This is a genomic window from Metabacillus litoralis (assembly GCF_003667825.1).
Lineage (GTDB): Bacteria > Bacillota > Bacilli > Bacillales > Bacillaceae > Metabacillus > Metabacillus litoralis_B.
Genome location: NZ_CP033043.1, coordinates 4,099,730 through 4,157,400, shown reverse-complemented (window position 1 = coordinate 4,157,400; position 57,671 = coordinate 4,099,730). Strand labels below are relative to the sequence as shown.

At 35.9% G+C, this 57,671-nt stretch carries 52 protein-coding genes, 4 tRNA genes, 1 pseudogene and 1 riboswitch (2 of these 58 running past the window's edge); of the genes and pseudogenes, 43 read left to right on the top strand and 14 right to left on the bottom strand.

Features of this window, described 5'->3' with window-relative positions:
• The 6 genes from mnmG to D9842_RS20210 form a co-directional block, all read left to right on the top strand.
• A protein-coding gene (gene mnmG / locus D9842_RS20235; protein ID WP_121664088.1) for a tRNA uridine-5-carboxymethylaminomethyl(34) synthesis enzyme MnmG crosses the window boundary here: on the top strand, positions 1 to 65 show its 3' end. It extends 1,825 nt beyond the left edge of the window; 65 of the gene's 1,890 nt are visible here — the last part of the coding sequence; its start codon lies beyond the left edge, outside the window; the stop codon is at positions 63 to 65.
• 42 nt (positions 66 to 107) lie between these two features.
• The gene (gene rsmG, locus D9842_RS20230) at positions 108 to 824 is read left to right on the top strand and encodes a 16S rRNA (guanine(527)-N(7))-methyltransferase RsmG (RefSeq protein WP_121664087.1); all 717 of its coding nucleotides are present in this window, start codon (positions 108 to 110) and stop codon (positions 822 to 824) included.
• A gap of 105 nt (positions 825 to 929) precedes the next feature.
• A complete protein-coding gene (gene noc, locus D9842_RS20225) occupies positions 930 to 1,805 on the top strand; it encodes a nucleoid occlusion protein (RefSeq protein ID WP_121664086.1) in 876 nt (291 codons plus the stop codon).
• Between the two features lie 471 nt (positions 1,806 to 2,276).
• Positions 2,277 to 3,038, top strand: a complete 762-nt coding sequence (locus D9842_RS20220; RefSeq protein WP_098797616.1) for a ParA family protein — start codon at positions 2,277 to 2,279, stop codon at positions 3,036 to 3,038.
• Positions 3,031 to 3,882, top strand: coding sequence for a ParB/RepB/Spo0J family partition protein (locus tag D9842_RS20215; RefSeq protein ID WP_121664085.1), 852 nt, complete (start codon positions 3,031 to 3,033; stop codon positions 3,880 to 3,882). The genes D9842_RS20220 and D9842_RS20215 overlap by 8 nt, the downstream gene beginning before the upstream one ends.
• A 121-nt stretch (positions 3,883 to 4,003) precedes the next feature.
• Positions 4,004 to 4,705: a DUF554 domain-containing protein gene (locus D9842_RS20210; protein ID WP_098797614.1), complete on the top strand. Its 702-nt coding sequence runs from the start codon at positions 4,004 to 4,006 to the stop codon at positions 4,703 to 4,705.
• Between the two features lie 63 nt (positions 4,706 to 4,768).
• Here the strand turns inward: D9842_RS20210 and yyaC are convergent, their stop codons facing one another.
• On the bottom strand, positions 4,769 to 5,392 hold the full coding sequence (gene yyaC / locus D9842_RS20205) for a spore protease YyaC (protein WP_121664084.1): 624 nt from the start codon (positions 5,390 to 5,392) through the stop codon (positions 4,769 to 4,771).
• Positions 5,393 to 5,490: 98 nt separating this feature from the next.
• On the opposite strand from yyaC, the gene D9842_RS20200 reads away from it, so the two are divergent.
• The 27 genes from D9842_RS20200 to rlmH all read left to right on the top strand — a co-directional run bounded on the left by D9842_RS20200 (position 5,491) and on the right by rlmH (position 31,965).
• Positions 5,491 to 6,507: a YkvI family membrane protein gene (locus tag D9842_RS20200; RefSeq protein ID WP_121664083.1), complete on the top strand. Its 1,017-nt coding sequence runs from the start codon at positions 5,491 to 5,493 to the stop codon at positions 6,505 to 6,507.
• Positions 6,508 to 6,728: 221 nt separating this feature from the next.
• Positions 6,729 to 7,598, top strand: coding sequence for a mechanosensitive ion channel family protein (locus tag D9842_RS20195; RefSeq protein WP_121664082.1), 870 nt, complete (start codon positions 6,729 to 6,731; stop codon positions 7,596 to 7,598).
• A 19-nt stretch (positions 7,599 to 7,617) separates the two neighbouring features.
• Positions 7,618 to 7,821 (top strand): DUF951 domain-containing protein, encoded by a 204-nt coding sequence (locus tag D9842_RS20190; protein WP_121664081.1) that lies wholly within the window; start codon positions 7,618 to 7,620, stop codon positions 7,819 to 7,821.
• 16 nt (positions 7,822 to 7,837) lie between these two features.
• The gene (locus D9842_RS20185) at positions 7,838 to 9,844 is read left to right on the top strand and encodes a molybdopterin-dependent oxidoreductase (protein WP_121664080.1); all 2,007 of its coding nucleotides are present in this window, start codon (positions 7,838 to 7,840) and stop codon (positions 9,842 to 9,844) included.
• Positions 9,845 to 10,004: 160 nt separating this feature from the next.
• On the top strand, positions 10,005 to 11,105 hold the full coding sequence (ychF, locus tag D9842_RS20180; protein WP_121664079.1) for a redox-regulated ATPase YchF: 1,101 nt from the start codon (positions 10,005 to 10,007) through the stop codon (positions 11,103 to 11,105).
• A 1,294-nt stretch (positions 11,106 to 12,399) separates the two neighbouring features.
• The gene (gene rpsF, locus D9842_RS20165) at positions 12,400 to 12,687 is read left to right on the top strand and encodes a 30S ribosomal protein S6 (protein ID WP_098799528.1); all 288 of its coding nucleotides are present in this window, start codon (positions 12,400 to 12,402) and stop codon (positions 12,685 to 12,687) included.
• A gap of 35 nt (positions 12,688 to 12,722) precedes the next feature.
• On the top strand, positions 12,723 to 13,241 hold the full coding sequence (gene ssb / locus D9842_RS20160) for a single-stranded DNA-binding protein (protein ID WP_121664076.1): 519 nt from the start codon (positions 12,723 to 12,725) through the stop codon (positions 13,239 to 13,241).
• Between the two features lie 34 nt (positions 13,242 to 13,275).
• Positions 13,276 to 13,515 carry a 30S ribosomal protein S18 gene (gene rpsR / locus D9842_RS20155; RefSeq protein WP_026561616.1) on the top strand — a complete coding sequence of 80 codons (240 nt, stop codon included), beginning with the start codon at positions 13,276 to 13,278 and terminating at the stop codon, positions 13,513 to 13,515.
• 312 nt (positions 13,516 to 13,827) lie between these two features.
• Positions 13,828 to 14,763, top strand: coding sequence for a YybS family protein (locus tag D9842_RS20150; protein WP_162987520.1), 936 nt, complete (start codon positions 13,828 to 13,830; stop codon positions 14,761 to 14,763).
• Between the two features lie 40 nt (positions 14,764 to 14,803).
• Positions 14,804 to 16,777, top strand: a complete 1,974-nt coding sequence (locus tag D9842_RS20145) for a DHH family phosphoesterase (RefSeq protein ID WP_121664074.1) — start codon at positions 14,804 to 14,806, stop codon at positions 16,775 to 16,777.
• Positions 16,774 to 17,220: a 50S ribosomal protein L9 gene (rplI, locus tag D9842_RS20140; protein WP_121664073.1), complete on the top strand. Its 447-nt coding sequence runs from the start codon at positions 16,774 to 16,776 to the stop codon at positions 17,218 to 17,220. The genes D9842_RS20145 and rplI overlap by 4 nt, the downstream gene beginning before the upstream one ends.
• A 219-nt stretch (positions 17,221 to 17,439) precedes the next feature.
• Positions 17,440 to 18,789, top strand: a complete 1,350-nt coding sequence (gene dnaB, locus D9842_RS20135; RefSeq protein WP_121665150.1) for a replicative DNA helicase — start codon at positions 17,440 to 17,442, stop codon at positions 18,787 to 18,789.
• A 276-nt stretch (positions 18,790 to 19,065) separates the two neighbouring features.
• Positions 19,066 to 20,352: an adenylosuccinate synthase gene (locus tag D9842_RS20130; RefSeq protein WP_121664072.1), complete on the top strand. Its 1,287-nt coding sequence runs from the start codon at positions 19,066 to 19,068 to the stop codon at positions 20,350 to 20,352.
• A gap of 338 nt (positions 20,353 to 20,690) precedes the next feature.
• Positions 20,691 to 20,766: transfer RNA gene (locus D9842_RS20125), tRNA-Lys, on the top strand.
• Between the two features lie 16 nt (positions 20,767 to 20,782).
• A tRNA-Glu gene (locus D9842_RS20120) sits at positions 20,783 to 20,854 on the top strand.
• Positions 20,855 to 20,885: 31 nt separating this feature from the next.
• Positions 20,886 to 20,962, top strand: a tRNA-Asp gene (locus D9842_RS20115).
• A 90-nt stretch (positions 20,963 to 21,052) separates the two neighbouring features.
• Positions 21,053 to 21,125, top strand: a tRNA-Phe gene (locus D9842_RS20110).
• Between the two features lie 176 nt (positions 21,126 to 21,301).
• The gene (tnpA, locus tag D9842_RS20105) at positions 21,302 to 21,784 is read left to right on the top strand and encodes an IS200/IS605 family transposase (RefSeq protein WP_121664071.1); all 483 of its coding nucleotides are present in this window, start codon (positions 21,302 to 21,304) and stop codon (positions 21,782 to 21,784) included.
• Between the two features lie 643 nt (positions 21,785 to 22,427).
• Positions 22,428 to 23,882, top strand: coding sequence for a M23 family metallopeptidase (locus tag D9842_RS20100; protein WP_257535930.1), 1,455 nt, complete (start codon positions 22,428 to 22,430; stop codon positions 23,880 to 23,882).
• A 385-nt stretch (positions 23,883 to 24,267) separates the two neighbouring features.
• Complete coding sequence (gene yycF, locus D9842_RS20095; RefSeq protein ID WP_098799519.1) at positions 24,268 to 24,975, top strand: response regulator YycF; 708 nt, start codon at positions 24,268 to 24,270, stop codon at positions 24,973 to 24,975.
• Between the two features lie 4 nt (positions 24,976 to 24,979).
• On the top strand, positions 24,980 to 26,797 hold the full coding sequence (gene walK / locus D9842_RS20090) for a cell wall metabolism sensor histidine kinase WalK (protein ID WP_121664070.1): 1,818 nt from the start codon (positions 24,980 to 24,982) through the stop codon (positions 26,795 to 26,797).
• Positions 26,794 to 28,137, top strand: coding sequence for a YycH family regulatory protein (locus tag D9842_RS20085; protein ID WP_121664069.1), 1,344 nt, complete (start codon positions 26,794 to 26,796; stop codon positions 28,135 to 28,137). Before walK ends, D9842_RS20085 begins: the two co-directional genes overlap by 4 nt.
• On the top strand, positions 28,124 to 28,945 hold the full coding sequence (locus D9842_RS20080) for a two-component system regulatory protein YycI (protein ID WP_121664068.1): 822 nt from the start codon (positions 28,124 to 28,126) through the stop codon (positions 28,943 to 28,945). The genes D9842_RS20085 and D9842_RS20080 overlap by 14 nt, the downstream gene beginning before the upstream one ends.
• Positions 28,946 to 28,966: 21 nt before the next feature.
• On the top strand, positions 28,967 to 29,761 hold the full coding sequence (locus D9842_RS20075) for an MBL fold metallo-hydrolase (RefSeq protein ID WP_121664067.1): 795 nt from the start codon (positions 28,967 to 28,969) through the stop codon (positions 29,759 to 29,761).
• 163 nt (positions 29,762 to 29,924) lie between these two features.
• On the top strand, positions 29,925 to 31,145 hold the full coding sequence (locus D9842_RS20070) for a S1C family serine protease (protein ID WP_121665148.1): 1,221 nt from the start codon (positions 29,925 to 29,927) through the stop codon (positions 31,143 to 31,145).
• Positions 31,146 to 31,248: 103 nt separating this feature from the next.
• Entirely contained in the window at positions 31,249 to 31,404 is a 156-nt protein-coding gene (locus D9842_RS20065; protein WP_121664066.1) for a CxxH/CxxC protein, read from the top strand.
• Between the two features lie 81 nt (positions 31,405 to 31,485).
• On the top strand, positions 31,486 to 31,965 hold the full coding sequence (gene rlmH, locus D9842_RS20060; RefSeq protein WP_121664065.1) for a 23S rRNA (pseudouridine(1915)-N(3))-methyltransferase RlmH: 480 nt from the start codon (positions 31,486 to 31,488) through the stop codon (positions 31,963 to 31,965).
• Between the two features lie 775 nt (positions 31,966 to 32,740).
• Here rlmH and D9842_RS20055 read toward each other — a convergent pair.
• Positions 32,741 to 34,636: a sensor domain-containing diguanylate cyclase gene (locus tag D9842_RS20055; RefSeq protein ID WP_121664064.1), complete on the bottom strand. Its 1,896-nt coding sequence runs from the start codon at positions 34,634 to 34,636 to the stop codon at positions 32,741 to 32,743.
• Positions 34,637 to 34,955: 319 nt separating this feature from the next.
• Entirely contained in the window at positions 34,956 to 36,095 is a 1,140-nt protein-coding gene (locus tag D9842_RS20050) for a LuxR C-terminal-related transcriptional regulator (protein ID WP_121664063.1), read from the bottom strand.
• A gap of 217 nt (positions 36,096 to 36,312) precedes the next feature.
• On the opposite strand from D9842_RS20050, the pseudogene D9842_RS20045 reads away from it, so the two are divergent.
• Positions 36,313 to 37,057 (top strand): annotated as a pseudogene (locus D9842_RS20045) (SDR family NAD(P)-dependent oxidoreductase).
• A gap of 295 nt (positions 37,058 to 37,352) precedes the next feature.
• Here the strand turns inward: D9842_RS20045 and D9842_RS20040 are convergent.
• The 3 genes from D9842_RS20040 to D9842_RS20030 form a co-directional block, all read right to left on the bottom strand.
• On the bottom strand, positions 37,353 to 37,625 hold the full coding sequence (locus D9842_RS20040) for a hypothetical protein (protein WP_121664062.1): 273 nt from the start codon (positions 37,623 to 37,625) through the stop codon (positions 37,353 to 37,355).
• A complete protein-coding gene (locus tag D9842_RS20035; protein ID WP_121664061.1) occupies positions 37,594 to 38,049 on the bottom strand; it encodes a MerR family transcriptional regulator in 456 nt (151 codons plus the stop codon). Before D9842_RS20035 ends, D9842_RS20040 begins: the two co-directional genes overlap by 32 nt.
• A gap of 392 nt (positions 38,050 to 38,441) precedes the next feature.
• Positions 38,442 to 39,077: a DUF4386 domain-containing protein gene (locus tag D9842_RS20030; RefSeq protein WP_121664060.1), complete on the bottom strand. Its 636-nt coding sequence runs from the start codon at positions 39,075 to 39,077 to the stop codon at positions 38,442 to 38,444.
• Between the two features lie 78 nt (positions 39,078 to 39,155).
• Between D9842_RS20030 and D9842_RS20025 the strand changes: the two genes are divergently transcribed.
• Positions 39,156 to 39,746 (top strand): Crp/Fnr family transcriptional regulator, encoded by a 591-nt coding sequence (locus D9842_RS20025; RefSeq protein WP_121664059.1) that lies wholly within the window; start codon positions 39,156 to 39,158, stop codon positions 39,744 to 39,746.
• Between the two features lie 649 nt (positions 39,747 to 40,395).
• Here the strand turns inward: D9842_RS20025 and D9842_RS20020 are convergent.
• Complete coding sequence (locus tag D9842_RS20020; protein WP_121664058.1) at positions 40,396 to 41,841, bottom strand: DEAD/DEAH box helicase; 1,446 nt, start codon at positions 41,839 to 41,841, stop codon at positions 40,396 to 40,398.
• A gap of 221 nt (positions 41,842 to 42,062) precedes the next feature.
• Between D9842_RS20020 and D9842_RS26070 the strand changes: the two genes are divergently transcribed.
• Both D9842_RS26070 and D9842_RS20015 read left to right on the top strand, forming a co-directional pair.
• Positions 42,063 to 42,215, top strand: a complete 153-nt coding sequence (locus D9842_RS26070; RefSeq protein WP_162987519.1) for a hypothetical protein — start codon at positions 42,063 to 42,065, stop codon at positions 42,213 to 42,215.
• A gap of 529 nt (positions 42,216 to 42,744) precedes the next feature.
• Entirely contained in the window at positions 42,745 to 43,407 is a 663-nt protein-coding gene (locus D9842_RS20015) for a DNA-binding response regulator (protein WP_121664057.1), read from the top strand.
• A gap of 278 nt (positions 43,408 to 43,685) precedes the next feature.
• Here the strand turns inward: D9842_RS20015 and D9842_RS20010 are convergent, their stop codons facing one another.
• From D9842_RS20010 to solA, 6 genes are all read right to left on the bottom strand, one after another.
• Entirely contained in the window at positions 43,686 to 44,516 is an 831-nt protein-coding gene (locus tag D9842_RS20010) for an ABC transporter ATP-binding protein (protein ID WP_121664056.1), read from the bottom strand.
• Positions 44,516 to 45,547, bottom strand: coding sequence for a FecCD family ABC transporter permease (locus D9842_RS20005; RefSeq protein ID WP_121664055.1), 1,032 nt, complete (start codon positions 45,545 to 45,547; stop codon positions 44,516 to 44,518). The genes D9842_RS20010 and D9842_RS20005 overlap by 1 nt, the downstream gene beginning before the upstream one ends.
• A complete protein-coding gene (locus tag D9842_RS20000) occupies positions 45,544 to 46,578 on the bottom strand; it encodes a FecCD family ABC transporter permease (protein ID WP_121664054.1) in 1,035 nt (344 codons plus the stop codon). The genes D9842_RS20005 and D9842_RS20000 overlap by 4 nt, the downstream gene beginning before the upstream one ends.
• A 1-nt stretch (position 46,579) precedes the next feature.
• A complete protein-coding gene (locus D9842_RS19995; RefSeq protein WP_121664053.1) occupies positions 46,580 to 47,653 on the bottom strand; it encodes an iron-siderophore ABC transporter substrate-binding protein in 1,074 nt (357 codons plus the stop codon).
• A gap of 188 nt (positions 47,654 to 47,841) precedes the next feature.
• Complete coding sequence (locus D9842_RS19990; RefSeq protein ID WP_121664052.1) at positions 47,842 to 48,639, bottom strand: LysM peptidoglycan-binding domain-containing protein; 798 nt, start codon at positions 48,637 to 48,639, stop codon at positions 47,842 to 47,844.
• 138 nt (positions 48,640 to 48,777) lie between these two features.
• Positions 48,778 to 49,920 carry an N-methyl-L-tryptophan oxidase gene (solA, locus tag D9842_RS19985; RefSeq protein ID WP_121664051.1) on the bottom strand — a complete coding sequence of 381 codons (1,143 nt, stop codon included), beginning with the start codon at positions 49,918 to 49,920 and terminating at the stop codon, positions 48,778 to 48,780.
• A gap of 187 nt (positions 49,921 to 50,107) precedes the next feature.
• Positions 50,108 to 50,210, top strand: a riboswitch (SAM riboswitch).
• 215 nt (positions 50,211 to 50,425) lie between these two features.
• Here solA and D9842_RS19980 point away from each other — a divergent pair.
• Genes D9842_RS19980 through mmuM form a run of 4 tightly spaced genes read left to right on the top strand, consistent with a single transcriptional unit; the run spans position 50,426 to position 53,706 of the window.
• Positions 50,426 to 51,244, top strand: a complete 819-nt coding sequence (locus D9842_RS19980; RefSeq protein WP_121664050.1) for a transporter substrate-binding domain-containing protein — start codon at positions 50,426 to 50,428, stop codon at positions 51,242 to 51,244.
• Between the two features lie 21 nt (positions 51,245 to 51,265).
• Entirely contained in the window at positions 51,266 to 51,988 is a 723-nt protein-coding gene (locus tag D9842_RS19975; protein WP_121664049.1) for an amino acid ABC transporter permease, read from the top strand.
• Positions 51,985 to 52,722, top strand: a complete 738-nt coding sequence (locus tag D9842_RS19970; RefSeq protein WP_121664048.1) for an amino acid ABC transporter ATP-binding protein — start codon at positions 51,985 to 51,987, stop codon at positions 52,720 to 52,722. Before D9842_RS19975 ends, D9842_RS19970 begins: the two co-directional genes overlap by 4 nt.
• A 48-nt stretch (positions 52,723 to 52,770) precedes the next feature.
• On the top strand, positions 52,771 to 53,706 hold the full coding sequence (mmuM, locus tag D9842_RS19965) for a homocysteine S-methyltransferase (RefSeq protein ID WP_121664047.1): 936 nt from the start codon (positions 52,771 to 52,773) through the stop codon (positions 53,704 to 53,706).
• Between the two features lie 117 nt (positions 53,707 to 53,823).
• Here the strand turns inward: mmuM and D9842_RS19960 are convergent, their stop codons facing one another.
• Positions 53,824 to 55,515 carry an ATP-binding protein gene (locus D9842_RS19960; RefSeq protein WP_121664046.1) on the bottom strand — a complete coding sequence of 564 codons (1,692 nt, stop codon included), beginning with the start codon at positions 55,513 to 55,515 and terminating at the stop codon, positions 53,824 to 53,826.
• Between the two features lie 234 nt (positions 55,516 to 55,749).
• Between D9842_RS19960 and D9842_RS19955 the strand changes: the two genes are divergently transcribed.
• Complete coding sequence (locus tag D9842_RS19955) at positions 55,750 to 56,529, top strand: MerR family transcriptional regulator (RefSeq protein ID WP_121664045.1); 780 nt, start codon at positions 55,750 to 55,752, stop codon at positions 56,527 to 56,529.
• Positions 56,501 to 57,671: the 5' portion of an ABC transporter ATP-binding protein gene (locus D9842_RS19950; protein WP_121664044.1), read on the top strand. It continues 620 nt past the right edge of the window; 1,171 of the gene's 1,791 nt are visible here — the first part of the coding sequence; it begins with the start codon at positions 56,501 to 56,503; its stop codon lies off the right edge, out of view. The genes D9842_RS19955 and D9842_RS19950 overlap by 29 nt, the downstream gene beginning before the upstream one ends.

Sequence of the window (57,671 nt, the reverse complement as noted above, 5' to 3'; positions counted from 1 at the left end):
CTGATATTTCAATATTATTGGTATACCTAGAACAAGGTAGAATTGCCAGAGTTTCAAATCAATAATTACTGTTAATAAAACCAATCTTTAACAGAAAGGTTATGAATATGGATACAGCATTATTTCAATCAAGCTTAGCTGAGAAGGGGATTTCTCTTTCTCAGCAGCAGATGGACCAATTTGAGTTATATTTTAAGCTCTTAGTAGAGTGGAATGAAAAAATGAATTTAACGTCAATTACAGACAAAAACGACGTGTATTTAAAACATTTTTATGATTCTATTTCTGCAGCATTTTATTTTGATTTCTCTAAGCCACTAAGTATATGTGATGTAGGTGCAGGAGCTGGATTTCCGAGTATTCCTTTAAACATTTGTTTTCCGCATTTAAAGGTATCAATCGTTGACTCTTTACAAAAAAGAATTACTTTTTTATCGCATTTATCAAAAGAATTAGGGTTAAATTCAGTGCAGTTATTTCATGATCGAGCTGAAACGTTTGGTCAAAATAAACAGGTTCGGGAAACATATGACGTTGTCACAGCCAGAGCTGTTGCGAGGCTATCTGTTCTAAGTGAATTATGTATTCCTTTAGCAAAAAAGGATGGATACTTCATTGCCATGAAAGGGGCAGCAGCACAGGAAGAGCTTGAGGCTGGTAAAAAGGCCGTTACTGTATTAGGTGGTAATGTGCAAGAAATTCACTCATTTGAACTACCTTTAGAGGAAAGTGAGAGAACAATCTTAATAATTGAAAAAGAAAAAAGCACTCCTAAAAAATATCCTCGAAAGCCTGGAACGCCAAATAAACTTCCAATCGAGTAGATGTTTCATGTGAAACATTTACTCGAACTTTCGAGTATTTTGCAGGAAATAATGTAAGAGAAATAGAATATTTAAATTGGTAGTTTTAAAAGGTGGTGTAGGCTCATGAAGCATCCATTTTCTCGCTTTTTCGGTTTGGGAGAAAAAGAACAAGCACAAGCTAATCAAATCGTAGTAGAGGAAGTTGAACAAGAAGATACAGCAGAAGAAATAAGGGAAGAGGTTAAAAAGATTCCAATTAAGGATATTACTCCTAACCGCTTCCAGCCACGTACCGTTTTTTCAAATGAAAAGATTGAAGAGTTAGCCTTAACAATTCGTACTCATGGAATTATTCAGCCTATTGTTGTCCGAGAAATAGGTGGTAAATTTGAGTTGATTGCAGGTGAAAGACGCTGGCGTGCTGTACAGACTTTAGGTTGGGAAGAGATACCTGCAATTGTAAAGGATTTCAACGATACGGAAACAGCTAGTGTTGCTTTAATAGAAAACCTTCAAAGGGAAGAGTTATCTTCAATAGAGGAAGCAGTTGCTTATGCTAAGTTACTAGAATTACATGACTTAACTCAAGAAGCATTGGCCCAAAGACTTGGTAAAGGTCAATCAACTATAGCAAATAAGCTGCGCTTGTTAAAGCTTCCTGAAGAAGTCCAGGAGGCATTACTTCAAAAAGCAATCACTGAACGTCATGCACGTGCACTAATTCCATTAAAAGATCCACAGCTACAAATTACACTGTTAGAGGAAATTGTTGAAAAACAATTGAATGTTAAGCAAACAGAGGATAGGGTAGTCAAGCTACTTGAAAAAAATAATGTAAAACCAAAACCAAAGCGTAAAGCATTTAGTAGAGATACAAGAATTGCTATGAATACAATTCGTCAATCCCTAACAATGGTAGCTGACAGTGGCGTAAAATTAAATACGGAAGAAGAAGAATTTGATGAATACATCCAATTCACAATTAAAATTCCTAAATAATATTGAATAATAACTATTTTTATAAACTATTTATCTATTCCACATATGGCTGTTAGGTACTGGCTTTTTGTCAGGCCTTTTTTCTTTGTACTAGATTCAATAAAAGAAACATAGACCATTGTGGAATGATTATTTAGAGAAGAACACAAAATTATGATGGTCACATCCTCACCCGAACCAATTCCACCTAGAAAAATATCTCTTCAGAATGATAAAAATGAATTTTAATTAGTAGAAATTACTATTTTGCATAAATACAAAAAAATTCAAACTCTTCATCCATTTTTCATGATAAAATAAAAAAATGATTTAAAGTAGCAATTTGTAGAATGTTGTAAAATAAAAGAAGGAAATCTATTCATCTAGTAGCTAATGCTAATCTTCAGGAAAAGCTAGATGGGTTCACTTTTATGCTTTTTTCTTTACTGTAAAATTTTAACAATAGATTAGAAGATGAAAGTAGGTGACATCGTGGGGAAAATTATTGCGATTGCAAACCAAAAAGGTGGTGTTGGAAAAACAACCACATCCGTAAATTTAGGAGCTTGCTTAGCATACATTGGGAAACGAGTTCTTCTCGTCGATGTTGACCCACAAGGTAATGCAACGAGCGGGATTGGCATTGAAAAGGCTGATGTTGCTCATTGTATTTATGATATTTTAGTAGATGATGTAGATGCAAAGGACGTTATAAAATCTACAGCTGTAGAAAATCTTGATATTATTCCAGCCACGATACAGTTAGCTGGGGCTGAAATAGAACTTGTACCAACAATCTCTAGAGAGGTTAGACTCAAAAGGGCACTTGAAGCTGTAAAGGATCAGTATGATTATATGGTGATTGACTGTCCACCATCATTAGGATTGCTCACCATTAATGCCTTAACAGCATCAGATGCAGTTTTAATACCGGTACAATGTGAATATTACGCCCTTGAGGGATTGAGCCAATTATTAAATACTGTCAGACTTGTTCAAAAGCATTTAAACACTGATCTTACAATAGAAGGTGTTTTATTAACAATGCTAGATGCAAGAACAAATCTAGGTATTCAAGTAATTGATGAAGTGAAAAAATATTTTCAGGATAAGGTTTATAAAACAATCATTCCAAGAAATATTCGCTTAAGTGAGGCACCAAGTCACGGACAACCAATTATCATTTATGATCCAAGATCTAGAGGAGCAGAGGTTTATTTAGATTTGGCAAAGGAAGTGGTTGTAAATGGCTAGAGGTTTAGGAAAAGGTATTAATGCTCTCTTCACTAACATGGAAGTAGAAAAGGAAGAATCTATTCAAGAAATCAACATAAATGAGATTCGCCCAAATCCATATCAACCACGTAAAGTATTTGAAGAAGATGCGATAAATGAATTAAAAGAATCCATTTTACAGCATGGTGTCCTGCAACCAATTATTGTTAGGAAAAGTATTAAAGGGTTTGAAATTGTTGTAGGGGAAAGAAGATTTCGTGCAGCAAAAGCGGCAGAGCTAACAGTTATTCCTGCTGTTGTAAGAGAGTTAACAGAGCAACAAATGATGGAGCTCGCACTTTTAGAAAATTTACAACGTGAAGATTTAAGTCCAATTGAAGAAGCCCAAGCATATCAAAAGCTAATGGAGCATTTAGGCCTAACTCAAGAAGCATTAGCAAAAAGGTTGGGAAAAAGCAGACCACATATTGCTAACCATGTTAGACTTCTAACATTGCCAGAGCAAATTCAGCAATTAATAGCTGAAGGTAAGCTATCTATGGGACATGGACGAACTTTACTTGGATTAAAAAATAAAGAAAAATTAAATGCACTAGTTGAAAAAATTATCCGAGAACATTTAAATGTTCGTCAACTAGAGCAACTTATCCAACAGTTAAATAGTAATGTTTCACGTGAAACGAAAAAGAAAAAGCCTGAAAAAGATGTGTTTATAAAAGAAAGAGAATCATTTTTACAGGAATATTTCGGAACGTCCGTTACGATTAAAAAGCAGAAGAAAAAAGGAAAGATTGAAATAGAATTCTTTTCTCAAGATGATTTAGATCGTATTTTAGAGTTGCTAGAACAACAGCAACAATAAACAGATTTCCTTTAGAGCTGGCTTAGTAGTCAGTCTTTTTCTTTGCACTTTTTTCTTTGGTAACAAATGATACATTATGGAATTGATTCATCTATGTTTAAAAAGAGGGGATTTAGCAGGTATGGTTTTATTTGGAAGTATTGTAAATGCACTAGCTATAATTGTAGGAACCCTTATTGGTCTTTTATTAAGAAGAATTCCTGAACAAATGAAAGAAACAGTGATGATGGCCATTGGTCTTTCTGTAGTTGTCCTGGGGATTAGTATGGCCTTAAAAAGTGAGGATTTCTTCATTGTTATTGTTAGCCTTGTGCTTGGAACTGTTATAGGAGAATGGTTAAGGATTGAAAATCATCTCCAGTCAGTAGGAAATATGTTGGAAAGAAAGTTAGGTAAATCAGAAACAGGTAATATTGCACAAGGTTTTGTTACTGCTACCTTAATCTTTCTTGTAGGTGCAATGGCAATCATTGGTGCATTAGACAGCGGTTTACGACAAGACCATGCTGTTTTATTAACAAAGTCAATGATCGATGGATTCACAAGTATGATTCTTGCCAGTACTCTTGGAATAGGAGTATTGTTTTCCTCTATACCAGTATTTCTATATCAAGGGGGAATTGCTCTTTTTGCGAATGTCATTCATCAATTTTTATCAGATGAGTTATTAGAAAGATTAATAGCTGAACTGACTTCTATAGGTGGGGTTATGATCATAGCTATAGGAATTAATATTCTAGGCTTAAAACAAATAAGAGTAGCAAACCTACTACCAGGTATTTTAGTTATTACTGCTATTGTTCTAGTCCAGCATCATTTTTAAAAGGAAATACTTAATACACTGCATGAGATATGCAGTGTATTTCTGTATGTAAGAAGAAAAATTTTAATTAATTGCAGAATCCTCACTTGCCAACCATTTTCTTCTAACAGAAATTCTCTTTTCTAGATAAATCTTTTCTGCTTCAATGATTCCATTAGAAATAATGTCTGCCATACTCATAACTAAGTGAAGGCGTGTATTTTGTAACACGAGGAACTCCATATATCCACTTATGTTAACAATACCGGTGATATGCATATCACCTACTGCTGGTAATTCTTTGTTTACACCTGCTCCAGGTTTTATCGAACCTTTTGCAATTTCCATGAATCCAACACTTTTCATTCTTCCTAAACAAGCATCAATCGCAATAATAAATGGATTTCGATGTTTTTCATTGATTGTTTCAAGCGTTTCCTTTAGATTTACAGCGTGTACTGGATCTTTAAGAGTTCCATAGACATGGAAATGGGACAACTCTTTATTTAAGGACGTACCAATTAGTGGACCTAAGCTATCACCCGTTGATCGGTCTGTTCCAATACAAACAAAAACAATTGGCTTGAAATAAAGTTTTGGCAAATGATCTAAAAGGGTGGTTGAAACTAGCTGCGTAGCGTCCTGATCCTCATAATGAATACGTTCTTGATTTTTATCTGAATGAAAAAGACCTGATTTAAGATTCATAGAATTCACTCCCACGTCATAGTAGTAACAGTATACGGAGAAATGTTCAATTCTATACATGCTCGTTGTAAATAGGACAGCCTTAAGAGGTGAGAAAAATGAATTCAGGTTTTAAATGGATGTTTTTGATTTTAGGAACAATTATTGGAGCAGGATATGCATCAGGAAGAGAACTCTGGCAGTTTTTCGGCTTTGAGAGCGGACTAGCTATCGTAATCTTTACGGTTATCTTTATCATAGCTGTCTATGTGATTATGAAAATAAGTTACGAAGTACAGTCTGATCACTTTTTCCCAATCTTAGAAAGATTAGTTGGTAAAAAACTCTCCTATGTGTATGATTTTTTAATTGTGTTGTATTTATTTACAACAACAATCGTTATGATTGCCGGAGGAGGAGCAACGCTTGAAGCCTTTTCCATTCCATACTGGGCAGGTATTACGCTTTTTGCAGTATTACTAGTATTGTTGTTTGTAGGCAGTTCTAATGGAATCATTAAACTGAACTCAATCATCATTCCCATGCTTGTCTTTGGACTGTTCTATGCATTATTATCATTTAATATTTCCCATCATCATTCATGGGTATTAGATTTAAATGAACAGTATAATTGGCCAGCAGCATTTACATTTACAGCTTTAAATATTTTGCCATTGATTGCGGTTTTATCCGCAATAGGAAAAGAAATTAAAAGTCTTAAGGAAGCGAAAGTAGCCAGTATTGGAAGTGGAGTTATATTAGGAACAATCTCATTTGTTTATAATGAAACACTCATCCAAATGGCTGATTATTTAACAGAATACGAAATTCCACTCTTTGCTGTATTAAAAGGTTCACCATTTGGATTTTTCCTTTTTATGTCTGTGATGTTATGGCTGGCAATTTATACAACAGCTGTATCGGGAATTTTTGGACTTGCCTCGCGATTTAAGCAACTATTAAAGGTTCCATTTTGGCTAATAGCATTAATTCTCGTTTTAGCCATGCTGCCTTTCACACGTTTTGGCTTTGCAAATCTAGTGGGCATCCTATATCCTTTATATGGATTAATTAATCTTTATCTACTCGTTACTATTTTGCTTTATCCAATCTTAAATCGCTATAGAACAAAATGATGCTACGGCTGACTCCTTAAAGATAAAAATTTGAGTAGAGTCAGCCTTTCGTATGTGTTGGAGAGGTATAAGATTCGAGATATATCCCTAATTTCAAAAGTATAAACGTACGATATAATGAAGTTTTCCAAAAGATATTTCTTTTGGAATAGAGTATAATGGCTATGAAAATAGTAGTTGCTCTTTTATAATAAATTTTTACTTAGTAAAGGGTGATCTGATTGAAAATTTTACAAGAAATGTGGAACGATGCAGTAGATTATTTAACGAATGCTGATTTATGGATTACAATTGGAAAAGGATTTTTACAAATTTTATTAATCTTGATTGTCTCAACCATCTTTATACGAATTGGAAAGTTAGCCATTACAAAGGTGTTTTTATTCCGTGGGAAATCACCAATTAGAATTTCTGAGAGAAGAGAAAATACTCTTTCAAAGTTACTTGAAAATATCCTCACTTACGTTATTTACTTTATTGCGATCATTATGGTGCTTGAAACATTTGGTCTTAATGTAGGTGCGTTGCTTGCTGGAGCCGGCATTGTTGGATTGGCAGTGGGGTTTGGTGCTCAAAGCTTAGTAAAAGATATTATTACAGGCTTTTTTATTATTTTTGAAGACCAATTCTCTGTTGGCGATTTTATCCGAGTTTCAACTTTTGAAGGAACAGTTGAAGAAATTGGACTTCGTACAACAAAAATTAAGAGCTGGACCGGCGAAATTCATATATTACCAAATGGGAGCATTATAGAGGTAACAAACTTCTCTATAAATAATAGTATTGCCGTTGTAGATATTAGTATTGCTTATGAAAGTGATATTCCAGAAGCGGAGCGAGTCATTCAAGAGCTCTTATTAGAGGTTCCTGATAAATATGAAGATATTGTAGCTCCACCTGAATTATTAGGTGTTCAAATGCTTGGAGCTTCAGAGGTTGTTCTTCGTGTAACATGTGAAGTTGAACCAATGCGTCACTTCCATATTGGAAGAATGTTAAGAAAAGACATTAAAATGAGGTTAGATGAAAAAGGTATCGAAATTCCTTATCCACGTGTCGTGATGTATAACAGAAAAGATGAAGTGAGTTAAGAAATGGAGGTAGAACCTTATGGAAAAGGATTTTGCATTGAATGATGTTGTTGAAATGAAAAAACAGCACCCTTGTGGTACAAATGAGTGGAAAATCATTAGAATGGGAATGGACATTAGAATTAAATGCCTAGGTTGTGACCATAGTGTTATGATCCCACGTCGAGAGTTTTCAAGAAAACTAAAGAAAATTCTTGTAAAACATGAGGAGTCTGCTGAGTAGATCGAGGGGAATGAATATGAAACAAGTATTTAAGTCATCTTGTCCTTTGAACTGCTGGGATAGCTGCGGGTTTGAGGTTACAGTGGAGGATGGCAAGGTCACCAAGGTTGAAGGAGATAAAGACCATCCAATTACCAAAGGCAAGATATGTGGAAGAGGAAGAATGCTTGAGACGAAAACCAATTCTAAAGAACGCTTAACAGTTCCTCTAAAAAAAGTGAACGGTGTATTTCAAGAGATTTCATGGAAACAAGCACTTGATGAAATTGCTGAAAAGATGAAGGAACTAAAACAAAATTTTGGTCCTGCTTCTGTTTTACACAGCCATGATTATGCGAATAATGGATTGTTAAAAAATCTTGATAAACGCTTTTTTAACAGTTTTGGAGGAGCGACTTCTTTAGTAGGAAGTATTTGCTGGGGATCTGGTATTGAAGCACAAATTTGGGATTTTGGAAGTTCCGACAGCCATGCACCAGATGATATTTTCCACAGTAAACATATCGTTATTTGGGGAAGAAATGTTGCTAGAACAAATATGCATTTATTTCAACAGTTACAAGATGCGAAAAAGCGTGGCAGTTCAATTACGGTAATTGACCCAATTTATAACGCAACAGCAAAAATTTCTGATCACTATATTTCTATTAAGCCGGGAATGGATGGGTTAGTTGCGGTTGGAGTTATGAAATATTTAATTAGTGAAAATAAACAAGATACTGAGTTTATTAAAAACTATACAGTTGGTTATGAAGATCTAATTTCGCTCTTAAATCACTTTACTTTAGAGGAAATTTTAGAACAAGCTGAAATCTCCTTTGAAGATATAAAATTTATTGCTGAATTATATGTGAATGGACCTACTACAACCTATTTAGGTTTAGGAATGCAAAGGTATTCTAATGGTGGAAATACAATTCGGTTAATTGATGCACTAGTTGCAATCAGTGGGAATGTTGGTATTCCAGGTGGTGGAGCCAATTTTGGAAATATCCAGGTTGGTAAAAACTTTAATATGCAGGCTTTAACATTACCTGAAAAGGCTACATCAAGTAGAACATTTTCAATGATGAAACAGGCAGATGGTGTACTAGAAGCAATGGATCCTGAGATAAAAATGATTATAGTAACCTGCGGGAATCCGTTAGTACAAGTTCCTGACTCAAACAAAATAATAAGAGCTTTTCAATCAGTTGATACAGTTGTTGTCATTGATCATTTTTTAACAGATACAGCTGAGTTAGCGGACTATGTGTTACCAACAACAACAGTCTTTGAGGAAGAGGATATTTATTATGCATCCATGTATCACCACTATGTGAACTATGGAGAAAAGCTAGTTGAACCTCCAGGTGAAGCAAAGTCAGATTTATGGATATGGACAGAATTAGCGGAAAGACTTGGATTTGGAGAAGAATTTTCTTATACACGAGATCAATATTTAGAAATGGCAACAGCCCATTTACATGAAAAAGGTATAACGCTTGATCGATTAAAAAAAGAAAAACGAACTCCACTGCCTGTGAGCCATGTTCCTTGGGAAACAAAGGAGTTTTCAACTCCAAGTGGTAAATTTGAATTTACATCTGAGCTTGGATTTAACAAAGGATTAGAAGGAAAACCACAATATATTTATCCAAAAGAATCAACAATTTCAAACCCTAGATTAGCTGAAAAATATCCGTATCAGCTTTTATCGATTCATCCATTACGATCCAATCATTCTCAGCACTATCTCCTTATAGAAGGAATGCAAACTGTTAAAATTGAAGTTTCAGAGGATATCGCAAAAGAAAAACAACTAGTAGATGGAGATAAAGTAACCATCTTTAATGATCGTGGAAAGCTGACTGGTGATGTAAAAATACTGAAGAAAGCACATGCCAAAACAATTAATGTTGATGAAGGTCAGTGGCATAAATTCGGCGGTTCAGTTAATCTTCTAACACCAGATGATGTTTCAGATAATGGGCAGGGAAGTACTTTATATGATTGCTTAGTAAATATAAAAAAGGCAGACTAAATTTAAAGAGCTGAGATGAGCTCTTTTTTTCTTTAATTATTCTGGAATGTGTTAACAATATTACTAGACTTGCTTGTATTTTATGTAGTTACTAACTATAATTGTTGAAGATTGAATGAAAACGGACAATCTTTTGTTTATAAATAGAGGAGTGGGAAAAATGGCATTAACTGCTGGAATTGTAGGCCTTCCTAACGTAGGGAAATCTACTTTATTTAACGCAATTACACAAGCTGGTGCTGAATCAGCAAACTATCCATTCTGTACAATAGATCCTAACGTGGGAATTGTAGAAGTACCGGATGAGCGTTTACAAAAGCTAACAGAATTAGTTAACCCAAAGAAAACTATTCCAACAGCATTCGAATTCACTGATATCGCAGGAATTGTAAAAGGTGCTAGTAAGGGTGAAGGTTTAGGAAATAAGTTCCTTTCACATATTCGCCAAGTAGATGCAATTTGTCATGTTGTACGTTGCTTCGCTGACGAAAACATTACACACGTATCAGGAAAAGTGGATCCTATTTCAGATATTGAAACAATCAACCTTGAATTGATTTTGGCAGACTTAGAGACAGTTGATAAACGTATCGACCGTGTAGCAAAGCTTGCTAAACAAAAAGAAAAAACAGCTGTTTTTGAACATGAAATTTTATCGATGTTAAAAGAAGCTTTTGAAAGCGAAAAGCCTGCTCGTGCAGTAGAATTTAATGAAGAGCAGCTTAAATATGCAAAACAACTACATTTGTTAACAATCAAACCAATTTTATATGTTGCTAATGTTAGTGAAGAGGAAGTTGCTGATCCTTCTAACAACCCTTATGTTCAACAAGTTCGTGAATTTGCAGCAGGCGAAAATGCTGAAGTTATCGTAGTTTGTGCAAAAATCGAATCAGAAATTGCTGAGCTTGAAGGGGAAGAAAAAGAAATGTTCCTAGAAGAGCTAGGCATTGAAGAATCAGGGCTTGATCAATTAATCAAAGCTTCATACAATCTTCTTGGACTTGCTACTTACTTCACTGCTGGTGAACAAGAAGTTCGCGCATGGACATTTAAAAAAGGCATGAAAGCTCCTCAATGTGCTGGAATCATCCACACAGACTTCGAACGAGGCTTCATCCGTGCTGAAACCGTTTCTTATGCTGACTTATTATCTGCAAAAACAATGGGTGCTGCACGTGAAGCAGGAAAAGTTCGCTTAGAAGGAAAAGACTATATTGTAAAAGACGGAGACGTTATTCACTTCCGTTTTAATGTGTAATGCTAATTAGATAATTTCTATAAAGCTCACTATAGATGGGTAAGGTTGAGAAGACTTTACTTTCTGTAGTGGGCTTTTTTGTATGTGGGGTGACTTGTCTTGAAAGCGGGAAAGGATGAGGCTCTGGAGAGTGAAATTCTGTCTGGAAACAGGGGGAATCGGGACAGAACTAGCCCTAAAGAGGAAGAATGTGTCTCGAAACAGGGAGAATTGGGACAGAAAGAGCTCCAAAGAGAGGGAATGTGTCTCGAAACAGAGAGAATCGGGACAGAACCAGTCCCAAAGAGTTGAAATGTGTCCCGAAACAGAGGGAATCGGGACAGAACCAGCCCCAAAGAGTTGAAATGTGTCTGGAAACAGGAGGAATCGGGACAGAAAGAGCTCCAAAGAGTTGAAATGTGTCTCGAAACAGAGAGAATCGGGACAGAAAGAGCTCCAAAGAGTTGAAATGTGTCTGGAAACAAAGAGAATTGGGACAGAACCATCCCCGAAGAGGAGAAATGTGTCCCGAAACAGAGGGAATCGGGACAGAACCAGTTCCAAAGAGTTGAAATGTGTCTCGAAACAGAGGGAATCGGGACAGAACCAGCCCCAAAGAGTTGAAATGTGTCTGGAAACAAAGAGAATTGGGACAGAACCATCCCCGAAGAGTTGAAATGTGTCTCGAAACAGTAGGAATCGGGACAGAACCAGCCCCAAAGAGTCAAAATGTGTCTCGAAACAAAGAGAATTGGGACAGAACCAGCTCCAAAGAGTCAAAATGTGTCTCGAAACAGTAGGAATCGGGACAGAATCAGCTCCAAAGAGTCAAAATGTGTCTCGAAACAGTAGGAATCGGGACAGAACCAGCTCCAAAGAGTCAAAATGTGTCTCGAAACAGTAGGAATCGAGACAGAACCAGTTCCAAAGAGGAAAAATGTGTCTTGAAACAGGTAGAATCGGGACAGAACCAACCCCGAAGAGTCAAAATGTGTCTCGAAACAAAGAGAATTGGGACAGAACCAACCCAAAGAGGCAATATGTGTCTCGAAACAGAGAGAATCAAGACCAAACCTATCCCGAAGAGCATAATCCTTTCCCAACCCCCATCCATCCCCAAAATCCTTAAAACATATAATCATCCTATAAAATGCTTGTAAACCAGCAAAACAAATCTTCTATATTCAGTAGAAATAAACATCGCACTTGCGCTTTCACTAATTATTCGTTATAATACCTAATTGTGAGTAATTTATTTATTTAATTGCTCCTTGCCCATTTATGGGCCGTTTAGACCAAAAGGAGGTGTAAGATGATGAGAAAGTACGAAGTTATGTACATCATCCGCCCAAACATTGAAGATGAAGCTAAGAAAGCTTTAGTTGAGCGTTTCAACAACGTTTTATCTGAGAATGGTGCGGAAGTAACAGAAGCGAAAGAGTGGGGCAAACGTCGCCTAGCATACGAAATCAATGATTTCCGTGATGGCTACTACATGCTTCTTCAAGTTAACTCTGCAGCTGAAGCTGTTCAAGAATTCGATCGTTTAGCGAAAATCAGCGAAGATATCATTCGCCACATCGTTATTAAAAAAGAAGACTAATTAATAGATAAGATAGTCAAAAAAGGATGGTTCTGATGTTGAATCGAGTTGTATTAGTTGGAAGACTAACAAAAGATCCAGATTTGCGATACACACCAAGTGGAGTAGCTGTTGCTACCTTTACTCTTGCAGTGAACCGTACGTTTACAAACCAACAGGGTGAAAGAGAAGCTGATTTTCTTAACTGTGTGATTTGGCGTAAACAAGCTGAAAATGTTGCGAACTTCCTTAAAAAAGGTAGTCTTGCAGGAGTTGACGGTCGTTTACAGTCAAGAAGCTATGAAGATCAAAGTGGAAAACGAGTTTATGTAACAGAAGTTGTTGCAGAAAGTGTCCAATTCCTTGAGCCAAGAGGAGCAAGCGGCGGTGGCGGTAACAATAACTACAACAACAACAATAACAACTTTGGTGGGTACCAAGAGAACTCTGGTAATCAAAATCCATTCGGTTCAGATCAAAATCAACGTAATCAAGGTCGTACAAGCTTTGATGACGATCCATTTGCAAATGATGGAAAACCTATTGATATATCTGACGATGATTTACCGTTTTAATAGATAATTATAAATAGAAGGGAGGAAATTGATCATGGCAGGCGGACGTAAAGGTGGACGTGCAAAACGTCGTAAGGTGTGTTTCTTCACATCAAATGGTATCACTCACATCGATTATAAAGATGTTGATTTACTAAAAAAATTCGTATCTGAGCGTGGTAAAATTTTACCTCGTCGTGTAACAGGTACAAGCGCTAAATACCAACGTAAATTGACTGTAGCTATCAAAAGAGCTCGTCAAATGGCTTTATTACCATATGTTGCTGGTGAATAATAAAAGAAAAGCACAGAGATGGATTGTTTAATCCTTTCTGTGCTTTTTTCGTCATATTTACTTTTAAAAAGAACTTGTGGATACACCGCTATCAAGACTAAAATTTAGGTTAGAGCTGTATGTACACGTTTTCTATACATAACGTACTGTAACATGTTTTAAAACAAACCGAATAGGTTTGTCACTCCCTTATAATAAATTAGGAAAAGTGTAAGTTTGTGAAAAGAGCAATAAATTAACAAACGATATGAAATACTAAACAGAGCTAAATTCCTAGCTTTAAGGATGGTTGTTCTTAAAAGAGGTGAAGTTGTGAGGAAAACAAATGCTATAACAGAAGGGGCTGTTTTATTAGCACTTTTCATCGTGCTCATGCTTGTAGCAAAATATGCACCGATTATTGGGATACTTGCCCTTTTTGTTCTACCTCTGCCGTTTATTATTTTTACAATAAGGCATAGTCTATCCACTGCGCTTATGCTTGTAGTGGCAGGAAGTATCCTATCGGTTTTATTCGGATCTATTACTAATATTTTATTAGCTCTTATGTTTGGCTTGAGCGGTATGGTGATGGGGTATTTCTATAAAAAGAAACTAACAATGGGTGTATTGGTCGGAGGGAGCTTAGCTTATACTTTTAGCATTATTGTTTCTTATATTGGTTCAATTGTTTTTCTAAATATAGACTTTATTCAAGACTCTATTGAACTGTTTAAAGACTCAATTAAGCAATCAAAAGCAATTTTGCAATCATTTGATGCAAGTGGACAAGTGAATCAGCAGTTTGAGCAGCTTGAAGAAGGGATGGGCTATATTACGACATTAATACCTACTTTATTTGTTACAACAGGTATGGTTTTTGCTGTTATCACTCATCTCATTTCTGTCCCGATTTTAAAAAGACTTCGATTTGAGTTAGCACCTTTAAAGCCCTTCCGTGAGTGGAGATTACCAACAAGTATTATTTGGTACTATTTAATTAGCTCCATATTATTAATGGTAAAACTCGATCAAGACAGTTTTCTTTTTATGGCTGTGTTAAATCTATATTTTATTTTACAATTTTTCGTGCTGATGCAAGGATATTCCTTTGTTTTTTTCTATTCATATGTCAAGGGCTGGGCAAAAGCAATTCCTATCGTTATTTTAATTGCTTCGTTAATCATCCCAATATTTCTTTATCTTATTAGAATCTTAGGTATAATTGATTTAGGCTTTCCTCTCCGTAGGAAAATACTGAAAAAGTAAGATTTTGTAATCACTGTTGCGAGGAGTTGATGAGAACAAAATGCCAAGCTTTTATGAAAAACCATTCATCCGTTATCCCATTTATGCATTAATTGGCGTAACAGTGATAGCCGTACTTCTTCTATTTTTCTATAATTGGTTGATAGGAACCATCCTTCTTGCTTGTCTTGCAATTGCTTTTTATTTTATTAATAAAGCAATAAAAGACTTTAGAACAGAAATGAAAGAATATATTACAACTCTTTCATACCGATTGAAAAAAGTCGGTGAAGAGGCTTTGATGGAAATGCCAATTGGGATTTTGCTTTTCAATGATCAATATCAAATTGAGTGGACAAATCCTTTTATGACCTCCTGCTTTGATGAGGACACTCTTGTTGGCAGATCTTTATTTGATGTAGCTGATTCATTAGTTCCATTAATAAAACAGGAAGTAGAATCAGAGACGATTACATTACATGATCGAGAATTTAAGGTCATTATTAAACGTGATGAACGGCTATTGTATTTCTTTGATGTAACTGAGCAAATTGAAATTGAAAAGCAATATGAAGATGAACGTACAGTTTTAGCATTTATTTTCCTAGATAATTATGATGAAGTTACCCAAGCGATGGATGACCAATCAAGAAGTGCGATTAATAGTGAGGTAACATCTCTCTTAAATAAATGGGCAAAGGATTATGGTGTTTTTCTTAAAAGAACTTCATCTGAAAGATTTATTGGAGTATTGAGTGAAGACATTTTAACCAAACTTGAAAAAACTAAGTTTTCTATTCTGGATGAAGTTCGTGAAAAAACAGCTATTCAAAATGTATCATTAACTTTAAGTATTGGAATAGGATCAGGTGTTTCTTCGCTTCAGGAACTTGGCGATCTGGCGCAATCGAGCTTAGACTTAGCATTAGGACGTGGTGGAGATCAAGTGGCCATTAAACAACCTAGTGGAAAGGTAAAGTTCTTCGGAGGGAAAACAAATCCGATGGAAAAACGGACTAGAGTTCGTGCCCGTGTCATATCCCATGCATTGAAAGAAATTGTGTCTGAAAGCGATAAGGTAATGATTATGGGACATAAGTATCCGGATATGGATGCAATTGGCTCAGCAATCGGGATCCTTAAAGTTTGTCAGGTTAACGGAAAAGAAGGCTTTATTGTTTTAGATCCAGAAGCAACTGATTCTGGGGTTGAACAGCTTTTAGCAGAGCTTAAATTACACCCTGAACTGTGGTCAAGATTTATCTCACCAGAACAAGCACTCGAAATGATGACAGACGAAACACTGCTTATTGTTGTTGATACACATAAGCCATCATTAGTCATTGATGACCGATTGCTCATGAGAAGTGAGCATGTAATCGTTATTGATCATCATCGACGTGGGGAAGAATTTATTAAAGATCCCATTCTTGTTTATATGGAGCCCTATGCTTCGTCTACGGCAGAATTGGTGACCGAATTACTTGAATACCAGCCAAAGCATTTAAAAATGAATATAATTGAGGCTACCGCACTTTTAGCAGGAATTATTGTTGATACAAAGAGTTTTACACTTCGAACAGGATCACGTACATTTGATGCAGCTTCTTATTTACGAGCAAAAGGAGCAGACACAGTTTTAGTACAAAAGTTTCTAAAAGAAGATATCAATAGCTATGTAAAGCGGGCTCAACTTATCCAGCATGCATTAATATTTAAAGATGGCATTGCTATTACTGTTGCAGATGAACAGGAATTTTATGAGCAAGTGACAATTGCACAAGCAGCAGACACATTATTAACAATGAATGGAATTGAGGCATCGTTTGTTATTGCGAAACGAAACCCTGAGTTTATAAGCATAAGTGCCCGGTCACTTGGCGACATTAATGTTCAGATTATTATGGAAGCACTAGGTGGCGGTGGCCATTTAACAAATGCAGCAACACAGTTGGAGCATACAACATTACAAGAAGTCGAAAAACAGTTAAAATTAGCATTAGAAGATTATTTAGAGGGAGGAACCAAATCATGAAAGTAATCTTTTTAAAAGACGTTAAAGGTAAAGGGAAAAAAGGGGAAGTTAAGAATGTAGCAGACGGATATGCTCACAATTTCCTTATCAAACAAGGATTAGCTGTTGAAGCAACAAATTCAAGTATTAGCTCATTAAATGCTCAAAAGAAAAAACAGGAGCAAGAAGCTGTGGAAGAACTAGAACAAATGAAGCAGCTAAAAGATGTTCTTGAAAAATTAACGGTTGAAATTTCAGCAAAATCTGGTGAAGGCGGTCGTTTATTTGGTTCAGTAACAAGCAAGCAAATTGCAGATGAACTGAAAAAGTCACACAATATTAAAATAGATAAACGTAAGCTGGATTTACCAGATGGCATTCGCTCTTTAGGATTTACAAATGTACCTGCAAAGCTCCATCCAGAAGTAAATGCAACGATTAAAGTACATGTTAAAGAACAATAAGTAAATGTTGGGAAATGATGTGGTTTTGTGGAAAGAGAGAAATTTATCTTGAAGCGGAGCCACTTTTTTTTTACACTTAATAAAGTGTGAAATAGGTTTTATTAGAAAAAGCACTAGCAAAGTGAATTAAAATTTCCCAATACTTAAGCATGCTGCTTAGGTGTATAATAATTAATAGATTTATATTTTCATAATAAATGTAGAAGGACGGTGATCATCATTAACGAGGTACTTGGTGATCGTATACCACCACAAAATATAGAAGCAGAACAAGCTGTATTAGGAGCTATATTTCTCCAACCATCATCTATTACTTTAACATCAGAATTATTAATCCCAGAAGATTTCTATCGAGCTTCACACCAAAAAATTTACAACGCTATGTTAGACCTTTCTGATAAGGGAGAGCCGGTTGACCTTGTAACAATCACTGCAGCGCTAGCAGATGTGAATTTACTAGAAGAAGTAGGAGGAGTTTCTTATCTTAGTGATTTAGCAAACTCAGTTCCAACCGCTGCAAACATTGAATATTACGCTAAAATCGTAGAAGAAAAATCAATCCTTAGAAGATTAATTCGTACAGCTACAACCATCGCACAAGATGGATATAGTAGAGAAGATGAGGTTGAGGTTCTCCTAGGTGAGGCGGAGAAAACAATTATGGAAGTTGCACAGCGAAAAAATGCTGGTGCCTTCCAAAATATTAAAGATGTTCTTGTACAAACATATGATAATATCGAAACCTTACACGATCGTAAAGGTGATGTAACAGGAATTCCAACTGGATTTATTGAGTTAGATAAAATGACAGCTGGGTTTCAACGAAACGATTTAATTATCGTTGCGGCCCGTCCATCTGTAGGTAAAACAGCATTTGCCTTAAACATTGCACAAAACGTTGCAACCAAAACAGAAGAAAATGTTGCGATTTTTAGTCTTGAGATGGGTGCGGATCAGCTGGTCATGAGGATGCTCTGTGCTGAGGGAAACATTGATGCACAAAGGCTAAGAACTGGTTCTTTAACACCAGAAGACTGGGGTAAGCTAACTATGGCAATGGGTAGCTTGTCAGACTCCGGAATCTATATTGATGACACTCCTGGTATTCGTGTCGGTGACATCCGCGCTAAGTGCCGTCGCCTAAAGCAAGAAAGTGGGCTAGGCATGGTTCTTATTGACTATCTTCAATTAATTCAAGGTAATGGTCGAACAGATAACCGTCAACAAGAGGTATCTGAAATCTCTCGTACACTTAAGGAACTAGCTCGTGAATTGAAGGTTCCTGTTATTGCACTTTCTCAGCTATCTCGTGGTGTTGAGCAAAGACAAGATAAACGACCTATGATGTCTGATATTCGTGAATCAGGAAGTATCGAGCAGGATGCCGATATCGTTGCCTTTTTATATCGTGACGATTATTATGATAAGGAATCCGAAAACAAAAACATCATTGAAATTATTATTGCAAAGCAACGTAACGGTCCGGTTGGGACAGTTTCATTAGCTTTCGTAAAAGAATATAATAAGTTCGTCAATCTTGAGCGGCGTTTTGATGACGGTGCAGCATAGTGAAGAAGATCGTAGAAAATACGGTCTTCTTTTTTTATGTAAGAAAAAATGATGGCCAGCAAAGTTTTTCTAGTAACATTATTCCTATTTAATTGGAAACACTAAAAATAAAACGATGACTAAACGAAATCTAGCTCTTCTTTTTATAAAATGTGATTAAATTACGAACGAATATTACAAATGTTTTATAAATGTTCGTATTTACATTGACTTTGTAAAATTCGACTGTTAAAATAAACATGTTTGAATAGTGCGAAATTAGTGGAGGTGCACGGAATGTCTTCAGTAGTAGTTGTTGGAACTCAATGGGGAGATGAAGGGAAAGGTAAGATTACAGATTTCCTTTCTGAAAATGCAGAGGTGATCGCTCGTTATCAAGGTGGTAATAATGCTGGTCACACAATTAAATTTGGTGGAGAAACGTATAAGCTACACCTAATTCCATCGGGGATTTTTTATAAAGATAAAATTTGTGTAATTGGAAACGGAATGGTTGTCGATCCAAAAGCACTTGTACAAGAACTTGCTTACTTACATGAGCGTGGAATTACAACAGATAACTTACGTATTAGCAACCGTGCACATGTAATTCTTCCATATCACTTGAAACTAGATGAGGTAGAGGAAGAGCGTAAAGGTGCTAATAAAATTGGTACAACGAAAAAAGGTATCGGACCTGCTTACATGGATAAAGCTGCACGTGTAGGAATTCGTATATCTGATCTACTTGAGCGTGATACGTTCGAAGAAAAATTATCTCGTGCGTTACAAGAAAAAAATCGTCTATTAGAAAAATTCTATGAAGTAGAAGGCTTCACAGTAGAAGAAATTCTTGATGAGTACTATGAGTACGGACAACAAATTAAACAATATGTTGTTGATACTTCTGTTGTTTTAAATGATGCTCTAGATGAAGGACGCCGTGTACTATTCGAAGGTGCACAAGGTGTTATGCTTGATATTGACCAAGGTACATACCCATTCGTAACATCTTCTAACCCAGTAGCGGGTGGTGTTACAATTGGTTCTGGTGTAGGTCCAACAAAAATTAACCATGTTGTTGGTGTATCAAAAGCATATACAACTCGTGTAGGCGATGGCCCGTTTCCAACGGAATTACATGACGAAATTGGTAACCAAATTCGTGAGGTTGGTCGTGAATATGGAACAACAACTGGACGTCCACGTCGTGTAGGTTGGTTTGATAGTGTTGTTGTTCGTCATGCAAGAAGAGTAAGTGGATTAACAGATCTTTCTTTAAACTCAATTGACGTATTAACAGGCATCGAAACATTAAAAATCTGTGTTGCTTATAAGTACAAAGGGGAAACGATTAATGAATACCCAGCAAGCTTAAAAGTACTTGCAGAGTGTGAGCCAGTTTATGAAGAACTACCAGGTTGGACGGAAGATATCACTGGTGTACGTAATCTAAGTGAACTGCCAGCAAATGCAAGACACTACATTGAGCGCATTTCACAGTTAACAGGTATTCCATTATCCATTTTCTCAGTAGGACCAGATCGTTCACAAACAAACGTTATCCGTAGCGTATATAGCTAATGACTAAGGGAAAGAGGAGGAATTCACAGCAGTTCCTTCTCTTTTTTTATCGTCTATTTTTGAGCTGTAAAAAATAAAAATATTTTTTTATAAAATATATTGCTATATTATAAAAATATGTGTTAAGATAGATCCTGTCCTGTTAGAACAAATTGTTTTTTAGAGAGATAACTTCTCATCATTATAAGATGAGCCATTAGCTCAGTTGGTAGAGCACGACCGAATAAGCTGCGCAGCGAAACATCAGCGCACAAATCGAGCTGCTCCTTGATTATCCTTACTGAGATTTGGGTGTCTGTTACAAGAGGTAAACATATTTATACTCATCACTATAAGATGAGCCATTAGCTCAGTTGGTAGAGCATCTGACTTTTAATCAGAGGGTCGAAGGTTCGAGTCCTTCATGGCTCACCATTGTTATTATGACAATGGCCCATTGGTCAAGCGGTTAAGACACCGCCCTTTCACGGCGGTAACACGGGTTCGAATCCCGTATGGGTCACTTTATCTTTTAATCTATTATATACTTGTATGGTCCGGTAGTTCAGTTGGTTAGAATGCCTGCCTGTCACGCAGGAGGTCGCGGGTTCGAGTCCCGTCCGGACCGCCATACATATACAATAATGAAAGTAGAAATACTTTCTTTTTATATATACATATTAAAAGTGTACGGCTCGGTAGCAATGCATCAAAATTATAGGGCTCGGTAGCTCAGTTGGTAGAGCAATGGACTGAAAATCCATGTGTCGGCGGTTCGATTCCGTCCCGAGCCACTTAAAAAAGCATGAATCATATTTGATTCATGCTTTTTATTTATTTATATAAAAGAAAACCCTAGGCTAGGCCTAGGGTTCTAAAAAGCTTCTAGCGTGGTATTAAAAAAACTCCCCCGAGGTGCTAAAATATTTTTGGTTCGCCAACCAAAATATCAGCATACGGAGGAGTTTAAATGTCAAAAGACACTAATAGTTTAGCACATACAACCTGGAATTGTAAGTATCACATCGTGTTTGCACCTAAGTATAGAAGACAAGTAATTTATGGGAAAATCAAAAAGGACATTGGAGAAATACTACGTACTCTATGCGAGAGAAAAGGTGTTGAAATTATTGAAGCAACAGCCTGTAAAGATCACGTACATATGTTAGTGAGTATTCCACCCAAAATAAGTGTATCCCAGTTTGTAGGATATTTAAAAGGAAAAAGCAGCTTAATGATATTTGATAGGCATGCAAACTTAAAATATAGATACGGGAATCGGAAATTTTGGTGTACAGGATATTATGTGGATACAGTTGGAAGAAATAAGAAAGTAATAGAAGAATATATACGTAATCAAATACAAGATGATATAGTCGCAGAGCAATTAAGTATGATGGAATACATTGATCCGTTTACAGGTGAAGAGGTAAAGAAAAAGAAAAGGAAATAGGTAGGGGGCCTTTGAGGTCTGGCCAGTAAAAGTAGTACAACTGGCGAACCATTCAGTAGCCCTTTAGGGTTTGGTCAGTAACAAAGGCTTTCAGCCGCAGAGCAAACCACCCGTTCTCACGGGTGGTTTTGACTTTTTTCTAAGAAAGTTAGACAGTTACTAATCTGAAAATATGTTGAATGCAAGAATAATTGATGAAGTTATAAAATAACATCTATAGTTGTTTGATAAATTGAATAAGCTGCAAAAATAATAAATAACTTACAAATAAACTTAAAGTAGTTGCAAAAATCCTTTATTCTTGAGAGTTATTTAATGCCGTGATCCCGACTACGTGAACTCATCAAGCTTAAATGGACCCAGGCTTTGTAAAACACCCCTAATTAACGCCAAAAAACCTATGTATAAAACGTATATTATAAGGTGACGAGCATTCTATAGTAAATTTTACTCTATATTACGACTATATAACTAAATGATACAGTAGTATTACAATTTCATGACTGAATCAAAAGTCATATTTTTTTGTGTTAGAGTAATAGAGTGTATTATTACGTGAAATTTGCCGACATGTTTTTGTCTGCCAGTTTCATTTGTAAGAGGCTTCCTGAGTTTCTTAGAAAAGATTTAGGAGGAAATTCCATTGTTTAAGCGCTTTAATAGTTTAGGAGAAAAACATTTACATAACCATGTTTCTTTTAGCAAGAAGATGACAATGGGAATTGCATTAGCTGCAACAATTACTTTTGGAACGCATAGTGTAAGTGCACAAGCTGAAAACTCATTATCTACCGTATATCATGTTTACCTTGATGGTCAGTATATGGGGACAGTAGATAACCAAAATGTAATTGAACAAGTTGCTACAATAAAAATCAGTAATGTAAAAGAAATATATAAAGATCTTAATTTAACAATTGAAGAATTAGAGATTATACCAGAAAAAATGTTCAGACCGGTTTATGATAACAATGAAACAGTTCGTTCTTTAGAAAAAGACCTAGATGTTGTAGTGGAATCTACTGCACTAAAGGTGAATGAAAAAGAAGTTGCTTACTTTAAAAGTAAAGCAGAGGCTGAGGCAGTTCTAAAGCGATATAAGCTTCAATATGTTTCTGAAGATGTATTAAAGGAAATAGAGAAGAGAATTGCTACTAATCAAGTACCAGCTACTCTTAGAGAGGGACAATCTAGAATAGTGGATGTAACCTTCTCAGAAGATGTTTTGCTGGAAACGAAAAAAGTATCTCCAGATAAAATCATTAGCTCTGAGCAAGGGTTAAACCTATTAGAAAAGGGATCTCCTGAAGATAAACAGTATGTGGTACAGGAAAATGATGTACTTGGAAATATTGCGGAGGCTCATGACTTAACTCTTGATGAATTATTAAGTTTAAACCCCGATCTTAAGGAAGACTCTGTTATTCAATCTGGTGATTTGCTTAACGTAACCGTATTAAAGCCATATGTTACAGTAAATATAAAAGAAGAATCATTTATAAAAGAGACTATTGTATTTGAAACTGAAATAAGTGAAGATGCAAATTTACCTAAAGGGGAAGAGGAAGTATCTCAAAAGGGTCAGAATGGTGAAAAATTAGTAAACTATGTAACTTATAAAGAAAATGGCACCGAAGTAAAACGTGAAACGGTAAAGGAAGAAGTAGTAAAGGCACCTGTTAAAGAGATTATTATCAAAGGTACGAAGGTAATTCCATCAAGAGGTACTGGTGATCTGGCTTGGCCGGCAGTTGGAGGTTATATCTCTAGTGGTCTAGGACAGCGCTGGGGTAAACTACATAAAGGAATTGATATAGCAAGACCTAGTGATCGTACAATAAAGGCTGCAGATAATGGTAAAGTCATTTCTGCTGGATCTGATGGTGGGTATGGAAATAAGGTTGTTATTGACCATAACAACGGTATAACAACACTTTATGCTCATTTAGATTCAATTTCTGTCTCAGTTGGTCAGGTTGTCTCTCAGGGTCAAAAAATCGGTGTAATGGGGACAACAGGGAATTCTACAGGAGTTCATCTGCATTTTGAAGTGTATGAAAATGGAAGCTTGAAAAATCCTGTTGATTATTTAAAATAATGAAAGAAGGGTCTGACACATTTTAGGGAGTCAGTCCTTTTTTTCGTTCTACTACTCTTTACCACTAGAAGTGATGATCTAAACACTTTTATGTATACTATCAGAAAGTATAAAATTTTAAGGATGATAGTATAAGAAAGCTAAGGCTTTCGCCATTAGAGCTTGGTGGTAAGCCAAGTTTTTCCAATGAAAATGTTCATGAAGACCCTGAAAAAGATGAATCTCTTCTTTGAAAGTGGTACATTAAACATAAGCATGAACTTGTCATACTAGAACGACGCTAAAGTTTTTTTGATGTGATGATAGTGTAGTTTGGAAAGAAAGAAAACACGAAAATGACTTCACAAAAACAAGTTAGCAGAGCCAAAATTAAAGGGGCGAGAATATGGAAAAAAAGATATTAGTTGTTGATGATGAAAAACCAATTGCAGATATATTACAGTTTAATTTGAAAAAAGAAGGATACACGGTCTACTGTGCCTATGATGGTAACCAGGCCTTAGAAATGGTAGAGGAAATTAATCCGGACCTTCTTTTGCTAGATATTATGCTTCCTAACAAAGATGGAATGGAAGTGTGCCGAGAAGTTAGAAAGAAATATGAAATGCCGATTATTATGTTAACAGCAAAGGACTCAGAAATAGATAAAGTACTTGGGCTTGAATTGGGTGCTGATGACTACGTAACAAAGCCATTTAGTACAAGAGAATTACTAGCACGTGTAAAAGCTAACCTTCGACGACAACAGGCGAATGATACAGCTGAAACAAAAGGATCTAACAATGAAATTTCAATCGGATCACTAGTTATTCATCCTGACGCTTACGTGGTTTCAAAACGTGGAGAAACAATTGAGCTTACACATCGTGAATTTGAGCTTCTTCACTATCTAGCTCAACATATTGGTCAAGTGATGACTAGGGAACACTTGTTACAAACAGTTTGGGGCTATGATTATTTTGGCGATGTCAGAACAGTTGATGTAACAGTTCGACGTTTACGTGAAAAAATTGAAGATAACCCAAGTCACCCTACATGGATTGTAACTAGACGTGGAGTAGGCTACTATCTAAAACAATCAGAACAGGAATAATCATATGAAAAGGGTTAGGTTCTTTCAATCCATCCATTTTAAGTTTGTTACGGTATATGTGCTGCTTATTATGATGGCAATGCAGATTATCGGAATTTATTTTGTTAAGGAATTGGAATCCTCACTAAAAGCAAACTTTGAGGCTTCATTAACAAATCGCTTAAGCTTACTAGTTTATAATATTGAACAAGAAATGTCCCGAGATCCTAAGGAATATTCTGATGGAAAGACCTTAACGAGCGAAATTACTAAGATTCTAGAGGACTTTCTCACAGACGAAATTATTGAAGTACGTGTTATTGATATGAGTAAAACAGTCATTGCAACATCTGATATTAATAAGGACGTAGTTGGGAAGAAATCAATTGAGGAAACTGTTCACCGTGCCTTATTAGGTTTGGATTATAGTGGTGTATTTATTTATGAAACAGAACGTGTGCGTGTTATGACCGTTCCCGTTAATCAAAATAACCAAACAATCGGTGCTGTGTATGTAATGGCATCAATGGAAGAAGTCTTTTCTCAGATGAGAATTATCAATAAAATCTTAGCTACTGGAACCATTCTTTCATTGGCAATTACTGCTGCTTTAGGGATATTCCTAGCAAGAACAATCACTAGACCAATGACAGACATGAGGAAGCAAGCCATTGAGCTAGCAAATGGTAACTTCTCACGAAAGGTTCGAGTGTATGGTGAAGATGAAATTGGTCAGTTGGCTATCACCTTCAATTATTTAACGGAAAAACTGGAAGATGCACAGGCTATGACAGAGGGAGAACGTAAGAAGCTTGCGTCTGTTATTGCCCATATGACTGATGGGGTTATTGCAACAAATCGTGAAGGAAAAGTCATTCTTATTAACAATCCAGCAATAGATATGCTGAATGTTTCACGTGGAACGGTGAATAACACAAATATCACAGAGCTTTTAGGAATAAGTGAAGAATATACATTTGAAAGTTTATTAGAAGAACAAGAATCACTTATTCTTGAATCTGGTACGAATGAAAATCCTTTTATCCTTCGTGTTAGTTTTTCAGTGATTCAGAAGGAACGAGGAAAGAATGAGGGACTTATTGCTGTTCTTTATGACATTACAGAGCAGGAAAAAATAGAGCAAGAACGAAGAGAGTTTGTTGCTAATGTATCACATGAGTTACGGACACCATTGACAACGATGAGGAGCTATTTAGAAGCATTAGCAGATGGTGCTTGGAAGGATGATGAACTTGCACCGCAATTCCTGAATGTTACACAAACAGAGACAGAACGAATGATAAGGTTAGTGAATGATTTGCTACAATTATCAAAGCTTGATCGTACTGATTATAAGCTAAACAAAGATTGGATTAATTTTACTGACTTCTTTCAAAAGATCATTGATCGTTTTGAAATGACGAAGTCGCAGCATGTAGCATTTTTTAGGAATATACCAAACGATCCCCTTTATGTTGATATTGACACAGATAAAATCACACAGGTGCTAGATAACATTATTTCTAATGCACTTAAATATTCACCAGAGGGTGGAAAGGTTATTTTTACAGTAGATGTATTACCTGCTGAGTTGCAAATTCGGATAAAAGATGAAGGGGTAGGAATACCTCAAGAAAGCGTAAATAAAATCTTTGATCGCTTTTATCGAGTGGATAAGGCCCGAACTCGTAAACTAGGTGGAACAGGTTTAGGACTAGCCATTGCGAAGGAAATGGTCCAAGCACATGGAGGAGATATTTGGGCTCAAAGTAGGGAAGGAGCGGGAACAACTGTATTCTTCACCTTACCATATGACCCGGAACAAGAGGATGAGTGGGAATGAATAAAGAATCAATAAAAAGTGCCACTTTAACCGTACTGGTGATCATTAGTCTGTTTTTTACATGGAATATGTGGAATCTTCAGCCCTCATATGAAGAGTTTCAAAACAATTCATTCTTTGAAAGTGTTCCAATTGGTCCTGAGAGGAGAACTCCTTATCAAGTAATTAGACCAAGACAATTATATATTCATACGCCTGAAACTCATTTTAGTACATTGGATGATCAGTATTTAGATGGACTTTGGACTGAAATGCAGGACTGGAATTATAGTTTAGGGAACAACAAGAATATTGCTCAAACATATACAGAGGAAAATTTTAATAATTGGATTCATAGTAAAGCAGAGGCTAAAATAGAACTTAGGTTCCTCGACGGAATACCTTTGGAAACAATGAAATCGATGTTTGAATGGGATACAGAAACAAATGACTCAATTCATTTTGATCGTATTTATTTAAATGTACCTAATGAAAAAGAAGCTCAAAAGGTATACTTTGTGTCAACGGAAAATCTTAAAATTGTTGAAACCTCTGTTAATTTACCAGATGCAAATCAGTTTGTTTCAACTATTTATAATAAAAAAAGTGAGTTTTCCTCTTACTTTGCTTTTGAGACAGATATAGGAAATGAAATTATGCTTCCTGACAATATAATAGAACTGGATAGCTATCAATATTTAACAGATGAAATAAATGATGAAAGGTTTAAGGATGCTTTATTCAGCAATCCTCGGCTTGTTAAGCAGGATGTGAATTTTTCTAGTAATCGGTACACTGATAGTAAAAGAGAACTAAATATTTTTCCAAATGAACATTTGGTTAGATTTGTGAATCCGACACTAACGGAATCAAGTGTATTGGAGGAGGATCTTCTTTTAGAGCAGAGTATTAATTATTTAAATGATCATGGTGGCTGGACAGATGATTATCTTTTATTTAATATAGACAAGCCTAACCAGCAGGTCCGATATGTTATGTCGATTGGATCTATTCCTATCTTAACATCCACAGAGGAATATTTTGGACCAACCATGATTTCGCAGCGCTGGGGACAAAATGAAATTGCTATTTATGAACGTCCTTCGTATCAGTTAATGACGCAGATATCGAGCAGCAATCCTATTAGTCTTATTTCAGGAAAAGAAGTAGCTGAGATTCTGAAGGCTGATCAGTCAATCGATAAATCAAAGATTGAAAATATCTATATTGCGTATGAATTAGGTGGCTCTACAGATCAAAAATATGTAAAACTAACACCTTCATGGTGCATTGAGATGAAAGATGGCACACTGATGAAATTAAAGGCGAATCAAGGGAGGGATAAAGGTGGATTGGAGTAAAACAAAAACCATTTTTATCCTTGCATTTCTAATCTTAGATATCTACTTAGCGATTGAGTTCTTTGAACTAAGAGATAAATCGGATTATGCGGTTATGCAAGAAGCAACCTTGGAGGAAAAGCTAGCAGCTGAGGATATTAAGTATGGTGATTTACCTGAAGATATCGGAAAGGGCTTCTATATAACGGCAAAAAGTAAGGATTTCACCCTTGAAGAAGTTAGTAAGCTTAATGATAAAGGACAATCATTAGTTTTAACAAATACAAATTATGAAGAAGAATCCTTTCGTTCATTAAAAATGAAGCTAACCAAACCATTTCCGTTGCCTGATGTCAACTTAGAAAGTAAAGTGAATCAATTTTTAAAAGACAATGTTATTTCAGGTGAACTTTATCATTATTGGTATACAGATGAGGAATCTAACTCTATAATATGTATTCAGAAATATAAAAATCGCAATATCTTTCAATCAAAACTGGATCATATCGGTATGGTGATTCTTCAGTTAGATGAGGATAATCAAATTTATGGATATGAGCAATCAATGCTTGAGGGAATTAAGGAAGTAGAGGAGCAAGAATCAACGATCACAGCCTTAAAAGCAATCGAAGCTCTATATAATAAAAACTACCTTCCAGAGAATAGTCAAATTGTTACCATGCAGTATGGCTATTACACACATATTCCACTTTCGAATCAACAAATTTTGGCGCCTACCTGGCATATTATCATAGAAACAAAAGATAAAGAGAGACAAGATTTTTATGTGAATGCCTTAGAGGGCGATGTTTTACAGTTAGCAGATTAGGGAAAAGAGGAGTGACATAATATGAGCTTGCAGTTTAGTGTACTTGCAAGCGGAAGTACGGGGAATGCCATTTATGTGGAGGCGGAAGATCAAGCATTTTTAGTTGATGCCGGCTTAAGTGGTAAACAGATGACTAATTTATTTGACCAAATTGGACGAGATATTCAAAAGCTTTCAGGAATTTTGGTCACACATGAACATAGCGATCATATAAAAGGATTAGGAGTTTTAGCAAGAAAGCATAAACTACCTATCTATGCGAACGAAAAAACCTGGCAGGCTATGAATGGATTAGTTGGAGAAATTGCAACAGAGCAAAAGTTTGTTTTTCCTACAGGATCTGTTAAATCCTTTGGTGCGTTAGATATAGAATCATTTGGAGTTTCACATGATGCAGCAGAGCCTATGTTTTTTGTGTTTCATCATCAAGGAAAAAAACTAGCTCTTATTACAGACACAGGCTATGTTAGTGATAGAATGAAAGGCACGATTAAAAATGCCGATGCCTTTGTGTTTGAAAGCAATCATGATGTTTCTATGCTTCAAATGGGACACTATCCATGGAGTATCAAACGTCGTATCTTAAGTGATGTTGGACATGTTTCTAATGAAGATGCAGCAATTGCTATGATGGATGTGATTGGAGATGCAACAAAACGAATCTATTTGGCCCATCTTAGTAAAGATAATAATATGAAGGATTTAGCCAGAATGTCTGTTGAGCAAACACTTGCCAGCAAAGGGTTTATAACAGGCGAAAGTTTTGAGTTATATGATACAGACCCATCAACCCCGACTTCGCTTGTAGCCATTTAAAATGAGCTAAAAATGGCATGACCAACAGTGAAGATTAACAGGTTAAATTAATAAAATGAAAAAACAGAAAATCGTCATCATCTTGGTTAATTTTCATTGTATAGGAGAATAATGTTGATTAGGTAAACACTATTCATAGCATGTGAAAGGAATGGTGAACATTATGGGCTATTATGATCAAGATTATGAAAATTATGATGCCAAAAGGCAAAAGGGAAACCGTGGAGGCTGGTTTTTAGCTGGACTGGTAGGAGCCATTTTAGGAGGACTACTAGTGTTCTTTGCTTTACCAGCACTATCAAATTTCGTGCCTTATGAAATGAACCTTGGAGAAGAAGCTACAGACCAACAAGGACAAACAGTTGAAGATACAGGACCCGTTAAAAATGTATCAGTAGATGTAAATTCAGCCATTACTGATATTGTTGATGAGGTATCAGATGCTGTAGTCGGTGTTGTTAACCTTCAGGAAGCAGGGTTTTGGAGTGAAACCGGTGAAGCAGGTACCGGCTCAGGAGTCATTTATAAAAAAGAAGGTAAAGATGCTTTTGTCGTAACAAATCACCATGTTATCGAGGGTGCATCACAAGTAGAGATCAGTTTAAGTGACGGGACAAGAGTTCCTGCTGAAATACTAGGCAGTGATGTGTTAACAGATCTTGCTGTTTTAAGAGTTGATGCTAATAAAATTACGAAGGTAGCTCAATTTGGTGATTCAGATGCAGTAAAACCAGGTGAACCTGTCATTGCGATTGGTAATCCACTTGGCTTGCAATTTTCAGGCTCAGTTACACAAGGAATTATTTCAGGAACAGAAAGAGCGATTCCTATTGATGAGAACGGTGACGGACAAGTAGATTGGAATGCTGAAGTCTTACAAACAGATGCAGCAATCAACCCTGGGAACAGTGGTGGAGCACTTATTAATTTAGACGGTAAGGTTATTGGAATTAATTCAATGAAAATAGCCCAAGCAGCTGTTGAGGGAATAGGATTATCTATTCCTGCAAACCATGCAATACCTATTATAGAAGACTTAGAAAAGTATAGTGAAGTAAGACGTCCTTATATGGGAATCGGCATGAGATCGTTAAATGAAGTGTCCTCTTATCATAAGGAACAAACATTAAAACTACCTCAAGATATAAACGAAGGTGTTATTGTCATGAGTGTTGTCCCAGTCTCACCAGCAGCACAAGCAGGATTACAAGAGTTTGATGTAATCACACAGTTTGCCGGTGAAAATATAAAGGATATCATAGACTTAAGAAAAATCCTTTATAATCAAGAAGTTGGCGATACCATTGAGTTAACATTTTATCGAAATGGCGAGAAGATGTCTGGTAAAATGAAGTTAGGAGAAGAAGACATGTTAGGGGGCTGATTTCAGCTCTCTTTTTTTGACTAAAAGAACCTGTGGAAAACTAAGATTTGTAATTTGGGTTAAAATAAAAATATATCCACATGTGGATAAGGAGGAAACGATCATGTATTGCTGTGAAGACCATATTGAATTAGCGATAGATATGTATGTAGATGAAAAAGAAACAGCGCCAGAAATAGAAAAAATTGAGCAAGGTGAAAAGTTATCCACAACATGCCAACTTTGTGAAAAGCAGGCTCTATATATAGTCGGAGAGTAATTTTGTTAACAAATGTGGATAAAATCTCTACTTTGTGGATAACTTCTGTGGATAATGAAAGTGTTGAAATGGGGAAAAAATATGAACATCTCAATCATTACAATTGGTAAGTTAAAAGAAAAATACTTAAAGCAAGGAATCGATGAATATTTAAAACGATTATCATCATATGCGAAAATCGAGATCATTGAACTAGCCGATGAAAAAGCTCCAGAAAATCTAAGTGAAGTTGAAATGGAGCAAGTAAAAGAAAAAGAGGGAGAAAGAATTCTAAGCAAAATTAGCGACGACACACACGTCATAGCACTAGCCATCGAAGGAAAAATGAAATCCTCAGAGCAACTAGCAAAAGACTTAGACCAGCTCGCTACATATGGAAAAAGTAAGGTGGCATTTGTTATTGGAGGTTCATTGGGATTGAGTCATACTGTGATGAAGCGGGCGAATGATAGCCTTTCTTTTTCCAAGATGACGTTTCCGCATCAGTTGATGAGGTTGATTTTGGTGGAGCAGGTTTATCGGGCGTTTCGGATTAATAGGGGTGAACCGTACCATAAGTAAATGAGGTTTTTTTAAGGTCATTAAAATTATTATTATATCAGGTATGTAGTGAATTTAAATTAGATGGGGATAGAAATATAGTTAATACTGAGTGAACATGATGCATAGGAACTAGCACGCCATCGTATAATTTAACAGAACAATTCTAGAAAGAGCCTAAATCTTAATCAAAATGGGTTAGGCTCTTCATTTACGAATCAGCACTACTTAGAAAGTACTACCCAATATTCAAATTCCATTAAAGAATCTTAAAGTGAGTTTATGTGTACATGCTATTGTAAGTGAAATAGAAATAATCAATTATAATGATAATGAACAATACATGCTAGAAATAGTTACCGATAATAATCATGAAATTTAAATGAATATGTCAGTACATTACATCTTAAAAAGAGAACAGGGATATTCCTCGTATGGAGTTCTCCCAACCAAAAAAATAAGCTTATTCTTTCTTTAAAAGTACTTAATAGTAATACATTACCGCATTCAGATGATATAGCGAAGATTGAAGATATTAGAGCATACGAAATACGGTTTTAAAAATACTCCTATAGTTTTTACATAAGTTTATCTAATCCAAACAGTAAAGTTCATAATAGGTTTAATTTCCACTTAATTCCGTTAAAGTATACCATATAAAGATTAGGATAGAGATTTGGAAAAGCTCAAATCCATAAACTCTATGCTTTTTCAAGCGAGATATTGTGGGATATATTTGTGAATTCCAATATAATTTAGTCTGTTATGTTAGATTTTCTCCACAATATCGAGATACTTACAGATGTTTAATTTCATTCTGATAAAACAACGATATGGAATCTCTGCCAATTTGTTTTGAACGATAAAGAGCTTCGTCAGCCTTACTGATTAGTTGCTCTTTTTCTACTAGATTTGCAGAAGTAGAATGGGCAATTCCGATACTAATTGTTACTGTATCTGTAACCGTTGAAGTTTTATGTTGGATTTTTAATTTATGAATGACATCATTCATATCTTTAGCTATATCAACGGCTTCTTCAACGGATTTCCCATCTAATAAAGCAAAGAATTCTTCTCCGCCATACCTTGCAAAGAATCCTCCAACCATATCCAATCTATTTTTCAATGATTGAGCGACTAATTTTAGTACCTCATCCCCTTTTTGATGACCATATGTATCATTAAAAAGCTTAAAACAATCTATATCGATCATAAATACCGTAATTGGTTTCAATAAATCCTTGTTCATCTCCCAAACCTCTTCATAATTTTGGTTGAGTGACCGTCTATTCGGAACATTTGTTAGAGTATCAATGTTTGAAAGAATTTCGAGCTTCTGATTCAGTTGTTTTAGTTCATTTTGTGATCGCTCCAGTTGAGAAGTTCTTATTTGCACTTTTTCCTCAAGGGTGTTATTTAGTTCTCCTAAACGAATAGACAGGCTTTCAACTTTTTGAAAGGTAGATGCATATTTAATAGCAAGAACGATGGACTGAGCAAAGATAAAGATATATAATCCAACACTTGTAAAATCACCTGTATGAATCCATTCATTGTAATAAAGGACATCATTTAAGGCTGTACAAGTAAAAATGACGGTTGAGATCAATAAAACCTTTACACCTGGAACATTTCGCTTCCACGCTTTGGTCAATTCAAAAAGTACATACAACATCATCGCTGTCATGATCAGTTGATAAAAGTTAATCGTATACGAAAAAACTTTAGCAGGTGTAAATAAGACAAATAAAGAATAAAGTAAACTTATAAAAAAGGACATTTGTAAAATGGATTTTTTTATATAGTTAAGAAACATTGCATTAAGAAACAATAAAAATACTGGAAACGCGATTGAAATCGTCCAATATTCGATTTTTCTGTGCCATTCCCAAGAGAAATTAGGGAGTAGATCGGTTAAAACTACCTCGCCGACTATCAGCGAGCGAAGAGCAATTAGTAAACAAAGAATCCCAAAATAGAGAGCAGCTCGATCTGTTCTACGTAGAATATAAATAACAAAATGGTAAAATCCGAAAATAGTTAAACCACCAATAATAAACATTTCTTTAAGCATTCGTTTCTCAGCCATACTTATTAATTCTTCTGCATTTCCGAATAAAAACTCTCCCCAAATTCCACCGTTTCGTTCAGAGTAATTGGAAACCTGTAAAACTAGATCAAATTCTGGCTTATCTAAATCAAGAGTGATGACTTGTGGATTATAGGTTGGACGTTCATCTTTTGAGCTCATACCAATTTCACCAATTTGACTCACTAATTTCCCATTGATCCATAGTTTCGATGCATTCGAAATAAGCGGTACATAAAGGCCCTTATGAGTTGATAAGCTCTCTTCATTTACTTTTATTTTAAGTGTATATGTGGCATGTCCCTCACCTGGTAATGTCTCATTGTTCATTTCAGAACCCATCCACATATGAGGAAATGAAACAAAAGTTGAGGGATTATCCGGTACTTTTTCTGGTTTGAGGAATTTGTTCCAATATAAACCCCACTCCCCACTCATCTCTATATAATTGTGCTCTTCAAAATTTATATCACGTAAATCAAGTACCCCATTTTTTGCTGTTATCTCATTACCATGAACTGCAAAATTAACAGTTGGAGCAACTGTCAAACAAGTAAACACTATCAGAAACAATAATAAAAGGAATTTTTTAATTCTTTCCATACTTATCTCTCCACTCGTCTTTTGGTGCGATCATTCTTTAGATGTCAAAAACAAAGTATAAATATACAGTAAGTACATATATTTTAAACAAAACAAACGAAAAGGATTTCATATAACAAAGTAATAAAGAAAACATGGCAAAAATAGATAGTTTTCAATTGATGAATAAATTAAAGTGTTAAGAATTCTTTTTGAACAACCTCTTTAATTATACTTATTCTACAACTATATCGAAACCTAAATGTTTATTAATTCAAATCTACAATTTTCTCTTCTTTTAACGCTCATTTAATGATAAAAATACTAAATAGGTTGAAAATTAATGTAATAATCCTAACCGAAAAGCACAGGCAACCACTTGGGTCCTGTTTTTTGCTTTCAGTTTAGTCATTAAACTGCTTACATAATCTCTCACCGTATGCTCACTTAAAAACAATAATTCACCCATTTTTTTATTGTCATATCCTTCTGCAAGCAAATCGAGAATATTGGCTTCTCTTTCTGTTAAATGAAGGTCTGGGGTTTTTGCTGCCGCGTCTCCTTTTCTTGATAAAAATAATCCAAGACGTTTCCCCACTTGCTCGAGTAAAGCTAATTCCTCTTTCGAACAATCAAATTCTTCCCCTAGCTGATCAAAAGTAAGCCACCCAAACAATTGATTTTTATGAGTGAGCGGTAAAAAAATAATAGAAGACAGATTAAATAATTTGATATGCTCTTTTTTTATATAATTTTGGGGGCTCTTTAAATAAATTGGTTTTTTTGAACTAAAAAAGATATTCTCCTCGGTTATTTGTCCTTTCATGCTTTGCACCTTTGGAAGTTCGGCACCTATGACACCATAGAACTGATTTGACCAGGGAATATAAGCGTAAAAAACACATCGTTTATAATGAAAATAGTCTTCACACTTTTTTAATATATATGGCAAGTCTTGAACTCCTGAAGAGCGAATCAGGAGCTTATTTAATTTGTCTAACAGTTGGAGTCTTTTAAGTTCCCTATTTTCATGGGGTTTTTTATTGGTAATGACTGAAAAACTCTCATCTGCCCACTTGTTGTAACTCTGGACAAGGTAAGTAAAAATAGATAATAAAAACATTAATACAGCAGAGATTCGGTTATATTTTATTTGAATCAGTAATGTAATTAGCGACTTTTCGAAAAGCAGTTGAAACAGGTTAAAACTTTTCCTATTTAAAATGGACAGCTGGGATTGAAGCCAAATATCTAAGTGGTCCGCATAATTTTCCTTGCTAACTTCCGTGTTAGGATTAGTTAATAGTTGTAAAAATGATTGCAGCAGTGCCTCAATAATTTTTCGATCTGTCTCCGAAATGGAAGCTTCTAGATTTAGATAGGTATTGATATTTTCTTCAATCTGTTTGCTGTGAGTTTTGATAAACAATACGAATTGTTGAAACGTAATTTCCTCATATTTTTGAATTGGCTGAGACATAAGAAATTCTTCTCCTTCAAATAAACGCATCCTACAAATGGAGGGTCTTCACACTAATATTATACAGCATCTTGTAGGATAGTATTTCAAACTCAGAGGAGTAAGATGAAATTGTGACAAACAAGTGAATATTTTTTAGGGCGATAACAAATGATAAGAAGAACATTTGTTTATTTTAATTACATGGTTTTTAAAATTGAAAGGATGTGTGCTTGTAATGAGACTTGAAAATAAAGTAGCTATTATAACCGGCGGGGCTAATGGAATTGGTGAAGCAACTGTTCGCCTTTTTGCTGAAGAAGGGGCAAAGGTGGTCATTGCTGACTTTGCTGAACGAGGTAAAAACCTATCAGAAGAGTTGAATGCGAATGGATATGATACGTTATTTATTAAAACAGATGTAACAAAAGAAGAAGAGATCAAAAAGATGATTAATGAAACGGTGAATAAATACGGTAAATTAGATATTATGTATGCAAATGCTGGAGTCGCTGATGATGCGCCAGCCCATGAATTATCCTATGACAAATGGAAACGGACCATTGATATTAACCTGTCAGGGGTGTTTCTTTCTGATAAATATGCGATTGAACAATTCCTTAAACAAGGCACAGGCGGTGTTATTGTTAACGCAGGTTCTATTCATAGTTTTGTTGCATTACCAAATCCAACGGCTTATTCCTCCGCAAAAGGCGGCGTGAAGCTATTAACACAAAACTTTATGTACGGCTTATGCAAAAGAAGGTATTCGAATTAACGCAGTTTGCCCTGGTTATGTTGACACTCCTTTACTCACAAATGTCGATTCCCAAACGAAAGAATATTTAGCGTCTCTTCATCCACAAGGCAGACTGGGAAAACCTGAAGAAATAGCGAAGGCAGTTCTTTTCTTAGCAAGCGATGATGCTAGTTTTGTGAATGGTACAACACTTCTTGTTGATGGCGGCTATACTGCAAAGTAACAGAATTTTTGAAAGAAGTATTAAAAAACCTCATTTAGATACATCATGGTGAACCGTACCATAAGTAAGTTAGGTTCTCTTAATGGTTTAAGGTTGTCCTTACCTGGTCTAGTGCACTAAGAAATGATCCGGATGCATTAGAGGGGAGTTTTTTCCTAATCTTTACACCATTCAGTTTACATTTTACTAAATAGCAAAAAAGCATTTTATCAGGTTTCTCAAAAAAGGAATTCCTTCAATAAATTTAATGATAATACAAGGGAGGAGGGGACAAAATAGAAAAAATATATTTCAACTAAGACTTTTTATGCAAAAGTTGTCGAATAAGGGTGTAAATACTGCCCTTTTTTACTTTTTCTATTGGTACTAATTTTCCTTCAATGGTTACTGCAGGTAGTTCGGTTATTCCATATTGTACTACCTTGGATTCCATTATATCTTTGGTATAGGGGTTACTAGCATCATATACGAGTAAAGAACATCGCGAGCATGCATAATCTTTCACTTGATTTTCGAGTTCATTCGAAAAGCGCTTGCTATCTGTGAAAATTTCTATGTTTTTGCTCATCAATATCACCCTTTTTTAGTTTACTTAATACAGGACAATCATGTTTATCCCTTAGGGAAGATTGGTTAGGACGAGAGGTTCCTAGTTCTAACAGCGATTTGAAATATTCCAATCTAGAAATTCTCTCGTTTATTTCATTAATTTTTTCTATAGAGAATGCATACATTTTATCTGCTGGAAAATAATCATCCTGTTTAATAATTGCTAAGATGTGTTTGATTTCGTTTAAGGTAAAGCCAATTTCCTGAGCCCTTTTGATGAGTAATATATCATCCACTGCTGATTCTAAAAAAAGCCTATACCCTGAACGGTTCCTTTCTGGCTTGGAAAGAAGTCCTCTCTTTTCATAATATTTTATAGTTTCAATATTTACATTAGCTGCTTTGGCCACCTGGCTAATTTTTAGATATTTCAATTCTGCCATCTCCTCCCAAAATTATCGTACACCCGGTACTATAGTACGGGGTCAAGGAAAAATAAGTAAAAAGTTAGGGATTTATATATTTTTCTTCATGCAGTCACTTAAAAAAGAAATTTTTAAAGATGATAAATATATGAGGAAGTAGAACATATCCATTTTTTACAATTTTACCAAGTTTAGACACTTATATAGTACCACCGGAAATACACTCTTTGCTTAATATTTATAAAATTACTGTTCAGGTATCACGGTTTAATATTTGAAATTAATTCAACCTATACAATTTAACGATTATCAGACTGCAAGAAAAGTTTTAGATTATTGTTCTAAATAAAAAAGTACTTGTTATGTAATTTAACAAGTACTAACCATTATGCTTTCAGGTTATTCAAGGTCTATTTATTAAATGTACTATGGCCATTATTCAAGCTATCATTGAATGGACGTGAACGATTTAACCCTTTTATAATTAAGTAAATAGGGAAAATCAATTCAAAAAAACCTCCTGGAGTAAAGAGCCATATAGGTGAAAGTTCTGAGATAAGCGTTATAATTGAATATATCAATAAACAGAGATATCCTATAATCCCTAGTCCCATCATCCATTTTGGTGCTAGCCTTTTCTTCAGCAAATACCAACAATAATAGCTGCTAAATGCCCCAAGAGACAACATAGCTAGTGAAAAGCAAAGCTCCCTGAGCTTGAGGATTGGTTCAATATTGGCTTGAGATAGTAATAACACACTTATTGCTCCGACTGCTAATAAAAATCCTTCTATAAACCTTGCAAACATATACCCTTTTATAATTGACTTATTATAAGACTTTAAAACTTTAGAACTCATCCAACCGATTATAACAACTGCAAAGCTATTAATTAATTCAAACACAATTCCTAATCTTGTGGAACTTAGTTCTAGATGGCCGTGTACCCCATTTTCAATCATTTGATTTCCAATTGCATAGGTGACAGTCGCTAATAAAAAACATAACCCAATAACTTTTTCATACCTTCTAAACTCTTTTTCCATGTTTTATCATTCTCCCTTTAGTAAAATAAAAAAACGTGTTAAAATTTTCTGAAATCTTAAACAGAAAGGTGATTTGCAATGAATTACATTGTATTTGGAAAATTAATTTTAGCCGAAACATTGAAAAAAATGACTGATCTAAATAATGATGATATTTCAGAATTGATTACGCAAATACCTATACAAAAATATAAAAAGGGGACAGTCCTATTAAAACAAGGTGATAAACCAGGTATGAGCTATTACCTTATTAAAGGTTGTGTTCGTCAGTATGTCAGTAACGAAAACGGAAAAGAAACCACAGTTGACTTTTATATAGATGAACAAGCTATCAATATAGTCAGCTATGCTAATGAGGACGGTGACTCTATGTACAGTCTCGCATGTCTTGAAGACTGTATCATGGTATCATGTCCTGAAGTGATGACTCGTGACTTAGATAACACACAACCTGAATTCAGAGAAATGCTCAAAATATTCTTCCAAAAACAGTTCATTGACTTACAGAAAAATTACGCAAGCTTTAAGGCACAATTACCTGAAGAAAGATTCCAAGCATTGGTAAAAAACCGTCCTGAACTTCTAAAAAGAGTACCTCAAACTATTCTGTCAAGTTATTTGGATATCACCCCAGAAACCTTTAGTCGTTATAAAAAAACATTGATGTGAACTTAGAATAAAACATAAATGAACGTTTTTCCTTGATTTGAATCAAGTTTCTAAGTTTAATTAATTCTTTAAGGTGTATCAGGTGAAATAGGAAAATAGGGTAGGCTCTAGTAGATTGTTGTACTTGCACTAACTTTATAAGGTGTTAGTTGTAGCGGAATTACGAGACTCCTACCGGTTATGTTGGAGAGGTGGACTCATGAAGGTGCTTGCGTAGGGAGGGTTACCATCCACCCTGAGGAAAGCAAGTACTCATGTTGCAACGACTTGAGTTAGGAGATAATGTAAATAATAGTACTAAAAATACTATATGCCAGCTACTAAAGCTTACTGACATATAGTATTTTTCCTTACTTAGCTGCTCTTAAAATCTGTAGTAGGGTACAACTGAGAATGACCCACCAGATTTAATAATTTCCGTTATATCTACTTCAATGACTTCAAAATATTGTTTCGAATTTGTTCATTTACATGTTTGTTCAAAGGTAAGCTAAGTATGCGATTATGATCGTTATTTAAGACATTTGTCTCTGAATCCGACCCCAGTGCCCAAACAGCTACGTACTCCCGTATCTTCCTTGCAATTTCTTCTTGATTTATCTCATGTGGGCCGTACAGTTCGTAAGCTGTTAAGCGGAGCACGTGCACTTTATTTAATAGCTTTACTCACTTTTAACTTCTTTCCTTTGATAGTCGCATTCTCCATGGCTTGTAAAACTAGTGAGCCCTTGCCATTCAGAATATCAACATAGGACATTTGATCATGGATGGTGATAATGCCGATATCCTCTGCTGTGACTCCAGGAATTTTTGCGATTGTTCCAACAAAGTCTACAGCACGAATTTTCTTCTTCTTACCACCGTTGAAATGGAGTTTCATAATAACTTGATTGATTCGGGCTGTTTTATTATTCCTGACAACTCGTCTGCCGCTAAGTTTTTCTTCGAAAGCAGCTTTTCCATTAGCCACTTCCAGATGGCTGGGAGCTTCTCTAGCTGGTAGCTCAAAGCCGATGTATCGTTCAATAGCTTTAATGAATTTTCCTTCAAAAGGTGTCGTAAATGTAATGGCCTTTCCTTTATTTCCGGCACGACCTGTTCTTCCAGTTCGGTGTACATAGCTCTCTTTTTCCATAGGAACGTCATAGTTGATGACAAGTGTCACATTATCAATATCAATACCTCTGGCAGCGACATCAGTGGCCACGAGATAGCGGTAGTTCCCCAGTTTGAAACCTTCCATAACAGAGAAACGGTCTTCTTGTTCTAGACCCCCATGGAGTCTCTCACAAGGGTATCCAGCTCTATCTAGTTCGCTATACACAGTATCAACGTGCTCTTTGGTTCTGCAGAAGATCAGGCAGCTGTCTGGATTTTCTACAACCGTGACGTCTTTAAGGAGTGAGATCTTTTCTTCTTCTCTCACTTCAATTAAAGAATGTTCAATGGTAACGGCCGTCACCCTGGTCGATTCAATCTCAATCTGAACAGGATCTTTCATATATTTATGGCAAAGATTTTCAACATCTTTAGGCAGAGTTGCAGAAAAAACCATTGTTACTCGGTTTGAAGGCAGCTCTTTGATGATCGCTTCCACTTGATCGATGAAACCTTTATTAAGCATCTCATCAGCTTCATCTATGATAAGATATTTTATTTGATCCAAAACTAAGGTTTCTCGTTCAATATGGTCCATGACTCGTCCAGGGGTACCAATGACTACATGAGTTTTTTGTTTCAATTCTTCCTTTTGTTTCGAAAAAGGTTCTTTTCCATAAACAGCCACTGCTTTAATGCGTTTAAACCTTCCGATATTCGTCATATCTTCGCGGACTTGAACTGCAAGCTCCCTAGTTGGCGTAAGAATTAAGGCTTGTGGTTTTTTTTCTTCCCATTCAATCATATCGGAAACAGGGATACCAAAGGATGCAGTTTTTCCACTTCCTGTTTGGGCTTTTACGACAAGATCTTGATTTTTCATTGCTAATGGGATAACTTCTCTTTGAACTTCTGTTGGAGTTTCATATTTTAACACGGTTAGTGCTCTTTTGATTTCTTCACTTACATGGTAGTCCGTAAAACTTCTTTTACTCATTTTTAAACCTCATTTTTTGGTTTTTCGTCATATGTATAGAATTCTCTTCAAGAATTATTATATGCATGATCTGAATATGGTTCATTATACTAGAAAAGTGCGGGGCAAAACGGCTTTTATTTTTAATTTTGATTCTGTTAAATTTTAATTGTTAATTTTACTAAAAGCTATTTGACTTGACTATAATCCTTGTCAAAAGAACTGCGAAGAGGTAAGTGACTATGAACAAGTCATTCGTATTTGAAAAGGAGACGAATGGATTAGTGATAGGTTTAATGAATATTACTATTGGTGAAATGCACCTGAGTATAGATCTTACTGAGATTTATTTTAGATATGAGGGCGGTGAGGGAACCGTACCACAAGTAATTTAACTTTAATCCAATACCTCTCCAAAGCTATGAGGAAGCTAAAAGTTTACAATGAAAATTGTTTTATTGACAAATATAAAAGAAAGTAATTGACAATTTTAGGTAAACTTTTAAACTATAGTTGACTCTATCCTCAGAACTTTCTGCACTATATTTTCTCCATTCGAAATTACATTTCCCACATTTTTACTTCACATTTATACCTACTAATTTTTAAAAGAGTGCGTGCCATTTAAATATATAAAGGAGAGATTGTTTCGTGGCATCATAGTATGTATGCTGTTAAATGCTCATGTTGTGGACGTTCTGCATTTGAAGATTTTTATTTCAATACTTATGAGCAGTACATTTTTTGTATGAGGTTCGGATATTATTATGCCAAAACAATTGAATAAGTCGAATATAAGGAAGAGAAAATTGAATAGCGTGGAATGCCTTTACTAGAAAATAAAGATGGAAGTTGGGAGGTCTTTGAAGATAAATTGAAGAAGATTTGAGGATGGAGGATTTATTGGATAGGAGGAACGATGCATTGGGATTTGAAGAAGATTATCAGGCCTTTATGAATGCTCACTTGCAAGCAAGAACCGGAGAACGATTACGGCGCTTACAAGAAGGGCACAGCCAGGCTGAAAGGTTGTTTTTGGAGCAAGTGTGGTGGCCCTCATTTTACCATTTTCAATATCTCCATCCAGAATATGAGGTCAATGATTTCAAGGAAGACATTAGGTTTTTGGATTTTGCTTATATTCGTCCTGGCATCCGGATTTGTTTTGAGATTGACGGGTATGGTCCTCACTTAAAGAATATAAGCAGATGGCAATTTTCTGATAATCTAGAACGTCAAAACCAGTTGGTGATTGACGGATGGACCGTGATCCGCTTTTCTTATGACCAAGTTAAAGAGAAACCTCGACGATGCCAACAAATTATTCAGCAAGTGATTGGCCGTTGGCTAGGTGAAGAGCTGGACCAGATCTCTCTTTCCTTTGTCGAAAAGGAAGTACTTCGGTTTGCAATTCGCAAAGGAGAAGAACTATACCCAATAGAATTGCAGAAGTATTTGAAGCTAAGTGACAAGACGGTAAAAAAGGTACTTTCTCAACTAGTCGAGAAAAAGATGCTGACTCCCGCATCTGGAGTTAAGAGGGTTCGTTCTTATAGGTTAGGGAATCAGGTTAAGCACCTGATTTGATAAAAGACGGAAAAACTCCGCTTATATTGCTAACATCATTAAAAATAGCTTAAATAGACGGAAAAATTCCGATTATTAACCCGAAATATGTGAAAATGGTGGATTTTAATTTGAATAAACGGAAAATTTCCCCTTATATCCTTCGAAACGAGCCCCATGCTGCAATTAACCGGAGAATTTCCGCTTATTTTCCTTCCGTTTGTTACTCATCACAACAAAAAGGTTGCGGACATCCCACGTAAGGGACTATCCGCAACCTATAACAGAGAAACCACTCTTTAACTAAAAGTCAATTCCTTATTCGCTATATTATTCACATGATGCCGCCCAATCGGCACCACCGAAGGAGAACCCGAAACCGGATCTTCCACAACAGTACAATTCAGCCCAAATATATCCTCAATCAATTCACTTGTAATAACCTCTTTTGGTGCACCCTCTGCAACGAGCTTGCCTTTATGAAGAGCAAAAATATGATCTGCATAACGTGCGGACAGGTTGATATCATGAAGAACCATGACAATCGTTGTTCCATATTTTTGGTTAAGGTCTGTTAGTAGGTCGAGAATTTCGACTTGATAGGTGATGTCTAAGTAGGTTGTTGGTTCATCAAGAAACAGGATGTCTGTTTGTTGTGCTAGAGCCATGGCAATCCATACACGCTGTCTTTGACCGCCTGAAAGCTCATCAATATGTCGATCTGCAAATTCAGTGATTTTCATCATTTCCATTGCTTCAGCAACAGCTTCATAATCCTTTTTTGTCCAGCCTTTTAAAAATGATTGGTGTGGAAATCTACCTCGTCCAACTAGGTCTGAAACGGTTATTCCCTCAGGAACAATAGGGGATTGTGGAAGTAATCCTACTACACGGGCTAACTGCTTTGGTGGAATGCTATGAATTGATTTTCCACCTAAGGTAACTTGGCCGGAAGTAGGTTTAATAAGTCTAGCCATTGTTTTAAGTAGGGTAGACTTACCACAACCATTTGCGCCGATAATAATGCTTATTTTATTGCTTGGAATGCTAATACTTACATCATGTAAAATCGTTTTATTATCGTATCCAGCAGTGATTCCTTCAGCTTGAAAAGCATGTGTCGGTTTCATTATAAATCTCCCTTTCGATTCATTCGGATAAGCAAGTAGATCAAGTATGGTGCTCCAAGTATGCCTGTAATCACACCAACAGGGTATCTAGCAACAAATGCGAATTGTCCTATAAGATCTGATGCTAAAACTAAAATGATGCCAACAAGACCTGCTGGGATCACACCTGAAAATCCTACACCAACTAGTCTTTTTGCAATAGGTCCAGAAAGGAACGCAACAAATGCGATAGGTCCAGTTGCAGCGGTAGCTAATGAAATAATAAGCACCGAACTGATAATAAGTACAAATCGTGTCTTATTTGTATCAACTCCAAGTGAAGTTGCAGCTTGCTCCCCAAGCTCTAACATATCTAATCGTTTTCCGAACGCGATAATAATGGGGGCAAAGATAAGAACTGTGATCATAAGAGGGTACAGTTCCTCCATTTTAGCTCCATTTAGACTACCACTTAGCCATCTCATTGCAGTTGGAAGATCATGCTGTTGACCAATCAGCAATAAGTAAGATACCACAGCATTTAGCATGGCTTGAATACCAATTCCTATTAATATTAATCTACCAATTGAAAAAGAAGTACCTTTTGATAAGAGAAAAATAGCCATTACTGTAGCAAGTCCACCGATAATAGAAGCAATTGAAACAAAGGTATTACTTGCATGAAGGACGATGATACAAAAAACAGCAGCAGCACTAGAACCAGCTGTTATTCCGATCACATTAGGATTTGCTAGGGGATTACGAAGCATCGTTTGAAAAACATACCCAGCAACACCAAATGCAAATCCAGCAAAAACACCTGCAACCATTCTTGGAAAGCGTATTGTTCCCACTGCAAATGATGCACCTTTTACTTTCTCACCCAGTAGGACACTTATGACATCTGAAACAGGATAAATGGTGTTTCCTAGCATAAGCATTGTGCAGCAAAGTGCAAAGGCAATGAGTGCAAGTAAAGAAGTTACAAGGACAAAACGACGACGTCTTTTTATTCTACCTATCATAATAAGATTCATTGATTCATTCATCATAGTGCACGCATTTTCGCTTTCATAGTTATTAAGATTAAGATAGGAGCCCCAATAAATGCAGTAACAACACCAACTTCAAGCTCACCAGGACTTCCTAAAATTCGACCGAAAACATCTGATATTGTTAGGATAATAGCACCTGAAAGAGCAGACATTGGGATAACATATCGCAAATCAGGACCAATCATGAGTCGAATCACATGTGTTGCTAATAAACCAATAAAGCCAATAGGACCTGCGAGTGCTGTTGCTACACCGCACAATAGTACTCCTCCCAAGGCAGCGATAAGCCTAAGTGTTCCAGTACGTACACCTAATCCAGTAGCAGCTTCATCACCTAATGCTAATGCATTTAGTGCTGGAGCAGTAAAGATGGCTATTAGGATTCCAACAATAAGAAAAGGAATAAAAAGAGAGATTGAGCTCCAATTTCCTGCACCGACACTACCAACTTGCCAAAATCTAAATTGATCCATAACGTTTGAGCGAGGAATCATAATGGCCATTACAAGAGAGGATAATGCAGCACTTGTAGCAGCACCTGCTAAAACGAGTTTAAGGGGCGTGGCTCCGCCACTCCCCATTGAACCAATTCCGAATACAAAAATGGCAGTTAGAATTGCTCCTGCTAATGCAAGCCAAATGTATTGACTAGCACTACTAATATTTAAAAAAGAAATTCCACAAACGACGAATAGTGCTGCCCCTGTGTTAACTCCCAGTATGCTAGGGTCTGCAATAGGATTACGAGTAACCGATTGCATAAGAGCACCAGAAACTCCTAATGCAGCACCACACATAAAACTAAATACTGTTCTAGCAATTCTTTGGCGAACAACATTGGCTCCATGCGAATCCACATCAGGATGGAATAGGCCATCAATTAGCTCATTCCATCCAACTATGCGAGATCCAAAGGCAAGAGAAGCCAATACACATATACCGAGTAAAACGATAGAAAGTATAAGTACTTTTATAAAATTTTTCGGTATAAGTAACTGCTTATTTTCTGAAACGGATGTATGATCCATTTTATTTCACTTTGCTTACAGCTTCTGAGAGTAATGTTAAATACTCATCAATTGAGTACTCAATTGAAAGCGGGCTTGGAGTACCTGCTGCTGCAAGTGGAGTGTTATCTCCAATAATCACAACAGAGCCTCTCTCTATTGCTGGGACTTTTCCAAGGATTGGATCAGCCTGTAGAGCTGCAAGTGTATTTTCATCACCATATGATACTAAAATTTCAGCATCGTTAAGCATGTCGGCATTTTCAGCACTTACTTCTATATAGAAACTATTAGGATCAGTTATTTGACTTGTAATACTTTCAGGATATTCCATTCCTAGCTCAGTAAGAAATGCACCACGTGGGTCTCCTGGTGAGTAGATGTAGAACTTAGATAAATCTTCGGCACTAATACTTACAAATGCAGCCTTTTTCCCTTTAATTTCAGCATGTTCACTAGCTTTTTCTTCAATTAATTTCTCTGTGTCGGCAATAAGTTGCTTACCTTCTTCTTCCATTCCCATACCCATGGCATTGAATGTAACTTGTTCACGCCATGAAGCTACCCAAGGGCTCGTTTGATAGGCAACAACTGGAGCGATTTCACTTAATGTATCATATTCTTCTTGAGTAATACCAGAGTATGCTGCAAGAATAACATCTGGATTAACATCTGCAATTGCTTCAAAATCTAAACCATCAGTATCTTGAAAGATAGTTGGCGTTTCTGCATTAAGTTCTTTTAACTTTTCTGAAGTCCAAGGTAACATACCGCTATCATCTTGAACACCATAGTTTGCAGCTGAGAAACCTACAGGCACAACACCAAGAGCAAGAGCAACGTCATGGTTTGACCATGCAATTGTAGCAACGCGTTCAGGTTTTTCTTCAATAGTCGTTTCACCAAATGCGTGTTCAATCACGATTGGATATTCAGCTGTTGCTTCTTCGTTTTCCGTTGTTTCTGTATTAGTTTCCTCATTCGATTCTGGTTCAGTATTTTCAGTTGTTTGCTCACCTGAACAACCAACTAGTACAAGCATAAGGATCGCAATTAATAATGTTGAGAGTAATGAAATATTACGTTTAGCCGTCATTTTGTAAACCCTTCCTTAACATAAGTTTATTTGATAATAATTATCATTATCACAAATATATATCCTATTTAAAAGGTTGTCAACAGTTCTTGTGTGGTGCCTGGCACTTCCCGATAAATGTCGAATCATTAAAAAAACAGGTACTGAAAAACATACCTGTCTCTTCGAGTTAATTGCAATAAAGGTTTCTAAAACCTCACAAGCACCTGAACTAAATCCTCAATACTTCCATCTCGTGGACTTCGAGTGTAAACCCATAATTCACCAGACCGAGCAGTCGGTTGCTGATTAAATGTGATTGGTATGGAGAAGAATCCATATGAAGGGGCACCTGCAGTTGTTTGGATCGGTGCTTCCTGAGTGACAACTTGATCATTATCATCAACAATACGATAGAGAATGACTCCTTCAAAGGCACGGGCAAATCCTGAAAGTTGCTGACCAGCACGAATGACTGTTCCGGGTAAAGGTTGAAAAACAACAATATTCTTAGACGTTGGAAGCGGGATAATGAGTTGGTATCCCGGATAAATCACATCGGGTGAGATACCTATTCGTTGGCGATTGGCATCAAGTAATGTTGATAAAGATATTCCAAAGCGTTTGGCAATTTTGTTTAATGTATCTCCTTCTTCAACTAAATAAACAAGAGCAGGAACGCGAAGAATTTGATTTTGATAAATAACGTTAGGGTTAATAATTTGTGTATTTATCCCTTGAAGTAAATCTACATTTGTTGAATATCGTTGAGCAATGCTATTAAGTGTTTCACCAGCACTAACAATGTGATTCACCTGTCTATTACCAGGTGTTGAGATAACTAATACCTCTCCAGGAAAGATGAGATATGGATCTGTAACAGGAGGGTAGATCGCATTTGCTTCTACTAGGAGAGGAACAGTTCCTCCAATTCTCGAGGCTATGGAATACACGGTGTCTCCTTGTTTAACCGTATAAACAAGAGAAGTACCATCAACGATAGGCATAACGATCACTCCTATGAATGTTTTGCTATTCATATTTATGATATTCGTTGAATTGATGAAGGATGATCAGTAAAGAAAACTAGTAAAATAAAAGTTCTTCCTGTTACATTACAGGCCTTCGTATATTCTGAAAAATTATTACTTACCAAACCTCTTAAGTGAAAAAATTGAAAGATCAAATGTGCTTTGTCCAATTACAGCTAACTCGCTTAATACTTCTCCCAGTACACTTGCAAATTTAAAACCATGTCCAGAAAAGCCACAAGCAAAAATGATGTGATCATGCTCAGGATGGTGATCGATGATAAAATCATTGTCGCTTGAAAGTGTATATAAACACGTTTTACCTTGATTCAAGGCTCCATTTGCTTCAGGCATGTAGTTTTTAAGGAAAAACCGGAGCTCTTCTTCATCTGTATGATAATGTCCAAAATTCTGAGTATGCTTGTTTGGATCAATTGCTTGTCCACCATCTGATTTGCCAATTTTAAGACCTGTTCCAGCTATGTTTGGAAATCCGTAACACATATTTTCCTTATCCTCTATATAAAAAGACGGGAAGTTACTGATATCATAAAGGTCAGCAGGTGTGTTAAACCAGCCAAAGGCCTTACGAGTTGGCTGAATAGGAAGTGCTAAATCAGGCAACAGCTTAGATGCCCATGCACCAGCAGTAACAATGACCTTTTTAGCCCAAAACACCTTATTTTCAGTTATGATTTTAACGAAAGATTTATGATCTGTTTCAATTTGCTGAACAGGAGTATTTGTCTCAAGCTGTGCTCCATGATGAATAGCGATTTCTTTGTAGGCTTGAATAGCATTTTCACTATAAATGAACCCTGATTCTGCTTCAAAGCATCCAATAAAATGTTCTGGAACAGAAAATCCCGGCCACCTTCTCTTCACCTCATTGCTAGTAAGTACCTCTAATGGCAATTCATATTTATTTGCAGCAGCAATTGTTTCCTGTAGAAATGCAGAGTCTTTTGGTCCGAGTCCTATAACACCTGTTTTCTCAAAGATCTTATAGCCAGTTTGTGCTTCTAAATCCTCCCATAATTGTTGAGCACGTTTAACTAAGCTTACATACTGTCTGCCTTCACCATAGGCATGCCGAATCATTCGAGTATCTCCATGGTGGCTTCCACGATTATGTGGCGGATCAAAGGCATCAATTAACACAGTCTTTACTTGCTGTTGTGCTAAAAAGGCACCAGCTGCCATTCCCATCGTTCCTGCACCGATGATTGCTACGTCAAAAATGTGTTTCTTTTCCAAGCTATGTGCCTCCTATCTCTTTCATCAGTTGTAATGTTACAATGTTTAAAATAATAAAATTTAATAGATTCCTGGACTTTTAAATGGTTAAATTTATAGGAATTCTGCTAAAAATGGGATATTAGTAAAAAATTGTTTGACAATAGTCTTAATATTAAATAATATCATACTATACTAAAAACTGAATATCTTATCACGAGAGACTGAGGGACAGGCCCGACGACGTCCAGCAACCATCATTTATGAAAGGTGCTAATTCCTGCAGAGTGTTTCATTCTGAGAGATAAGGTTTAGATAGAAAAAGCCTCTTTCTGATTGAAGGAGGCTTTTTTGTTTGATAAAAGAACCGAGAAAGACTAAATTGCCATATATAATAATTCGAAATTTACATAAAATTTAAAATAATCATTGCAATACCAATTCTATTCGTTATAATAGCACTATTATTCCTATGAATTTAGTGAGAATTAATATTTACATCATAATGAAAAAAGGAGTCAATGAAATGAAAAGAAAATCTCGATTACTTGTACCAATGATTGCACTATTAGGCTTAGCTGGAATAGTAAGTGGTTGTTCATCAAAAGAAACTGCAAAAGAAGAAACAGGTGATAAAGTCATTTTAGTTGGAACACAAAATGATTATCCACCTTTTGCTTTTGCTGATGAGAACAATGAACTTACTGGATATGATATTGACGTAGTGAAGGAAATTGATAAAAAGCTAGATGGTTATACGTTTGAATTTGTTGCTACACCTTGGGATAGTATGTTTCTTGCATTAGAATCAAATAAAATTCAAGCAGTTGCAGATCAAATAGCAAAAACACCTGAACGTGAAGAGAAATACTTATTTACAGATGAATCTTATTTTGCTGCAGAAACCGTCATTGTTGTGAAATCTGGTCGAACAGATATTAAGTCAATAGAAGATTTAGAGGGTAAAAAGGTCGGAGCGTTGGCTGGCGATTCTTATACGCTTTTGCTAGAAGAACATAATAAGAAAGCTGAAAATGACATTATTCTAAAATATAGCGAAAGTGGTACTCCTTCAGAGATTTTACAAGATGTACAAAATGGACGCATTGATGCCTATGTTAATGATCCAATCATGATTAATACGGTTTTGGAAAAATATGATCTTGATGTAGAGATTGTTGGACAGCCTATCGTTCAAGATGATATGGGAATTGTATTTAAAGATGAGAAGCAGGGTGAGGAATTAAAAGCACTGGTCGATCCTGTTATTAAGCAACTGAAAGAAGATGGAACGTTAGCTGAACTTTCGAAAAAGTGGACTGGTGGAGAATATATCCCTGAATAAGGTTGAAGAAGGGAATTCAAAATGGAAAATTTATTAGATATTGGTTTTTTAATAGAAAGCTTTCCTGCTGTTGTTGCAAGGTTACCAATTACAATTGGCATTGCGGTAGGCTCATTAATTATAAGTTTATTTATTGGACTTGCCACAGCACTTATAAAAATCTATCAAGTTCCAGTATTAAAGACAATTTCTTCTTTTTACGTTTCTTTTATTAGAGGTACACCATTGTTGGTGCAGATTTATCTTGTTTTTTATGGCATACCAAAAGTAATTTATTTAATTCAAACGGAATACGGTTTGCTTCAAAATTTTGATGTGAACATTATTGCTCCAGAGATTTATGCATTATTAGCCTTTTCAATTAATTTGGGTGCGTATTTGTCTGAAACGATCAGATCAGCCATTGAATCTGTTGATCGAGGTCAGTTTGAGGCGGCTAAAGCAATAGGGATGAGTTCAACCCAAATGATGCTTAAAATCATCTTCCCGCAGGCCTTAACAGTCGCAATACCTAACCTGGGAAATATGTTCATCAGTACGATTAAGGATACTTCCCTTGTTTTTATTATTGGCGTTATTGATATTATGGGACAAGCCAAAATTATGGGCTCACGCGGACTGGCCTTTTTTGAAGTGTATATAGCTGTTTCGATTATTTACTGGATTTTATGTATCGTTGTTGAGAGATTACTTGTTTTAGTAGAGAAACGTGTCCGGAGATATGAAAGAGGGATTGCCTCATGATTAAATTAGAAAATATCCATAAATACTTTGATCAGCAGCATGTGTTAAAAGGGATTGATCTTTCTATTAACAAAGGAGAAGTTGTTTCTATTTTAGGTCCAAGTGGTTCAGGGAAATCAACATTATTACGCTGTATAAATTTCCTTGAAACTCCTACAAGTGGTGTTGTTGAGATTAATGATAAAAGAGTAGATGTTCAATCAGCAGGTAAGGCAGATATTTTGTCACTAAGAACTTCAACAGGAATGGTCTTTCAACAGTATAATTTATTTAAAAATTTAACTGTGCTACAAAATGTCATGATTGGCTTGACCAGTGTGAAGCGCATGAATTCAGTTGAGGCTAGTAAGGTAGGAAAAGATCTTCTTGAAAAGGTTGGCTTGAAAGATCGATTAAATCATTATCCAGCACAGCTTTCAGGAGGACAACAGCAAAGGGTTGGAATTGCTAGAGCGCTAGCATTAAATCCAGAAGTGTTATTGTTTGATGAACCAACCTCCTCTCTCGACCCAGAATTAGTTGATGAAGTTTTATCCGTGATAAAAGCTGTTGCAAATGAAGGAAATACAATGCTGATTGTGACTCATGAGCTTAATTTTGCACGTGAGATCTCTGACCGAGTTGTTTTTATGGAAGATGGAATAATTCTTGAAGAAGGAACGGCAGAACAAATTTTTAGCAATCCTAGCGTTGAAAGAACGAGGAAATTTTTAAGTAAAGTATTAAAGAAGTAATGGTTTGATTCCTTCTTGTAGCTTTACGGTAGGAAGGAAAAGGATGAAATGAACCCGATTGAACAAATTTTAAGGGATTTCCCGATGATGATACTTGATGGAGCTATGGCAACTGAGCTTGAGAATTATGGATGCAACTTAAATGATCGATTATGGTCAGCCAAAATACTATTAGAAAATCCAGAATTAATTAAGCAGGTTCATACAGATTATTTTAAAGCTGGTGCAGATTGTGCCATAACAGCAAGTTACCAAGCCACTGTTGAAGGATATAAAGAAAGAGGTTTATCCGACGAAGAGGCAATTGAGTTAATTAAAAAGTCTGTCCACCTTGCAGCAGAGGCCCGTGATGAGTTTTGGGCAGAGGTTCATCAGCCCTCAAATCGACCAAAGCCGCTAGTGGCTGCTTCTGTTGGGCCATACGGAGCGTTTCTTGCAGATGGCTCCGAATATCGGGGTGATTATCCATTAAATGAAGAAGAATTGGTCGTTTTTCATAGAGAAAGAATGAAAATCTTGGTAGAAGCGGGTGCTGATATCCTTGCTTGTGAAACGATTCCTTGTCTTTTAGAGGCAAAAGCAATCGTTAGAGTTTTAAAGGAATTTCCGGAGATCTATGCTTGGATCAGCTTTAGTGCAAAAGATGAAGTACATATTAGCAATGGAGAGAGCATCGCTGATTGTGCAAAAGAGCTAGATGGGGAAGAGCAAGTAGCTGCCATTGGGATTAATTGTTCATCTCCAAACTTCATTGAAACGTTAATTAAAGAAATAAAGGGAAAAACCTCTAAACCCATTATTGTTTACCCTAATTCAGGCGAGGAATATGATGCAACAAGTAAAACATGGGATAAACCATCTTCTACAAATCAATTTTCCTATAGTACTCAACGTTGGTTTGATGCAGGTGCAAAAATCATAGGTGGTTGCTGTAGAACGAAGCCTGAGGATATAAAGGCAATAACTGCATGGGCAAGAAAATAAAAAAGGACTAAACTTAGGAGCATTAGGTTATGAAAAATCTATGCTCCTTTTTAATGAGATAAAGCTAAGATGAGAAGTCGGCAATTCTATTCAGTTCAGATTTTGTAACTAAACGGTCTATAGACTACTATTACTTAATGGCAAGTTAATAATGAAAGTTGTTCCTTCCCCTTCCTTAGAGGAGAACTCCATTGTTCCATTGTGCTGCTCAATAATTCGATAGCACACCATAATTCCTAATCCTGTGCCCTTTTCCTTGGTAGAGTAAAAAGGCTCTCCCAGCTTATGTTGAATATGTGCGGGTATTCCTTTGCCATTGTCTATAATCTTAATAACAGCATGATTGTTTTGAGCGTACACCTGAATACCTACACTACCAGTTGATTCTATTGCTTCTATTCCATTTTTTATAAGGTTAATAAAGACTTGTTTTATTTGTTCCTCATTGCAATGGATGAAGAGGCTTGGTTCCAGAATTGTATAATCAACATGAATGCCTCTCATATTAGCTTGAGATGACATCAAGGTACAGACGCTTTTAAGTAATTCACTAATATCTGATCTGATTTTTTTCTCTGATACGGGTTTTCCAAGCACTAAAAGCTCACTAGCTATTGTTTCAATTCGATCAATTTCACTATCAAGGATCGAATAAATATCTATTTTCGAAAACCCTTCTTTTGCTAACTTTAAAAACCCTTTAATTGCAGTAAGTGGATTACGAATTTCATGTGCAATGCTAGCAGCTAGCTCTCCAGCAATACCAAGCTTTTCATTTCTAATTGCTAATTTTTCACTTTCTTTTCTTTCCTTTAAATCTCTAACAATCGTTATGACTGTGTCATTTAAATAATCCTCAAATATAAAAGGAAAGGAAACAAATTCAATGTCCACGGTTAACTGATCTAATTTTATTAATTTTATTTCTGTAGGTAATGCCGTTTTACCACTTTTTATCTTATTAAATGTATCTTTTATCAGGTTATGACTTGAAATTTCAGTGATTTCCCATATTGACTTACCAACTAACTCAATTAATTCCTGGCCCATTAGCTTTAATCCAGATTTATTAATATGCACAATAACATCCTTTGAGGTAATAAAAACAGAATCTGGCATTTCTTCAATAAAAGCCGTGAAAAGCTTTTGTATATCTTTCAGTCGTGAAATGGAACTTTCTAAATTTTCCTCCATTGCAATAGAAGGTGCTAGCTTTTCCCTCTTATAAAAACCCGAAACAGCCAACTCAGTATCTGACATAATGTATTGATGATGTCTCATAATCTCCATAAGAACTGTCGAAGGTATATTAGGATCATAAGCACAGACAGTTAAACATTTTGTTTTATCAATAAATTCATCTGCAGCTCCTTCATATTTATGAAGTTTTTCCATTAAACAACATTGTCCTGGAAGCCACGTTATTTTACCCCAGACACGAATAGGTACTCCGCTATTTACAAGAGGCTCTAGCAAACCCGAAAAATTACCTAACAAGGAGTTTGCATCCATTATTTCCGAAGATTGATAGAATTCATTATGCTCTGTGAAAATAATTGAATCTATTTGCTCCTGACTAAATCCTTTGTGAGAAAGCTTTTGAACGATTCGTTCGAATGTTTCCCTTTGATCAATAATTACAACTGCTTGTCCAAGGGTTAATCCACTAGAAATAAAAGAAGTTACATTTTCAATGTACTTTTCAGGATCAGAGGGTAGATACAAGATATGTGTTCCATTTGTTATATTAATATTCTTCGTAAAAGCTACTTTTGGATTAAGGATATTTTCAGGATTTACAATTGCCAAAGCAATGCCCCGCTTTCTTAGGAATCTGTTGTAAGATTTTAACTAATTCTAATAGTATCATTTTAGTTTAGTTAAGTGATAGGAGCTGAAGGAAAATAACACCTTTTATTACCTTTTTTAAGTGTTGGTTTTCATAATCCATAAAAAAACTAACGAATTGATTAGATTTATCTTGATTCTAACGTTACGTAAGGTTATATGATTGATACATAAAGGTAATTGGAGGTAATTTCCATGAAGGATAAATATTCCATAGGTGAATTTTCAAAGAAAACAGCAACAACAATTCGCACGTTACACTATTATGATGAACTAGGTCTTTTAAAGCCCTCATATGTTACAGAAAAGGGAAGACGCTATTATACAAATAAAGATTTTGTTACTTTACAGAGAATTCTTACTCTCAAATTTTTAGGTTATTCTTTGGAGCAAATTAAAGAATTTTTCCAAAAAGAAACTTGGGATTTGGAGGATACTCTTTCTTTTCAAAGGAAAGAGATGATTCAAAAGAAGGAACAAATTGAAAATGTGATTAAGGCATTGGATCATGCGCTTCACATAGTAGAAGATCGTAAAGAAATTGAGCCGTCTATCTTTATTACGCTGATCAATACGATTCAAATGGAACATGAGCAGAAAGAGTGGCTAAAAGGTTATATAGATGAAGAATTAGTAAATGAAATATATAGTGTGCCTGAAAGCAAACAGTTGGAATTAGAAAAAAAGTGGGTAGAAATATCAACGGAATTAAAAAAGCTAATTAGTCTAAATCCAGAGGAGAATCAAGTTCAAAAACTGATTGGTGAAATGATGTTGCTTGTGAAAGATTTAACAGGTGATGATCTTGGGTTTGTTCAAGAGATCTCAGAGAAAGAAGTGGAAGATGATACATGGCTGTTTCATTCCCCATTCTCAGCTGAAGAGGAAGAATGGATGGCGAAGGCTTTAGATGTTTATTTAAAAAAGAAAGGTGTGAATGTAAGGAATGAAAACGGAACAAAGAAACCTTCCTAAAGCAGATCATGTTCGGACTTTTTGGCTTTTAATTAAAGAGTCAAAACCACCTGTAAAAATATTATGTGTAGCTGTTATTCTTAGTTTACTCGAGACTGGGGCTGGACTAATTGTCCCTCTATTTACAAAGTCACTGGTGGATCAGCTCTCACAATCAGCCTTAGAATTATCCGTTATCCTTTTGTTGGGTGTTGCTTTTGTTGTGCAAACTGTTTCATCAGGATTTTCCTATTATTTTATGACGTATTTAGGGGAGTCAATTGTCGCATCTATTAGAAAAAGACTTTGGCAGCATGTGCTTCATTCTCCAATTCCTTATTTTGATCAACATGAATCCGGAGATACGATGAGCAGGATTACTCAGGATACAAATACTATTAAAACGTTAATTACGCAGCATTTAATTACCTTTATTACTGGCTTAATTACGATCATTGGATCTGTTGTTATTCTTCTTATAATAGACTGGAAGATGACATTAATCATGCTCATAGCTGTTCCAGTTTCTATTGCGATCATCATGCCACTTGGGCAAAAAATGTATAAAGTTTCAAAGCTAACTCAGGATGAGATGGCTGGGTTTTCTGCAAACTTAGGGAGAGTTTTGTCAGACATTCGCCTAGTTAAAGCTTTCCAGGCAGAAACTACGGAGCAAACGAAGGGAAATAAACGGATCGATCATTTATTTCAATATGGCTTAAAAGAAGCACGAATTCTTGCGGTTATTACTCCTTTAATGTCTTTTACGATGATGCTTGTTCTCGTTCTATTAATTGGCTATGGCGGTGTTCGCGTCGCATCTGGAGCTTTATCAGCCGGATCTCTTGTTGCGATCATCATTTATATGTTTCAAATTGTCGTCCCCTTTAGTCAAATGGCAGGCTTTTTTACAGCCTTTCAGAAGGCGATGGGAGGAGCTGAGCGAGTTCAGCAGATTTTAGCCTCTAATAAGGAACCAAGTGCTGAACATCTTCATGTAATAAATTCTTCTCAAGATATTCAATTCAAAGAAGTAACCTTTGGATATAAAAAAGACAACTCTATCCTGAACAACATATCACTATCGATTCCTACTGGGAAAACGACAGCATTTGTTGGTCCAAGCGGAAGTGGAAAAACAACCTTATTTGCCTTACTCGAAA

Excerpts from the sequence above, each read along its gene's own strand:
- rsmG (WP_121664087.1), top strand. The coding sequence starts at position 108 with ATGGATACAGCATTATTTCAATCAAGCTTAGCTGAGAAGGGGATTTCT.
- noc (WP_121664086.1), top strand. The coding sequence starts at position 930 with ATGAAGCATCCATTTTCTCGCTTTTTCGGTTTGGGAGAAAAAGAACAA.
- D9842_RS20215 (WP_121664085.1), top strand. The coding sequence starts at position 3,031 with ATGGCTAGAGGTTTAGGAAAAGGTATTAATGCTCTCTTCACTAACATG.
- D9842_RS20210 (WP_098797614.1), top strand. The coding sequence starts at position 4,004 with ATGGTTTTATTTGGAAGTATTGTAAATGCACTAGCTATAATTGTAGGA.
- yyaC (WP_121664084.1), bottom strand. The coding sequence starts at position 5,392 with ATGAATCTTAAATCAGGTCTTTTTCATTCAGATAAAAATCAAGAACGT.
- D9842_RS20200 (WP_121664083.1), top strand. The coding sequence starts at position 5,491 with ATGAATTCAGGTTTTAAATGGATGTTTTTGATTTTAGGAACAATTATT.
- D9842_RS20190 (WP_121664081.1), top strand. The coding sequence starts at position 7,618 with ATGGAAAAGGATTTTGCATTGAATGATGTTGTTGAAATGAAAAAACAG.
- D9842_RS20185 (WP_121664080.1), top strand. The coding sequence starts at position 7,838 with ATGAAACAAGTATTTAAGTCATCTTGTCCTTTGAACTGCTGGGATAGC.
- ychF (WP_121664079.1), top strand. The coding sequence starts at position 10,005 with ATGGCATTAACTGCTGGAATTGTAGGCCTTCCTAACGTAGGGAAATCT.
- rpsF (WP_098799528.1), top strand. The coding sequence starts at position 12,400 with ATGAGAAAGTACGAAGTTATGTACATCATCCGCCCAAACATTGAAGAT.
- ssb (WP_121664076.1), top strand. The coding sequence starts at position 12,723 with ATGTTGAATCGAGTTGTATTAGTTGGAAGACTAACAAAAGATCCAGAT.
- rpsR (WP_026561616.1), top strand. The coding sequence starts at position 13,276 with ATGGCAGGCGGACGTAAAGGTGGACGTGCAAAACGTCGTAAGGTGTGT.
- D9842_RS20145 (WP_121664074.1), top strand. The coding sequence starts at position 14,804 with ATGCCAAGCTTTTATGAAAAACCATTCATCCGTTATCCCATTTATGCA.
- rplI (WP_121664073.1), top strand. The coding sequence starts at position 16,774 with ATGAAAGTAATCTTTTTAAAAGACGTTAAAGGTAAAGGGAAAAAAGGG.
- D9842_RS20130 (WP_121664072.1), top strand. The coding sequence starts at position 19,066 with ATGTCTTCAGTAGTAGTTGTTGGAACTCAATGGGGAGATGAAGGGAAA.
- tnpA (WP_121664071.1), top strand. The coding sequence starts at position 21,302 with ATGTCAAAAGACACTAATAGTTTAGCACATACAACCTGGAATTGTAAG.
- yycF (WP_098799519.1), top strand. The coding sequence starts at position 24,268 with ATGGAAAAAAAGATATTAGTTGTTGATGATGAAAAACCAATTGCAGAT.
- walK (WP_121664070.1), top strand. The coding sequence starts at position 24,980 with ATGAAAAGGGTTAGGTTCTTTCAATCCATCCATTTTAAGTTTGTTACG.
- D9842_RS20085 (WP_121664069.1), top strand. The coding sequence starts at position 26,794 with ATGAATAAAGAATCAATAAAAAGTGCCACTTTAACCGTACTGGTGATC.
- D9842_RS20075 (WP_121664067.1), top strand. The coding sequence starts at position 28,967 with ATGAGCTTGCAGTTTAGTGTACTTGCAAGCGGAAGTACGGGGAATGCC.
- D9842_RS20070 (WP_121665148.1), top strand. The coding sequence starts at position 29,925 with ATGGGCTATTATGATCAAGATTATGAAAATTATGATGCCAAAAGGCAA.
- D9842_RS20065 (WP_121664066.1), top strand. The coding sequence starts at position 31,249 with ATGTATTGCTGTGAAGACCATATTGAATTAGCGATAGATATGTATGTA.
- rlmH (WP_121664065.1), top strand. The coding sequence starts at position 31,486 with ATGAACATCTCAATCATTACAATTGGTAAGTTAAAAGAAAAATACTTA.
- D9842_RS20055 (WP_121664064.1), bottom strand. The coding sequence starts at position 34,636 with ATGGAAAGAATTAAAAAATTCCTTTTATTATTGTTTCTGATAGTGTTT.
- D9842_RS20050 (WP_121664063.1), bottom strand. The coding sequence starts at position 36,095 with ATGTCTCAGCCAATTCAAAAATATGAGGAAATTACGTTTCAACAATTC.
- D9842_RS20040 (WP_121664062.1), bottom strand. The coding sequence starts at position 37,625 with ATGAGCAAAAACATAGAAATTTTCACAGATAGCAAGCGCTTTTCGAAT.
- D9842_RS20035 (WP_121664061.1), bottom strand. The coding sequence starts at position 38,049 with ATGGCAGAATTGAAATATCTAAAAATTAGCCAGGTGGCCAAAGCAGCT.
- D9842_RS20030 (WP_121664060.1), bottom strand. The coding sequence starts at position 39,077 with ATGGAAAAAGAGTTTAGAAGGTATGAAAAAGTTATTGGGTTATGTTTT.
- D9842_RS20025 (WP_121664059.1), top strand. The coding sequence starts at position 39,156 with ATGAATTACATTGTATTTGGAAAATTAATTTTAGCCGAAACATTGAAA.
- D9842_RS20020 (WP_121664058.1), bottom strand. The coding sequence starts at position 41,841 with ATGAGTAAAAGAAGTTTTACGGACTACCATGTAAGTGAAGAAATCAAA.
- D9842_RS26070 (WP_162987519.1), top strand. The coding sequence starts at position 42,063 with ATGAACAAGTCATTCGTATTTGAAAAGGAGACGAATGGATTAGTGATA.
- D9842_RS20010 (WP_121664056.1), bottom strand. The coding sequence starts at position 44,516 with ATGAAACCGACACATGCTTTTCAAGCTGAAGGAATCACTGCTGGATAC.
- D9842_RS20005 (WP_121664055.1), bottom strand. The coding sequence starts at position 45,547 with ATGATGAATGAATCAATGAATCTTATTATGATAGGTAGAATAAAAAGA.
- D9842_RS20000 (WP_121664054.1), bottom strand. The coding sequence starts at position 46,578 with ATGGATCATACATCCGTTTCAGAAAATAAGCAGTTACTTATACCGAAA.
- D9842_RS19995 (WP_121664053.1), bottom strand. The coding sequence starts at position 47,653 with ATGACGGCTAAACGTAATATTTCATTACTCTCAACATTATTAATTGCG.
- D9842_RS19990 (WP_121664052.1), bottom strand. The coding sequence starts at position 48,639 with ATGCCTATCGTTGATGGTACTTCTCTTGTTTATACGGTTAAACAAGGA.
- D9842_RS19980 (WP_121664050.1), top strand. The coding sequence starts at position 50,426 with ATGAAAAGAAAATCTCGATTACTTGTACCAATGATTGCACTATTAGGC.
- D9842_RS19975 (WP_121664049.1), top strand. The coding sequence starts at position 51,266 with ATGGAAAATTTATTAGATATTGGTTTTTTAATAGAAAGCTTTCCTGCT.
- D9842_RS19970 (WP_121664048.1), top strand. The coding sequence starts at position 51,985 with ATGATTAAATTAGAAAATATCCATAAATACTTTGATCAGCAGCATGTG.
- mmuM (WP_121664047.1), top strand. The coding sequence starts at position 52,771 with ATGAACCCGATTGAACAAATTTTAAGGGATTTCCCGATGATGATACTT.
- D9842_RS19955 (WP_121664045.1), top strand. The coding sequence starts at position 55,750 with ATGAAGGATAAATATTCCATAGGTGAATTTTCAAAGAAAACAGCAACA.